Consider the following 57,671-nt stretch of genomic DNA (forward strand, 5'->3'; position numbering starts at 1 on the left):
TTAATCAAGATGTCGTCAGTTCGAGTCTGACAGCCGGAGCAAAGAGAGAAGAGGATCTAGAAAGGTCCTCTTTTTTTGTGCCTGATTATTTAAATACCCTGGATTAATTATTATGTCCTATTTGATATTAGGTTCAATTTTGAGCTTTTGGAAAGCTGAAATTAATTTCTTTAACCCTGGTTTTAGTTCTTGTCCATGCTTGACTGCAATGAAATATTTAATTTGGATCAAGTTATGATCAACAGGAAGTAAGTTAATAGGGGTCTGTGCCATTCTTTTGATTATGCTGGCAGCGGAAATAGTTAATCCTACACCTTTTATTGCTAAGTTTGTGGCAGTGATAATACTACTGCTTTCTAAAATAATATTAGGCTTGATATGAAATTTTTGAAACGCACCGTTGACTTGGTGACGTATAGCAGAATTAGTTGAACTGACAACAAAAGGCTCTTGCAAAATATCTTTAATGTCATATTCCTGCGGCTTGAGTATAAATCGTCCTTTTTTAAAGTATTTTGATCTTGGCGAAATAATAACAAAATAGTTTTCACCACCATTGACATAGAAGTCTAGTCCTTGATTAAGTGATTCAGGAGTTTGACCGAGATAGCAATCTATTTGTTCATGCAATAGATGTGTTTCACTCACTCTGGGGAAGCTTTCCGCTAATTGTATTTTAATGTGAGGATTTTCAAACATAAAATTAGGCAGTAATTCGGGTAATAAAAATGTACCCAGGCTTTCCAAAACACCAATTCTAATTACTTCTCTATTAGGTGATACGTATGGTATTAGCTGCTCAGTTAGTTTTTGTTTATTGGAAATTTTAGTTTCTAAATAATTGTAATAAATTATTCCGGCTTCTGTTAACTTGAATGGAATTGACTCACGGTCAATTATCTTAGTTCCCAGTTTCCGCTCTATCCTTTTAATTAGTTGCGTTAAATAAGGCTGTGAAATATATAATTCACCAGCTGCTCGTGTAAAATTACTTTCTTTTAGTATTACATCGATAAAATGTAAAACTGTTTCAGGGTCATTCATATTTTACCTCCCATAACAATTTTATTATAATCTTTTTACTTTAAAACTATTTCATTTTGCTAAAAAAAGTTAGTAAAATTTAACTGATAAGTATTTAAAGAAAGGAAGTATATTAATGATGAAACCTGGTACTTACAAAGTTAAGGCTAAAGGTCATGGCTCCAGTTTTATGCCTATGGAAGTGACCCTTTCTGAGGATAAAATCAAAGAAATTGGTATAGATTCAAGTGGTGAAACTGCAGGAGTAGCCGATGAAGTTTTTAAACGTTTACCAAAGCAAATTATTGCTAGCCAAACTTTAAATGTTGATGCGGTTAGTGGAGCTACTATTTCCAGCCATGGAGTAGTCGATGGTGTGGCTCAGGCAATTAATGAGGCCGGTGGAGACGCACAAGAATGGTTAAACAGGCCAAAACCTCAGACCGCTAATAGTTCAGACGCTGAATACCAAACTGATGTTGTGGTGATCGGTGCCGGCGGGGCTGGTCTTGCGGCAGCCGCCAGAACAATTCAAAATGGTAAACAAGTAATAGTATTGGAAAAATTCCCTCAAATCGGTGGTAATACTACTAGGGCTGGTGGTCCTTTAAACGCTGCTGAACCTGAATGGCAAAATAAATTCCAAGCCTTACCTGGTGAAAAAGAAAGCCTGGAAAAATTAGCCGCTACTCCAATTGCTGAAATTGATCCAGAATACCGTGATGATTTTAAAGAATTGCAAAAGCAAATTAAGGCTTATGTGGATTCAGGAGAAAATTATCTTTTTGACTCGGTATTATTACATGAGATACAGACTTATTTAGGTGGCAAAAGAACTGACTTAAATGGTAATGAAATTCATGGCAATTATGCTTTAGTTACCGAGCTTGTCAATAACGTACTTGATTCAGTTAAATGGCTAACTGATTTAGGAGTAAAATTTGACCGCTCTGATGTCACTATGCCGGTTGGAGCTTTATGGCGCCGCGGTCATAAGCCGGTTGAACCTATGGGCTATGCCTTTATTCATGTTTTGGGTGATTGGATAAAAGATCATGGCGCCACTGTTTTAACTGAAACTAGGGCTCAACATTTAATTATTGAAAACGGTAAAGTTACAGGTGTTGTAGCACAAGGAAGCGATGGCAGTAAGGTTACTGTTCATGCCCAAAAAGTAATTTTGACTTCTGGCGGCTTTGGTGCAAATACTAAAATGGTACAAAAATACAACACTTACTGGAAGCACATTGATGACGACATTGCTACTACCAATTCACCGGCAATAACTGGTGATGGTATAGCTCTAGGCCAAGAAGCCGGTGCTGATTTAGTTGGTATGGGCTTTATTCAATTAATGCCAGTTTCTGATCCTAAGACTGGTGAATTATTTACCGGTATCCAAACTCCGCCTGAAAACTTTATTATGGTTAATCAAAAGGGTGAACGTTTCGTTAACGAATTTGCAGAGCGTGATACTTTAGCTAAGGCGGCAATTGCTAATGGTACTTTATTCTACTTAATAGCAGATGAAAAAATAAAGGCTACTGCCTATAACACAACTGAGGAATCACTTGAGGCTCAGGTAAAAGCCGGCACATTATTAAAAGCTGATACTCTTGAAGAACTAGCCGAAAAAGCCGGTATGGACCCTACTACTTTGGTCAATACCATTAAAAAGTATAATTCATACGTTAATGCTGGTAATGATCCGGAATTTGGTAAAAGTGCATTTAACCTTAAATGTGAAGTTGCACCATTTTATGCAACGCCTCGTAAGCCAGCTATTCACCATACAATGGGTGGCTTGAAGATTAATCCAAAAGCGCAAGTAATAAATAAAGATGGTCAGGTTATTACAGGCCTCTACGCTGCTGGTGAGGTTGCTGGCGGCTTGCATGCTGGTAATCGTCTAGGTGGTAATTCACTAGCTGATATCTTTACCTTTGGTAGAATAGCTGCTGATACTGCATGCGATGAAATTGCACATAATGATGCCGTGACTGGTGCATCGGAAAAATAAAATAATATTTTGATTCTATTAAAAGAGGAAGGCGATTAGCCTTCCTTTTTTATATATATCCTCTTTCAAAAGCAACAAAAACGGTGACAATTAGTAAATCTGCACAGCCGCCTAAGCTGTAATTATGTACTAAGCACTCTTTACTTAATTTTTGCAATTGCTTTTTCCCAGCTGCAGTAGCATAGCCACCAAGATCTAAATATTTTATTGCTTCTTGGTGGAGCCATTTAACTACATCATAATTTCCGGCCCGTTTAATTAGGTTACTGTCAACCGCTACTGTAGCTATTTTCATTAATGTGTCAAGAAGCCTGGTTTGAACAGTCCCAGTACTGCTTTTTAAAAAAGGCAATGCCACTTCTCTAACTATGGGGTAGCCTTGTTCTGCCTGTGCTCTGGCTCCGCCTATTTTATATTTAACAAATTCTTGTTCGCCAGCTGTTTGTAATTCATTATTTTGAACTAAATCATGCTGTACAAGCCCTTTACACATCTTGGTAATAGTAAGAAACAGTTCGGTCTTGTTTGTCATACTATAACTTTCGGCACAAATAAAAATTCCTAATGCAAAAATTGCTCCTTTATGGGTATTGGCACCATGGGTAGCGGTAAACATTTCTTTTTCAGCGGTAATGCCTCTTTGCCTTAATTGCTGAAACATTTGGGTTAAGTCAGTTGAGTGAAAAGTCTGGCCAATTTTAACGGCATCGGCAAAATACGATTCTAAACTGATAGAACTGTCAATAAAAGTATAAATATCCATGTCGGGATGTGGGCCTGGGCTCCCAGGATCTACCAGACCAGGTTTGGGTTCAGTAACAACTTCATACAAAAGCGAGCGTAAAGCATTTTGGGTAATTGAATTAGTCATATTATAGGTTTGATTCATTAGTTAATTAATTCTTTGACAACTTGTTGAACGATTTTAATAATTTTTATGTTATATCTCTTTGCCATAATATCAGTATATCCTATTTCAAGACCCCTCTACTATATCATTTACTAATTCCTGATAGATATTCGGTTTGCTTTTTACGTCATTTTAGCTTTGTATTTTTTTATATTTTAGTTGACAGGAATGTTATCAACAATTTTTTGAATATCTGGTTTATGACTTTTAAGAAAGTCAATGAAATCAACAGTTCCTGGTGAGAAATTTTGACTGGAATCATAAACTAAATAAACCTGACGGGTATTTTTAGGTAAATCCAGTTTTATAATGTGAATATCGAAACCACTCAGATAAATAGTTTTGGCAACGATGCCGACAATGTCATTGGTCAATACTTGTCCAGCAATTGCTAATTCATCATGTAGTCTATTCGTGATATTTAGATCAGAGGCATTGGCTAATAAAGCATTAGTGATGTCTTTACCAATCTGAATTTTTTTAGAATAGGTAATAATTGACTCGCCTTGTAATTCTGCAGGCGTAATTTCTGTTATTTTAGCCAAGTTGTTTTCTTTTGAAACGATAGCAATAATTTCTTCAGTGTAAAGGGGAATATAAGTAAAATAACTAAATTCAGGTACAAATGAGGAAATTCCAATATCATACCAGCCATTTTTAATACCTTCGCAGATTTGATATGAAGGATTATCGTGGTAGATGAAGTGAGGGGAAATATTACTTTCTTGTTGATACTGCTTAGTTAAGTGGGGCAATATAGTTCCAATTGCTGTAGGGATGCCGGCAATATGGATATTGCCCTGATCCTGACTGATACGCTGCTCAATCTGCTTTTTACCACGATCTAAAGTATTTAAAGATTTGGTTACAGTATCATAAAAAATGCGGCCATATTCAGTTAATTGCACATAACGTCCATTATGGTTAAACAGTTTGCATTGCAGCTCATTTTCCAGTTGCTTAATCGATAGCGAGAGGGTAGGTTGACTGATAAATAAATTGTCTGCTGCTTTTGTGTATTGTTTTTGGTCTGCCAATTCACGAAAATAATAAAGCTGATTTAGATTCATGATGTTACCTCAAAAGTATTTTTAAATTTAATACATCTATTAAAAAACACTATACTCATTTTTGTAAAGCCCTTACAAGTTTTATTTATAATATTATTGCTGAAATTAATATTCATACGTTATTGTTAATTTTACTATGTTTTGACGCTTTTAACTAATGAGTCTTTTTTATTATTGGCAACTATTTACGGCTAAACTTTACATTTTTTTCCTTTATCTGACTACTGCAAAAGAATTAATTGACATAATTCAAAAAAATAGTTTTGAGTTAAAGTAGCGGTTCAGTTTTTATATGCGTAAGCTATTAATTATTTATTGGTATAAAGACAACTTGCTATTCAAAATGAGCCTAAAAATTAATAATCTGAAATTATGAAAATGAAAAATATTGTTGTAGTAGCACTTTTAACTATAGTTATTTTTTATAATTCAGTAATCAGAAATAATTATTCATATCCGTTTTAATAGGATATATTTATTTCTGAATTATCAGCAGTCTTAATTTTGAAAGGTAAAGCTATGAAAAAAGGGAAAAGTTATAGTGGCGTTGCCGCTTCTGTTTATACCCATTTTGCAGTTGTGGGCGCAGCTACCTTATTTATTAGTCAATACAGAGAAATATTGGCCCATTCTTGGAATGCCAGTGCGACCCAAGTTTCACTTGTAATTGCAATGGTTGGTTTAGGAAGAATTTTTACAATTTTATTTGCTGGCGCTATATCAGATAAGATTGGTCGTAAAAGGAGTTTATTAATTGCATTGCTAAGTGATGCTATTTTTCTTCTTGGTGCTGCTTTTGCGAACAATATTTGGATAGCTGGTTTAGCAGCAATGTTTTTCGGTGCAACCAATTCATTTGGCGATACAGCCGGTTATCCTGCACTAGCAGATGCTTTTCCAGACAAAACAGCCACAATGAACTCGTTTGTTAAAGCTGCAATGCAGGTCATGCAAATGTTATTTCCGTTTTGCGTAAAAATAATTAAAAACCCTAAGATTACAGCGTTAATATTAGTCATTATCATTTTACTGGATGTTGTTTTTACAATGAAAACAGCTTTTGCCCCACAAGCTGAGGCAAAAGAGGCTCCTGCAGAAGAAAAAAGCCAAGAAACTGGTATTAGTGAGCAGAATCAGCCTAAGTTAGCTGTTGATGGCTTAATGATCATTGGTTTAGGTTTTACGATTTGTTTTACATTCTATATTTTTTCTCTTTATGCTCCCTACTATGGGCAGTATGTGTTAAATGAGTCCGCTGCTAACGCCAATCAGCTTGTGTCATGGTATTCGATTGCTTCCTTAATATCTGTGTTTGTGACCTCAGCTTTAGTAACTAAGGTAAAAAGGTTGAATTTGATTATGGTATATTCGGCTATTAGTGCTCTTGGTCTACTATTGATGGTCTTAAAGCCGTCTCTACTAGCTGGTGAAATAGGTTCTTTAGCTGTCGGTTTCTTTACTGCAGGGGGAGTGTGGCAAGTTGCACTTTCAGTCTTGACTTCTTATTTCCCCCAAAGTCACGGGAAAATCACTTCATACTACAGTTTTGCGCCAGCCGTGGTTTACTTTGTAGCACCACTTATCGCCGCGTTTGTGTTAAAGGCCAATGCTGCAAGTACACTGATGGTATTTTGGATAACGACAGTGATAACGATCATTTCGGTAGTTCTGTGTGTTGTCTTGATTAGTCGTAGTAAAAATTTCAATATCAAAAATTAATATAAAGTAGAAGGTGAATTTATGTCAGAAAAAACAATTAAAGCAACAGCAGAAGGAAGAAATGGTCAAATCGACTTTGATATCAAAGTCGAAGATAATCAAATTACTGATATCAAGGTAACCAAAACTGCCGAAACCCCGGGTATCTTTAACCAGGTTGTAGGTAAATTAAAAAAGAATATTCTAAATAATCAAAGTTTCGCTGTTGATGCTATTTCCGGTGCTTCGATTATGACACAAGCTATGCTTGACTCTGGTAAAAAGGCCTTAAAAGCAAATGGTGTAAATATTGCTTCTCAGCCTAGCAATCGGTCACATCAAGATGTAACCTATGATGTGGATGTAGCCGTAATTGGTTCGGGGATGGCAGGCCTAATGGCTGCCTGTCGGGCGTTATCAATGGGTAAGAAAGTTCTTTTAATTGAAAAAAATGGCTATCTCGGTGGTGCTACCATTTTAAATGGTTCAAATGTTGTTGGGACTGGTTCAAAATTAGCAGCTACTTTATTTGGTGAGGAAGCAAATAAAGATTCTCCGCAGCTCTTAATTCAAGATATTGCCCGAGAATGCCGGGGGACAAACTATCCCTTACTTTCAGATTTACTGGCGCAAAATATTGGTAAAGCAGTTGACTTTATCACTGAATTTGCGGACCTAACCTATCAGAAGGCTGAAACACAAACTATTGAACATTCTGTTAACCGCCAAATTGAAATGCCAACGGAAAGTTCTTATGAATTGATTTCTAAAGTGGCAAATGCTTTTACCAAAAAGGGTGGCAAAATTTTACTGGAAACTCGGGTGGAACACCTGAATAAAAATGAACAGGACCAGCTTGTCTCATTAGTTGCTGAAGGCAAGCACGAAACAGTTACCGTAAACTTTAAATCTTTAGTTATGGCAGCTGGCGGCTGGGGTGCGCGTGATTACCTTAAACATAAAACCAATATCCCTTATTACGGTCCAATGACTTCTACTGGTGATTATTTTGCTTTTGCTAAAAATATGAATTTGGCTTCCCGCAATCTTGACTGGTATAAAGTTTATCCTCATGGTTTAGAAGTTGAACCTGGCATTGCTAAATTAACCACCTATTCAACAAAAGAAGCGACAGATATGGGTGCTATTTTTGTCAATACCAGTGGTAAACGAATTGTAAATGAATCTGCCCCATACACTCACTTTCGGGATGCTATTGCTGAACAAAAGGATAAAATTGCTTTTGTAGTAATGGATGAAAGAACATGGAACAGATTTTATGAATTGCTGCTTAAATATGGGTTTAGTAAAGATGAAGTTCAAGGCTTCTTCGATCTTGACGGCAAGAAGAGTCCGATTTTGGTTAGCGGAGACTTAAAGACAGTGGCCCAAAAAGCTGGCATTAATTATGACAACCTCAAGAAGACTTTAACTGACTATGATAAATATGTAACTTCAGGTAATGATCCTGAGTTTGGTCGCCCTTGTCAGTTTATGCATAAATATGAAGGCGATACCTACTTTGTGATTGAGCAGAAATTACGTTTTTGTACTACCCTTGGTGGTTATGAAACTAATCAGCGTATGCAACTTTTAGACCAAGATTTAAAAGCGTTAGACAATTTCTATGCCGCCGGAGAGATTGTTGGCGGCGCTAACGGTCATGATTCAATGCCAAGTATGATGAATTCTTGGTCTTATGCTTCAGGTTTTGTGGCCGGAACAGAGGCTGCTGATAATACCAATTATCAAAAATTGGAAAAGACTGTACCTGATCCAATTGATGCAGTGTCTGGTGCTTCTAAAAAATAGCGTAAAATAATTATTTTTAAATTTAATAAAGGAGAAAAATGATGACTAATAAAATTACTGGTGTTAATGGTCCTATTACTGGCTGGCTCGATGGTCATACCTACTTAATTGGGTTGATGGCTTATCCTATTCGGCATTCAATGTCACCGACAATGCACAATAATGCGTTTGCTAAGCTGGGCTTGAATTACACCTATCTTTGTTTTGAAGTTGGCAACGATAAATTAAAGGGCGCAGTTGACGCTATTCGCACGTTAGATATGCGTGGTTCCAACGTTTCGATGCCTAATAAAAAAGAGGTCATTCAATACCTAGATAAATTATCACCTGCTGCTAAAATGTGTGATGCTGTTAATACTATTGTCAACGATCATGGCGTTTTGACAGGTTATACCACTGATGGAATCGGTTTTGTGCAATCACTCAAAGATGAAGGCTTTGATATTAAAGGTAAGATTATGACCTTAACCGGTGCAGGTGGTGCTGCAACACCGATAGCGGTTCAGTCAGCTTTAGATGGTGCTAAGGAAATTAGAATATTTAACATTAGAGATAAAAATTGGCCGCAAGCTGAAAAGACTGTTAAAACTATTCGTGAAAACACTGACTGCAAGGTTTCTCTGACTGAATTATCTGATCAGGAAGCATTCAAACAATCAATTGCAGAAAGTGATATTTACTGTGATGCAACCAGCATCGGAATGAAACCGTTTGAAGATAAGACGTTAGTTTCAGATCCATCATGGTTCCATCGGGATATGGTAGTATTTGACACGGTTTACTCTCCAAGAACTACTAAGTTAATGAGAGTGGCGCAAGAGGCTGGAGTTAAGCATGTCTATGACGGTATCGGCATGATGATCGATCAAGGAGCAGCATCATTTAAGCTGTGGACAGGTAAAGAGATGCCAACTGATTATATTCGTGAGATTATATTTTCAGACGACAATGATTAGTTGAGGGACTAACTAATGGCTACTGTAAAGATTAGAAATACTGTTTTAGGTGCAGGACTGCCCAAAATTGCCGTCCCTAATGTCGGAACGAGCGAGGAAGAAATTTTGGCTGCAGCTGAAAAGATTAAGTCTGCTAAACCAGATTTAATGGAATGGCGCATTGATTATTATGCTGCAGGAATTAATGACTTTGCCAAGCTAAGTACTACTGCCAAGAAATTGCGGCAGGAAGTAGGAGAGCTGCCTATTTTGGTCACATTTCGCACTAAAAATGAAGGTGGGGTTTGCAGTCTGGCTGAAGACCAATATTTAAATTTAATAGAATATGTCGTTACTAATAGGCTGGGTGATGCAGTTGATATAGAACTTTTTCATGATAAAAAAAGAGTAAAGTCTTTAGTAAACTTAGCTCATGACTGCAATGTCGTGGTAATTATGAGTAACCATGATTTTGAAAAGGTGCCAGCTAAAGACGTAATTGAATTTCGTTTACGAAAAATGGCGCAACTTGGTGCAGACGTTCCTAAATTAGCCTGCATGCCTCATAGTGCTACTGACGTTTTAACTCTTTTAGCAGCAACGACAGAAATGAATGCAGAAATTGCTAATCCCTTGATTACTATGGCTATGGGTGATATTGGTAAAGTTACTAGAGTAGCGGGTCAAGTTTTCGGCTCAAGCTTATCATTTGGTGCAGTGGGTCAAACCTCCGCACCGGGACAACTGTTAATTGCAGATTTGCGGAATGCGGAAAAGTATTTGGCAGCGGATTAAAATTAATATAATAATAGTATTAAAAAGCTAACTTTATATTCTGATAAAGTTAGTTTTTTGTGTACAAATTTTATTTTAAATAGTAAAATTCGAAATAATTAAGTCGCTTTGTATATTAATATTTTTTATTTTATTTTATATGTAACTAAGTAATATTATAATGTCTATTTTTTGTGAGACAGTACAAGAGTACAATTATCAAGAGAAGTAATTTGAAAGCATATTCAAACTTTAAATGATAAAATGTTTAGAGCAAAAGAATACTATTTTATTGTAAATCATTAAACTTTTAAAATAAATGTAAGGAGAGATCATCAGTTGGCTACAATTCGTGATGTTGCGAAAGAGGCAGGTGTATCTTTAGGTACTGTTTCGCGCTATTTGAATGGGTATACTCTAAAAAAAGCAAATATGGAAAAAATTGCTGCAGCGATTAAGAAGCTTGATTTCAAGCAAAATTATTTAGCAAAGGGGTTAAAAACAAAGAAAAGTCATGCAATAGGTGTTGTCGTAAACGCCCTAACAGATATTTTTGCTGCATCCATAGTTACTTCTTTAGAAGACCTTTTGGAAAAGAATAACTATGAATTGATAATTGCTGATTATAAAAACAATATAAAATTGCTAAACGAAAAGCTTAAATTTCTCTACTCAAGAAATGTAGATGGCATAGTTCTATTTCATGTTGAACAAGCCGTGCCCATATTAAAAGAATTTCGGAAGAAAAAGATTCCGGTAGTAGCTGTTGATACTCCTATATCTGGATTTGAGTGCGATACAGTACTGCTGGATAATTATCATGCTTCAGTTGAAGCTGTCAAGTCTCTTTATAAAATAGGTCACAGGCAGATTGGCATTATATCAGGTGGACAGCAAGGGTATGTTGGCTCTGAAAGATTACGCGGTTATGTTGCTGCAATGAAAAAATACGGTGTTTTTGATCGCGAATTAATAGCAGGTGGCAGTTCATTTAAAGATGCAAGCTATGATGCTACTTTAGATTTACTTAAAAATAATCACCAAATAACCGCACTATATTCTACAAATTATTATATGACAATAGGAGCTATTCAAGCAATAAATAAATTGAACCTCAGAATTCCTACGGATATTTCTTTTATTGGCTTTGATGACTATGATATTTCCACAGTGATAAAGCCCCAGCTAACTGTTGTAGCACAACCAGTCGCAAAAATTGGCCGAGAAATCGGGAAAATAATTTTACAAAAAATTACTAATCCGGCTGACTTGAACTACCAAACCAAGTTTTTCAAAGCCAAAATTGTTTGGCGAGATTCTGTCATAAATAAAAACTTTTAAGAAAGCGATTGCAATTAATTTCTAAAAGTAATATTATTATTGTGTAATTGAACCGGTTCAATTATTAAAAGCTTTTTATTGTATAGATACATTTGGGGTTCATTTTCGTAATATATAGTATTCTTATTGAGTAAACATTATATTTTATTGCAAAAATGAACCGGTTTAAAAAAGTTTTGTTTATTTAAGTAAGGAGAAATTTTATGGATGACAAAAGTGTTATTCAGCAGAGTAAAAAACTAATGATAGCGATCATGGGTATTTCTCTGGTTTTATCTACTTCGGGAGCAATTAGTGGTACTATTCCTTTAATGGAAAAACATTTTGCTAACATGCCAACTTCTACTGTAGAATTGATTGTCACTATTCCGAGCTTCTCTGGAATTTTTATTCCGTTGCTTGCTGGATTTATTGAAAAGGTTACTGGTAAAAAATTGTTGGCATTGCTGGGATTAGGCATCACTGCAATTTGTGGTGTTATTCCAGTATTTACCGGAAATTATTGGCTGATTTTATTTTCAAGAATAATGGTTGGGGTGGGGATTTCTCTTCTTACTCCGTTAAGTGTTTCATATATCACTGATATTTATGAAGAAAAAAGAGCTAATGAGCTTTTAGGCTATAGGAACTCTTTTATTAATATTGGTAGTACAGTTTTACTCTTTTTAGCTGGTTATTTAATAAAAATTGGTTGGCATTCTGCCTACTGGGTATTTGCTCTAGCTGTTATTCCGTTCATAATGACGCTGGTTTGGATACCTAAGCGTTTTGATAATTATAGCGTTACTGTGGGCGAAGATGTTGACCAACAAAAAATTAAGCAGACAACGAATTGGCAAATAATTGGCTATGCGATCTTGTTTGGCATTATGCAAATTAGTTATATGGGAATTAGTCTTAAAATTCCAAGCTACATTGTTAATAATCATATTGGTGATAGTAGTACAGGAAGCTTTATCTTAAGCTTACTGCCAATTGCGGCTATTGTTTCAGGGCTTCTTTATAAATACATTTATCATGTCTGGCAGAAAAATACCACTGCGTTTAGTGCTACCATTGCTGGCCTTGCATTAGGAGCTACACTATTTTTACGCAATTCCTACTTAATTGGTGCTTGCATTATGATTTCCGGCTTTTTCTGGGGCATCATGAATCCTCATATGACTGAACTGTTTGCCCTTAGTTCGCCAAAGGGCTCAATGACATTGAGTACTTCCATAGTTATCTTTGGCATTAATATCGGTGGAACGTTTGCTCCATTTATCTTCCAATTTTTAGGAGCTTTATTCCATAATTATAGCCCTGAAATGGGTCTGATCATTTCAGCACTTATTTGGATTATTTTTGGTGTGGTATTTTTGATTGTAAATTTGATGTTAGCTAATAAAGCTAAAGGAGACAATAAAGATGCGTAAAAGAACTGTTCACTTGGATTTTCACACTAGTCCGTATGTTAAAGTTGGTGAAAAATTTGACAGCCATGAGTTTGCTCAAACCTTAAAAAAAGCTCATGTCAATTCCATAACGTGTTTTGCTCGGGATCATCATGGGTATCTCTGGTATAATTCTAAAAACCATCCTGAAATGATTCATCCAGGACTAGTCAATCATAACTTGCTCGCAGAACAAATTAAAGCTTGTCATGAATTAGGAATAAAAGTTCCTATTTATTCTACATGCCAATGGGATGAATATTGCATGCTAAATCACCCAGAATGGCTTTGTCGGGATCCTGAAGGAAATAGAATTAATATGGGTGATGAAAAGCCTAATTTTAATGATGTTTTATGTTTAAATAGCGATTATCGTCATTATTTGTTCGACCATGTTAACGATGTGATAGACAGTATTGGAGCAGAGAACATTGATGGGTTCTTCTTTGATATTTTCTTCCTAGTGCCATGCGATTGTAGACATTGCAGAAAAGAAATGGCTCGTTTGGGTATTGATCACACAATTGAAAGTGAACGTGTGCGGTATTGTCATTTAATGCTAAAAGAATTTAAACGTGAAATGACTAGTTTAATTCATAAACGAGTTAAGAATGCTACTATTTTTTATAACGGTTCTCATGTTGGACCTTATATTAAAACTTCACTGCGTTACTACTCACATCTTGAAATAGAGAGCCTTCCTGGTGGAAACTGGGGCTATGATAATTTTCCTCTAGTGGACAGATATGCTAGGACACTGGGTAAAGATATTATCGGTATGACCGGAAAGTTTCATACATCATGGGGTGATTTTCAATCCTTTAAAAATAAAGAAGCTTTGGAATATGAAGTTTTTCAAATGCTGTCTTTTGGTGCAGGGTGTTCAATTGGTGACCAATTACATCCTAGTGGTCAATTATCTCCTGCCACTTATGAATTAATTGGCCATGTGTATAAGACTGTAGAACAGCTAGAACCAGAACTTGAAAATACAAAGCCTTTAGCCGAAATTGCTGTAGTTACTCCAGAAAGCATATGGGACAACGGCATGACTTTAGATGAATCCCTTATTGGAGCCAACCGGGTACTTGATGAATTGGGGTATCAATTTAATATCATAGACTTAGAAGCAGATTTTTCTCAATATAAATTGCTGATTCTGCCAGACAAAATTAAAGCCACCCCAGAAAGTTTTGCTAAACTACAAAATTATGTCAAAAATGGTGGCAAGTTGCTGTTGTCGTACCAGTCAATGGATCAGGGAGCTTATGACGAGAACCCTCTGACTGGTAATTTAATGGAAGGACATTCTTTCTGGGATCGTGATTATATATATCCTAATTCACAAATAGGACGTAATTTACCTCAAGAAGAACATGTTATGTATGAGCAGGGAATGGCTGTTGAACCAATCAGTTCAAAAGTTATTTTGGAAACACGTGAACCCTACTTTAACCGTGAAGGTAAATATTATTACGGCCATAAACATGCTCCTTCCACAGGCAAAAAGGGTGTACCAGCAGCTACTCAAAAAGGAAACTGCATTTACTTTTCACATCCTGTTTTCAAGATATATCGTGACTATGCTCCTTGGTGGGTAAAAGAAATTATCTCTGATGCTTTGAACACATTACTTCCAGATCGGTATGTTGTTAAGCCAGAAGATAAGCCAAGTCTGTCAGCACAGTTACATTACTCATCAAATGAAAACAAGTTTTTGTTACACCTATTAGACTATCCTCTGAAGAAGAATGCGGTTAATTTATATACTATTGATGAACGGACACAGTTGATAAATCAAAACTTTACAATTTTAGTAGGAAACAGAAAAGTTAAAAAGGTTGAGCTTATAAGGCAAAATCAGAAAATTGCTTTTCAACAAAATGATACCAAAGTTAGCTTTACTGTTCCCAAAATTGACGGCTATGAAATTGTAAAAATACAATGTTAGGAGAAGTATATGACTAAAAACAATAATATTGAATGGTTCAAAAATGCTAAATATGGCATGATGATTCATTGGGGATTATATTCTCTACTTGCTGGTGAATATGAAGGAAAATCTTCAAGTTATTATGCCGAATGGATTCAGTCTAAATTACAAATACCTATTGTTAAGTATCGCCAACTTGCAACAGCTTTTAACCCAATTTATTTTGATGCTGATAAGATTGTCGCATTTGCTAAAAATTGTGGTATGAAGTACCTGGTAGTAACTACTAAACATCATGATGGTTTTGCAATGTATCATTCTCATGTAGACTCATACAACGTTTATGACGCGACACCTTTTCATAGGGATGTAATCGGAGAATTGGCAGAGGCTTGCCAAAAGGCGGGTTTAAAATTTGGCCTTTATTATTCGCAAGATCTAGACTGGCATGAGCCTAACGGTGGCGGCTACCTTTCGAATGATATCGAATCAGCTGGTACTACTTGGGATAACAGCTGGGATTTTCCGCAGAAAACCAAGAACTTTGCGCAGTGTTTTAATGACAAAATCATACCCCAAATTAAGGAAATAATGAGCAATTACGGTGAGATAGCTACAGCCTGGTTTGATGTACCGATGACTTTGACTGAGGCACAAAGTCAGGAAGTCTACGATACAGTGAAAGAACTCCAGCCAAACTGTTTAATTAATTCCCGCCTTGGTAACGGTAAATATGATTATGTTTCACTTGGCGATAATGAAATTCCAAGCGACAAAGAAGAAAACGAGCAAAATGTTGATTATAATTCAATTGAAGGATTTAAACCGTCTCCTTATGGTTTATATGAGACAGCTGGCACAATTAATGATTCTTGGGGCTTTTCATACCGCGATCAAAATTGGAAATCTCCCGCAACAATTTACCAATACCGCAAACATTTAAATAGTTTAGGAATCAATTATCTGTTAAATGTTGGACTTGATGGTTTAGGCAGAATTCCGTTACCTGCACAAGAAAATATTGCAGCTGCAGCAAAATTGGTTGAAAATTAATAAAATGTTTTAATAATGATATGACCTCCGAAATTAAGTCAGTTTCGGAGGTCGTATTTTTTAACTATTTAATACAATAAAAAGGCTCATCATAATTCGATGCGCCCTAATTAATGAAGATAATTTTGAATTTTTTGAGTGAGATCTTCTCTAGTACTTAATATAAGTTCTATATAAATTATTTTTTCCTTTTCATTTACACGGTAAAAGATATATTCATATTTATCAATTAGAACATAATAACTGTCAAGTAATTTAGAAAGTTTAGCAGCTTTAATGCCTAGATATGGAAATGACTCTAGATTCTTCAGTTTTTCTTCTTCTCTGGCTAAAACTTCTTTTTTTTACTTTTTCACCGAATCTAGTCAATAAGTATGTTTTTAAGTTTTCAAAATATTTTATAGAAGGGCTTGATAATTTTAATGAGAACATTAGCTAAATAGTTTTCCTTTAATTTCATCAAAATTATAGTGCTTTGATTTTTCAGCTTTTTTAATTTTATTTATTAGCTCAAGAGCAGTAGTAAATTCATCATATTCTTCGATATCTATGAGCGCAAATTTGCCATAGCCATTTTTGGTAAGAAAAACTGGATTATCTTTTTTAACTTTATTTAGAACTTTATTGTAATTTCTTAATTCTGAAACAGGTTGGATTTGTAGCATAATTAACACTTCCTTTGACAAATATTGTATATTATTTTACTAAAAATTTACAGTATAAAAATGAGCAATAATATTATGCGCTGATTTTTTAAAGTGTCTCATTACTGTACGTTATTAACATTAATTATTCATTAGACAAGATGATTTCTATAAGACTAAAACAAGATTTCTTGTATGATGAAATTAAATAATTATCTCTATCAATTGTTACAAGTGTTAGGAAGTTGAACTTGTACACTAATTAAATTCGGAAATAAAACTGGAATATATTATTTTTCTACTACAAATTATTTTTATGATTACAATCTAAAAAATAACTGGCAATTTCGCACAGAGAACAAGACTTTGATTTCTATTTGGTGTAATTTAACCATAATAATACCCCCAAATTTATCCAAAATTTGGGGGTATTATCATTTTACTTGTTTAGCTAATTAGTCTTCGTAAGTGCCAACCTTTTTCAGTTTACCTAGAACACTCTCACCATGAGGTGATTGTCCTATTGCGACAGTTAAATCACGGCCGGCTAGATTGCCATGGTGCTCACCATCAGTCCAGTGCGGATTACCAGTTACATCATAAACAACACCTTTAATAGCAACATAGGCTGGATTGCCATTTTTGCCATCATATTTTGCTAAAGACTCTTTTGTGAATTTTTCCATTGGAAATATCCCCTTTCCAAATACACTTACTAATTGTCACCTCAATTATAGTCGCAAAAAAATCACAAGTCTAACCTTTATTTTGATTTTTTTGATAGTTGAAACGCCAGCCGGCAATATCCCAGGGGGTAAAAGTCAGATCCAACTTACGCTGGTAAGCCTTTTCATAAGCTGCAACTTTTTGCTGATAATCACATGCCATCATCTTCTTAGAATTTTCATTGGCACTAAGTTTAACGTCTGGAAAAATTGGTGGTAAAACGTGGACTACATATTTTGTTTGATAAAAATTAGGATGATCTTTTTCTAGTTTATCGATTGTCTGAATTTCAATAAAAGTAGAAATAACGGGGACATTTTGCTTAGCAGCAAAATAGTATGCGCCCCGTTTTAATTCACGGGGTTTGCGGTAATTCCACCACATTTCCTGTTCAGGATAAATTAAAACCCAGTTGTTTTGCTCTAAAGCATCATGCAGGTGACGAGGAAATTCGTTACCAACATAGCTGGGAGTTTCTATTAAGGGAATAGTGCCCACATAGTTCATCAAATAGCATAAGATTCCCGGTAATTTCAAATTAGTATCCTCAATAGCAATTTTCAATGAATGATGAGCTTTATTTGCCAAATGCTTAACTGGCAGAGAATCAATTTGATTAAAATGATTGGCAGTAATAATTGCTCCGCCTTGAGGCAAATCAGCCAGGTTTTCAAGTCCGGTAAATGTGGTCGATGATGTCAAGATATGCATCAAAGTATCAAAAAGCAAGTGACCAATTCGATCATTTATTTTTCCCTTGACAGTTTTTTGTTCATGCCAAAAATTGTTGACTAATTCTTTACTCTCTTTAAGGGATAATACAGGGTCACCAACCTCGACTTTGGCATGCCAGTCCCTATTAGCAACAGCTTCTTTAATATTTTGAATTACTTGTTCACGATTGTCACCGAGAATCATAAACTAACAGGTCCTTGTTTTTTTACATTAGCCCAGTTATGAGGGTCATTAATGGTTTTATCTTCTTTGGCCAGCATATGATCCAATTTGTGCCGGTCTTCATCACGCAGTTTATCAGTATAATTATTTAATTCAGTTAACAAATCATTGTAAAACTTAGTTTCTTTGGCGCTGTTCCAAAAATATTCTTCATACTGCACATTTTGAAAATGCCAAGGTTTAAAGAAAAGATTGTAGTGAATTAAACTGGGATTAGCTAAGGGCTCAGTATTATCATTTGGCATGGCATCCCATTTGGGATCTAAATGTAAGATTCTTTTATCGCCAATTTCATTTAAGTAGTCTTGATCAGGAGCAATACAGTCAAAATGATATTTTTTAAGCAGATGCATAAAATGATCAATAAAATGTTCAGCGCGAAAGGCTTTGCAGTTTAAAACCAGCATTCCGGAGTTGATATATTTCTTCGGATCAAGCACTAGCACTTCTTTAATATACTTAACCATTTTTGTCACATATTGAATTGAAGAATCTGTGCAGGCAGCAAACAAATGACTACCTAGCTTGGTATCATACAGTTTACCAATATCATCATTTACGATTGTGTCGCTGTCGATATAAATAGCCTTATCGTATTGGGGAAACAGGTCAGGAATAAACAAGCGGTAGAAAATGGACATAGTAAAAAAGTCAGCCCGCAAAAAGTTTTCGGTACGATTCTGAATAGGGGCAACTATTTCATCATTAATATTAAAAAACTTAACGTGAACATTGCTGGTACCTATTTCTTGTAGGTCCTGTTTATGCTGAGCAGTTAGATCCTGACTTAAAAAATAAACTGTATAATCTTTATCAGCAGCGGCATTTTTAACCAAAGAATTGAGCGATACTGCCGCGTATTTTGTAAAGTCATCACTGATAGCATAAAAAACTGGAATTGTCATGTTGTAATTTTTCTCCAAACGTTATTTTTTTATTAAATTGCTTTTAACATTGAGATAATTAGTCAAAATGTCATCATATTCATGCAATTTTAGCACTTTATGTACACGTTGAACATCCCATGGCTTAACCGTCAAGGTATGAAAGACGGGCCAAAAGCGAAAACTGGTAGTAAAGTGTTGGATTACAGTATCTGGCTGCAATTTATACTGTTCATTATAACGCCTGGGAGCAATTTTCTTTTCTCGCGCATAACGGTTAAGCGCAGTTTGATCCGGCATTAAAACTGTTCTGGTTTGTAAGAGGTGCCGAATGCGGGCAAATAAGTTAGTTTTCCTGATTTCAGGCAGGTTAAGCAGCAAAACGCCGGAATTAACGTAATCAAACACTTTGTGTTCGTGCAAATTGTGGAAAAAGAAGCGACCCCAATAATCAAGGACACCAACAAGTTCAGTGCCAGTTAAATCTTGCTGGTAAAAGTCGACTAAACTGCGTCTGACAATCACGTCAGCATCAAGATATAATATTTTATTTGGCAGCTGCGGTATTTCATCCGCAAAAAGTCTGAGCATAGCATAGGGAGTAAAATGAGTACTCATATTTGCTATGAGAGGTTCCCTAACAAATAAGCCAGTACAATCCATTAATTTTAAAGTGCTTTGGGGATTTTGTTTTACTAAAAGTGATTTGAGATAATCAGCCGCTTGCTTACTAAAAGGCTGAAATTTTTTATGATAACTTTGAGTATACATTGTTAGGATGTATATATGGAGTTCTTGGGCACCACTGTTTTTCAATAATGAAAGGGTAGCGATAAGAATGCCATCTTCGGCGTTATGGTCACCGCAAAAAAGAATATTCATTGAGAACTCCTTAATTTATTTTTTGGTACGTGCAATATTCATAATTACTTTTTAGGGCACGTTTTTGCATTGCCTGATAAATTTCCTGGTGCAATTTTTCTTGTGCCCGCTTTTTATCAATGTGTGAATCCGGGTAAAAAGGGCCGTCGAGATATACAATTATGCGCGGCCTTTTACCCCATTTGGGCTTCGTATAAGTTGTAGTCATAGTAAAACTGGCCACGCCAAGTGTAACGGGAAAGTGCATACTGGTTGCAGGAAAAGGCCTGATTTTAGTGTAATAGGGCCAAACGTGAGCTTCAGGATAGATGACAACTACTTTTTTAGCCTTAATAACGGTAGCTACTGCCTTAATTAGTTTACCAGATTGCTTTAGGTTCTGACCCACAGGAAGCCCAAAATAAGGCAAAACCAGTTTGCCTAACACAGGGATGCCCCAATTTGATTGTGCCCCAATTGCATAATAATTTTTGGTTGGAATAATGTTAAGCGGCAAAACCACGTCACCAAAGGCTTGGGTATGGTTGCCATAGATAAAGTAGCCTTGATTTGCGGCAGCTTTTAGCTTGTCCTTGCCAACTATCTTTATCCTTAAAACCAACTTAATATAGATTATACTAATTAAATGCCCTAATGAACGTACAATTTTTGCCCAAACTTTTCCACCTAAAGAATGGGGAAAAATATTATAGCTATTTGGCAAGTGATAATCCTGGCTCTGGCTAACTACCAAATCATCAGTTAAATGATGATAAAAGTATTTTTGCTTACCCATGAAACCCTTCTTTCGATAATGCCATCAAGTAATTCTATCATGAATCTTGTGAGATTAAAAAGGGGGGCGATATAGGTTAGTTGTCATAACTTTATCTAGGTAATCTATCTTCACATACTTGCTTAATTTATTAATAGTTAAGCAAGTACTTACCAAAAATATTATAAGTGGGTAATTACTTCTAGATTAAATTAACTTTATGTACACAAAAAGAGCACATAATTGACATGTGCTCTTAAATTAACTGAAAATGAGTATAGATGTACTTTTACAAATACGAGGTTAAAATAATCCAATCAAACAACCAATAGTTATAATTACTACCATGATGATAATGACTTTAGTAGCTGTCATTTGTTTACTGGAAACAAGCCACCAGCCTAAAATAACCATAGCTAAAGGCAATAGTCCAGGGAAAATACCGTCTAGAACCGTTTGTAAAGGTTGCGATTTGCCACCTAAAGGAATTTTCGCCACTGTTTTTAAGACAATGGTATTTGCGGCTAATGCACCTACGACCATTACACCTAAGATATTAAAAGCATCGGTAATTCTTTTGGAGTTTTCGCCTACAATGGTGTCGATTGCGCCAACTCCCAGTTTATAACCACTATGAAACGCAATATAGGAAATTGTAGGGCCAATTATACCGTAGGCAATGATGTAAAATAATGGTCCGACAGGACTGCCGCCCTTGGCTAGACTCATAGCAATTGATAATAGAATAGGAACAATAATTCCTTGAATAATTGAATCACCAATGCCGGCCAAAGGACCCATTAAAGTAGCTTTAATGTTAACTGGCATTTCTTCTGAAACGTCATTACCTAAAGCAATTTGTTCTTCCAGAGAGGCAACAATCCCATTAATAATTTGCCCTGTTTGTGGTTCAGTATTGTAAAACATGGAATGACGTTCAAGTAGACGTCTTTTTTTCTCAGGATCATTTTTATAATATTTACGTGCAAAAGGTAAGTAAGAATATGCCCAGGCATGTCCCTGCAGCTTTTCATAGCTCATTGAACTGAGGTGTGTAAAACCCCACCGATACCATATTTGGTTAAGTTCATGTTTTGATAGTAGCTTTTGTGGTTCAGTATTATTTTCTTTGGTAGCCATTTTTAACACCTCTCGTTAAAATAAGTCTTCATCTTCATATTCGTCATCATTATCAACCGCTTGTTCTGCATTATTTGCAGAGCTGGTAGCAGTCGGAGTACTGCTTTTACCAGTTGCCATATAATACAAATATGCGACTAAAGCGGAAATAAAGACAATTGCAATCATGCTTAATTTGGCAAAAGCAAGTAAAACAAAGCCTACAAAGAAGAAAATAAAATGTGATTTGTTTTTGATTACTATGCTCATTAACATTGCAATACCCAAGGCTGGCAAAACACCACCCAAAACCTGAATAATGTGGGTTACAATAGCGGGAATGCTGTCGATTAGCCAATTGACTAAACCTTTACCATAATAAATTGCCAGAAAAACTGGTACAGCACGTAAAAGGAAGGTAGTGATTTGTGGATAAACTAGATGGTTCAGGATGATACCGCGATCATCATTATTATGAGCAGCATTTTCAGCGCGAGTGTTCCAGAAAGAATAAAGAGCCATTCTGCCGTTGTAGAAGATTAAGCCAAATGTCTGACCGATGAGAATGGCTAAGGTAACAGCGATTGCAGGATTTTTAGTAGTCGCCATTGCTAAGCCGATACCACCATAAGCTGCATAAGTAATTTCACTGTTAGTAGCACCTCCAGTTGACAGGTTAGCGATGAAAACTGCCTGTACAGCTAAGCCGCACAAAATACCATTTTTAATATCACCAAAGGCAAGACCGACTAGTAATCCGGCTACCAAAGGTCTACCAACAATGTAGAAGCCCCCAGTCATACCAAAGAGCCAAGGTGTTTCAATCGCTCCCAGATAACAGAAAATTCCTGTTAAAAGTGCGGGAAAAAATAAATTATTCATTTTTATTGCCTCCAAAAATTAGGACATAGAATCATATTTCTTTTTCATAGTTGACCAAGGCTTAATTTCATCATCAGGTAATAGCTGAAATTGAATGTCAATGCCGTGCTTGGCAATATCTTCAAAAGCGTTATAGTCGTCTTGATCGATGGCCACTGTCCGTCCGAGTACCTTAGTTCCAGGACGGGTATTCATCGGGCCAACATTTAATACTTTGCCAAAGTCAACGCCCATGTCTGCCATTTGGGCAAAAGTCTTAGGGGAGTCGCTGATTAAGAAAAATTTCTTTTTAGATTCAATCCCCTTTTTGATTTTTTCGCCAGCTTCAGCAACCGTATAAATGCCAACTTTTAAGTCGTTAGCAGCAGCTTTTAATACCTTGCGGCGCAACTTGTCGTGGGCAATATTATCACCGACAACTAAAATGCCGTCCACAGGACGTGCTTTGGTCCAGCGGGTCATGGTTTGGCCGTGGATTACCCGATCATCAATTCTTACTACTGAAATACTCATTATTAATACACCTTTCTTATTTTTTAAAATTCAATATCGTCATCATCATCTTGCTGGTCTTGAGCAACTTCAATACCATTGGTTCCTGCCTGTAGAACTGTCTGTACGGCTTCATCAAGCGTTGTATTGTCAGATAACTGAGGGACAAGTTCTAAAAGCATTGGTAGGTTCAGTCCGCTGACCACTCGTATTCTTTCTGTATGAGACAAATAGTACTTAAAGGACTCATTGTATGGAGTTCCCCCTTTTAAGTCTGCCAGAATTAAGATTGGTTCTGTTTCACTGTCAAGCAGCTTTTGTAGACGGTCACGATATGAACCAATTCCTTTTTCATCTAATGCAAGTGTCATGATCTGGTCCGATTTGCCGGCAATAAATTCAAAGCCGGAAGCGATACCTTGTGCTAAATGTCCATGTGAAGTTAATAATATTTTCACTAAAATCACCCCTTTTGTAAATACATATTAATTTACAACCCAATTATATGTAATCGCTTTATATAAGTCAAACACTATTTTTACATTAAAAAGTAAGCGGTTGACATTATCACTTTCTGTGGGTAAAATCAATTTATGTAAATACAAAAAGGAGAATAACAATGAAGTATACAATAGATGATTTTGCGCGACTAATTGATCATACTAACTTACATGCGGATGCAACCGAAGAAGACATGAAAAAGCTTTGCGATGAAGCTAAAAAATATCATTTTAAGATGGTAGCAATTAATGAAGTTCAATCTGAATTTTGTGCCCAGCAACTAAAGGGGACGGATATTGATACTGGGGCTGCGATCAGTTTTCCTTTGGGCCAAACTACAATAACTTGTAAATTGGCAGAAACTAAAGATGCATTACAAAACGGTGCTAATGAAATCGATTATGTTGTTAATTTAACGCAAGTGCGAGCTCATAATTGGTCTTATATCGAAGATGAAATGACTCAAATGGTTAAACTTTGCCGTGATCACGATGTACCATGTAAGGTTATTTTTGAGACCTGCTATTTGACTAAGGCTGAAATTAAGCAGCTGGCCTTAATTGCTAAAAAGGTGAAACCTGATTTTGTCAAGACTTCAACTGGCTTTGGCACCGCTGGTGCAAAAGTAGAAGATGTTAAGCTAATGAAAGAAAATGTTGGTCCTGATGTCAAAGTCAAAGCAGCGGGGGGAATCCGTAATACTGATGATTTCCTGGCAATGATCGCAGCTGGGGCCGAACGTATAGGTACTAGTTCAGGCGTAAAGATTATTGAAACTCTTAAACAGCGGTTTGAAAAAGACGGCATTAACGCAATTGAAATTTAAATAAAAAGTCAGTGTAAAAAAAGTAACAGCTAACTCTTTACACTGGCTTTTTGCATGGTATATTATTTTTATAATGACATAATTAGTAATGTGAAAGTGATGGAATAAATTGGCAGAAAAAGAACTCCCTAAATACCAAGTAATTGCCAATGATCTTTTGAATAAAATTCAAACTGGTTTTTACCCGCAAAATACAATTATTCCACCGGAAACTGCATTAGCGGATAAATATCAGGTGAGCAGGCCAACAATGCGGCAAGCAATTTCATTGTTAGTTAATCAAGGTTATCTGGAGCGAAAGCGTAAGCGAGGGACACTAGTTAAAAAAGTTAAGATTGAGCAAGAATTTACCCATTTGATTGAAAGCTATAGCGCAGAAATGAGTGCTAAGGGTATCTACCCTAAAACTAATTTGCTTTATTTTGATGAAGAAAAAGCGACACCCGAAGTAAGCAAAAATTTACAGCTGCCTGAGAAAGCACCGGTTTTTAAATTAGTGCGGCTGCGCTATGCTAATGATCAACCGATTGTTTTAGTTACAACTTATGTGCCTAAACAGAGGATACCTGAGTTGATTAATTATAATTTTGCCCAGGAATCTTTATACAGTACTCTTGAAAAATACCATTTAAAAGTTACGCGAGTAGTGAGGCGATTGGAAGTAATAGAAGCTGACGAAACTACCGCCAACTTATTAAACATTGCAGTAAATAAGCCAGTGTTCTACTTTCACACTCAAGGACTGACAAGGGATGAACGGCCAATTGAATATTCGATTGCCAAATATCGGGGAGATATTAACTCGTTTATAATTGATGTCCAGCGCTAATTTGATATATAAAAAAAGTCTTACTTTGCCTGTGCAAGTCGAAGTAAGACTTCTTTTATTGAATTTTGATTGAACCAACCGAGCTGATAGCAGTTAATTGGTTGGCACTGCCTTCATGCTTGTAAAAGTGCTTGCCCATTCTACTGCCGTGAAAGTAGATTGAGCCAAGAGTAGTAGATAAATCATAATCAGTCTGATCATCTCTGTCGTCTAAAGTTTTTAGTGATCCGGCAGCCAGTTGAAAGTGGTTTTTTCCTTGTAAACCTTTGATCTTGACAGATCCAGCAGCTAGATTTGCATTAGAATTCATCTTACACTGGTAGATATCTAAATTACCCGCATCTAAACGTATTTTAGTATCATTTTGAATCGTGACGTCCTGTAATTTTAAGGAACCAGCATTTGCTCTGACATCAAGTTTCTGCATATTCAGGCCACTCAAATTAAGTCTACCGGAAAAGTCGTTTATTCGTACCTCATTGAGCACGGCAGTCTGGGGAACCGTAATTGTCATTTTATATTCGGCTTTGCAAATATAAATTTTTTTCTGATGATTATGAGGATAATGAGGCTTTTGCTCACGAATAAAAAGAGTTTGTTCTGCCACACTAATTTTCATGCGCTCAGGATTAATGTCATGAGTTGATATATGAAAATCAGCGCCCACTTGAACAGTAACATTAGCAACATATGTTTTTGCATCTATGTTGCTAAAATTTTCCAAATCAATTTCTTGTGATTCTACTTTTTCATCTTCAAATTCTTGATCAAAGTCTCCGTCAATATGTATTTCCATAATTAAGCTATCTCTTATCTTTTAATACTAGTTTAATTTTAATCTTATGATATCATGCTAGTTTAAGCTAGGCAATAAAAAATTAAACTTTGTATTTATTACTTTGATCTAGACAGTTAAAAAGATTTGAATTAATTTTAAAAATCAATCCAAATCTTTTTGCTTTATGCGGGTAATTAGCTGCAGATTATATAGAAGTTAAATCTATAAGAATGTCACCGTCACCACAGGGAACTTTGAGTAGCGACGCACCCCTCTTAATTTTTTAGTAAAATCTTTGTGACAGTTATTACCGTGAATACAAGTTCATCCTCAGAAGAAATTGCCAACTGGTAACTGGCCTTAGATTGTCTACTCATTTATTGAATTTTGATTGAGCCCACCGAACTGATAGCAGTTAATTGGTTGGCACTGCCTTCATGCTTGTAAAAATGCTTGCCCATTCTATTACCATGAAAGTAGATCGATCCTAAAGTGGCAAATAAATCGTAATCTGTCTTATGCTCTTCATCATCTATCATTTTTAATGAACCAGCGGCTAGATTAAAGTGGTTTTTCCCTTGCAAGCTTGTGACCCTGATAGTTCCGGCAGCCAGATTTGCATTAGAATTCATCTTACAGTGATTGATGTATAAACTACCAGCGTCTAGCACCATTTCGGCTTTATTTTGGATCGTGATGTCCTGTAATTTTAAGGAACCAGCATTTGCTCTGACATCAAGTTTCTGCATATTAAATCCAGCTAGGTCAATGTTGCCAGCAAAGTCAATTATCTGGACTTCATTGAGCTCTGCAGCTTGAGGTATGGTAATAGTTATTTTAGGTTTAATTTTGCGAATATAAACTTTTTTGTTAAAATGAGGCTTTCGTGCACGAATAAAAAGGGTTTTCTCTACCACACGAATTTTTATCCGATCAGGATTAATGTCATAAGTTGATATATGAAAATCAGAGCCTATTTGAACAGAAACACCAGAGGCGGCTATTTCAACATCTATATTGCTAAAATTTTCTAAATCAATTTCTTGTGATTCTACTTTTTCATCATGAGTTTCAAATTCTTGATCAAAGTCTCCGCCAATATGTATTTTCATGATTAATCTGTCCCTTATCTTTTTAACACTAATTTAATTTTTGCTTTATCTTATAATATCATGCTAGTTTAAGTGAAGCAATAAAAAATAAAGTATTAGATTTAGTCAACTAAAATAACCAATTAAAGAGACTTGGTTTAATTTTAAAAATTAATCCAAGTCTTTTGCTTTATGAGCTTAATCAGCTGTAAGATGTATAGAAGTTAATTTATGAGAATGTCACCGTCACCACAAGAAACTTTGAGTAGAGGCGCACTCTTTAATTTTTTAGCAAAATGTTTGTGATAGTTATTACCATGCAATATAAGTTCATCCTCTGAAGAAGTTGTCAACTGGTAACTGATCTTAGGCGGTCTGCTCATTTGGAAATCTCCTTCACTTAAATTAAAGGAGCTGTCAGCCAATAATTTGGAATCATTGACTCTGACATCACCATCACCCAAAGTTGCCTTAATTTTAAATTGACTATTTGTAATAGTTAAATCACCTTCATTAAAGTTTAAAGTACTATTCGTTAAAATTGAATTATTAACTTTTAAATCACCGTCGACCAGGTCAAAATTGGCTTTGCGAGCTTTCACGTTTTCAGCACTGACATTACCATCTTCAAGCTGTAAGTTGAGGTCAGAAACAGTTAAGTTAGTTAAATGAATATTACCTTCAGAACATGATCCTGATATTTCTGTGATAGAGTCATCTGCCGGAACGGTAACATTTACCTGATAAGTTCCATCCTCATAAGCATTATTGTCAGAAATGGTCAGCTGGTCGTCTTCAACTTTAGCACTAATCTTTTTGATATTAGGACCGCTGATAGTAACTTGAAAGTCGTTTCCTTTAGTGATTTGAATATTGGGCTCTTCGGCGTCAATATTAATCTTAGAAAATTTGCCTACATTAAAAGTACGTTTTTTGGCTACTACGTGGTGGGATTTTCTACTTCTTTGATTATGATTAAAAAAATTGCCAATATTAGTTGTCTGGCCCGAATGAATGTTATTGATATCTTCATTGCCGCCTTTGGCATGGCCAAAAATAAATAAAATGATGCCAATAATGACGATCAGCCCGCTAATTTGGTAAAACTTTTTCATTGCTCTCCTCCTTGTTTGGGCTACGTTTTTTTAAATAGGTGCTACTTACCAAGAAAGCATCTACGTAATTTACTTGCCCACTAATTAATTAAAATATCGCCATCCATACTGGTAACTTTTAGTACAGGTTTATTTTTAACTTTTTTTGCAAAATGGTTGGAATGGTAAGAACCTTTAAACATGATTTTATCATCCGAATGGTTTGTCAATACATAGTTGATTTTAGGGGCGTTTGACATTAAAAAGTCGCCGTCATTCAATATAACTGAGCTGTTATTTAGTATTTGAGAGTCGCTAATTTTAACATCGCCATCATTTAGTTTTAGTGAACTACGTGAAAAAGTCGATTGATTTACTTTGAGGTCACCGTCATTTGAATTTAGGTCAAGGTTTTTTGCAGTAAGCTTATTAAGCAAAACGTCGCCATCTTCTATTGTCAAATTGATGTGGGGAACATTTAAACTGTTGATATAAAAATCGCCTTCTTCACAAAAACCAGTTATCTTTTTCACTGCGTTTTTTGCAGGAATATAAATGTCGACTGCATAATAACCATCGTTATAATGATGTTCTGGCTGATCCGAAATAGTGAGCTGATTGTTAGCGACATTGGTTTTTATTTTTTTGATGTCTGCTCCGTGCCCACCTCTAACTACCACTTTGAACTTGTTAATATCCTTAAGTGAAATTCGGATATCGGGTCTGTAACAGGCTAACTTAATACTGTCGAACTTATTCACGTAAAAAGTCTTGCTTTCATTATAATGAGTGCGTTTACCATTATAATAATGTGACGGGTTATCATTTAATCTAAATACGAGTAGTAGAATCAGCCCGATAAGCAGTATCACACCACCAATTTTATAAAACTTTTTCATTTTTATTTTTCCTTATCTGTATTTTTGTCAGAACTCGTCTGAAAGTAATTTTTCTTAAGCAGGTTTTTGCCTAAGTTTCTAATAATTTGGGTACACTTGGCAATCAAAATTTTGCCCAGTTTGATAATAAACGGCATTAACAGTAGGATGACACCGATACAAATTAACGATTTACCTAAGTAAACGTAGCCTGTTGGCCAATCACTGGTGAATAGGAGAGATAGTGACTTCAGGAAGTTTAAACCACCACCAACAAAAAAGTTAAACAAAAATCTTATTAAAGCAAAAAGTAAGCCAAAGAAAATTGCCAGTAAAAAGAAAATTACGAATAAAATTACCAAAATAAGCGGTATCCCGATTGGTGCAGCACAAATTCCCAACAAAATATACCAGCTGGCCTTTAAGTTTGACTTAGGAGTTTCTGTTTTGGCAGGTGCTGAATCATCTTTAGTTGAATAATCAGCTAAAATATTGATTGCCAGCTGTTTAGGAGTTCCTAATTCCGCCTCAATTGTAGAACGTCTGACGAAGTCGCCATCTAATAAAAATTCACGGTAAAATTCAACGACATCTTCGCGGTCTTTCTCAGGTAAATCGACTAAGTTTTGTTCAAGTTCGGCAATATAATCAGCAATTACTTTGGTCATTTTGTCCTCCTAATACTTGATTAACTTTTGCACTAAAATCTAGCCATTCATCTTGAATTGAGTTTAGCATCTTTATTCCTTCAGCAGTAATATGGTAGTAACGCCGGTTTCGCCCCTGATAAGGCTCATCATAAGTTGTTAAGCAGTTATCCTTTTTTAGTCTTCGTAAAACAGGGTAAATAGTTGACTCGGAGATAGAGAAAATCTTTTGCACATTTTGCGTCAAAGCGTAGCCATACAGATCATCTTGTTTTAGAAAAGCTAAAACCGCACCATCTAGCAAACGAGTTGGTATTTGGATTGCCATGCTTTGCCTCCCCTAATATTATATGTTATATAATATTTTAATTTAGGCCGCAGAAATTAGCAAGTACCAAGCCATAACTTTTTTATAAATATACCGAAAAATTAACAATCGACCTTTCTCAAAATGTTAGGACAAAAAATAACCGTCACCGTGTTGTTATACTTGGCGGTTATTAAATTAGTACAGCTTTTATTTACAAAAATTATAATAAAAAGATGGCAATATTATAAAATTTAATTTTAAATATTATTTAATAGTTAATGAGAATTTTTAAAACAAGGATTGCATGATGAATCTAGAAAATTCAGATACAAAAGTTTCAGGAGGAGAAGCTAAAAGAATTGAATTGGCAAGACTAATACTTCGAAAAAAGGCGTTTTAATTTTGGATGAATTCTCTTCTGAAATAGATAAAATAACTTTGCAAAAAATAGAAAGCAAGCTTTTAAGTTTACCTATTACGTTATTATACGTAACCCATGCATATGATGATGACTTAATAGCTAAAGCGGATGAAGTTATTCGATTTTAAAATGTAGTAGTGCAGCTTTTTAGAGACAACTTTAGATCTTGAAGAAAATAAAAAAACCTGATAAGCACAAAGTTATCGGGTTTTAGGCCAGCCATAATACTGGCTAGAATTCAAATTTATGATCAAAGTGGTTACCCCACATATAGTGGAGAAACAGGTCAACTTTTTCTTGTTAATGAGCGAAATATAAGAACATGTGTAATAGTAAATTGATTAGACGATATCTTTTTAACAGATGTATTTTTAACTGATGATAATATCTCCATCTCTTGAAATTGCTGTTAAGGAATCACTTTGTGCATTTTGGCTATTAAAGCTGTTGCCAATATTGGAATGGTGATAAATGATGTCCCCATCACTTGTTTTTAATTGTACGCTGATCTCGTGAGCAAGATGGCTTAACCTCAAATCACCATCTACAGTTTTAACAATGTTTTTGCTAGTAAGCTGACTGCGCTCAATTTTAATATCTCCGTCTCTTGCTTCTAGGTTGAGGTTAGCGTGACATTGGTTAATTTTTACATCGCCATCACCTGTTTTGACGACTATTTGCTTAAGGATACTGCGTTTAAAGCTGAGATCTCCGTCATGAACTCTGCTTGATAACTGAGCAACTTTTGATTGAGTGACAAAGAAGTCAGAGTCTCTGCCAAAAAAGGTTAGTTGGTCTGAGACTTGAACATTATTTAAGTATAAGTCGCCATCATGCAAGTTAAGTACAAGATTATTGAGACTGAGATTTTGTAACATAACGTCGCCATCGCGGTTATGTCCGCTAATTCCAGTTAACGAATCTACATTAGGAACGGTAATTTCTACACGACTGGCATTGGTAAGTCTGTTGAATATAAGCACATGAGTTTTTTGTTTAGTAGGAAACTCTTTAATTACTAATGTCTGCTTAACTAAATCTATTTGTATTGGCCGACTACTATAATCTGCCACTACTACTTGAAATTGCTGACCTTGACGAATCACTACATCGGTGTCCAATACTTCCAGTTTTACTTCACTAAAGTCTCCAAGAGCAATAGTACGCTCCCTGCGCGGATATTTTTTAACACGCAAGCCGTTAAAATAATTATCACTGGCATGCGGAGCATTAGCAGAAGATGTGGCTGCTATTAAAAACCTAACATAATCATGTTTAATTTGTTGGGCCAAACTGTCTGGAGTTCCTAATTCTCTGTTAATTTCTTCTTTTGTTTGAAAGTCACCATCAAGTAGAAAATCACGATAAAAATCTAATGTGTATTTTTGCTCAGCTGTGGACAAAGTTGATAAATTAAGAGCTAACTTTGAGATAAAATTTTCAAATAGTGGATTCATCATTTTTCTCCTGTTACTAAAAACGTACTTTTCCTTTTATTATACGCTAAAAATTATGATAAAAATATTAAAATTACTTAAAAGCAAAAAATTATTTAGACCACAAAAATTGCCCAATGATCCGATCTACTTTGTAATTTTCATGTAATTTACTGTGTTGACCATTTACGCCCTTAATTTCGATTTCGTGATACTTGCCTTTGCCTCTTAGTAGGTAACGTAAAGATTGCGCTGAAACACAACTGACATCATCATCTGAATTAGTACCGTCTTCTTTATTACCAAAAATATTTAATATAGAAACATTATTGGGAAAACTATGACGGTGCTTTAAAAAGTAACGGTATGATGGAGTCATATATTTTGGCCGCCCATTTTTAAGCAGGTAATTATTATTGGGTTCCTCATCTATGCCAATGATGCCATTAAAAGGCGCACCGAGATTAACTTGCTTTTTTAATTGCGGTAAGTTACTATCTTTACCATATTTTAGCTGGTAGGCAAGTGTCATAATGTTTCCCATGGAATGAGCAACGGTATTATAGTATTTAATATGATATTTCTGTTTTAAAAGTAAAATCAAATTATAAAACCACTCGCGGGTAGTATAATAATTGCTGTTTTTATTGTCCTGTAAAATCACTTGAATAAGTGGTCGTTTAGTAGCGCGGGGCCAACTTCCTCGTAAATCAACTTTACCGCTAGCAGAAATTCTGGCTGTTAAGACTTTATGAGCACCATTATGCTGCTGAGCATATGCAATCATGCCCGCAGTAGATCGTGCTCCCGCACCATAGCCATGCAAATAGATGGTAGGCACTGCTGCAAAAGGAGTTTTTTTCTTGAATGTGGAGCTGACTTCTTCAGACGGCTCAAGGTTTGTCTTTTTAAAAGTATGGCATAACATGGTTATAAGCAGCAGCACACCTAGAATACTGCCTAATCCGATTAACCACTTTTTCTTCATAATATTACCTTTTTTATAATTGATTATTAATTATATCTTACGTGTATTATTCTAATATTAAAATGGCAAAGTGCTAATAATATAGCTTAAATAGCAACGCTAGCTCTAGAAGTTCTTACATTGAAAGGAAATTTATTTCATGGCACCAATTTTTATTTTAATCAGAGGAAACTCAGGCAGTGGCAAAACCGTTTTAGCTAATTATTTGCAAAAACAGTTTGGCTACCAAAGATGTTTACTTTTGCATGAAGATGTATTGCGCCTTGATCTTTTACATGTTAAGGAAAAAGTAGCAGCACCAACTGCCAGTCTAATAGACTCACTGGTAATGTGGGGCCGGCAGTATTATCCCATAATTATATTAGAAGGGATATTGCCCAAAAAGATTTATGGCCCAACTCTAACTAAAATAATTCATGAATTCGGTGCAGGAGCTTTTGTTTATTATTTAGATATTTCTTTTGCACAAACAATAAAAAACAATAATAAAAAGGGCAATCCTTTTCCACTCGCAACTCTTCAAAAATGGTGGCTTGAAGAGGATACACTTGGCGGAAATGAGCGTAAACTGGCAGAAGGCTCGATCAAGGAATCGGCAGAGGCAATTTTGACAGATATTGCAGATTATAAAATGAAAAAAGGTGACCGGGGCGTCACCTAAAATTTAATTAATTAAAAACGGCAATAAAAAAAGCACCGACTACTTGCAGTGCTATTTTTATTATGGTGGGTGGCCAGGGGCTCGAACCCTGGACCCACGGATTAAGAGTCCGTTGCTCTGCCAACTGAGCTAGCCACCCGTTATCATTTCTGTTGACAGTTAATTATGATAACAATTAATTTGCTTTTTGACAAGGCTTTTGTGTAAAAAAGTATGAAGAATTCTACTTAGCCTTTGACTGACCCCAAAATTTTAGTTAGGCATCTAAGAGATGGTTTTGATATTTTATAAAATTTATGATGTTTTGCAAAATTAGAGCAAGATTATCAGAATTGACAAATAAAAACTATTTGATACTATATAAAGGTTTAACAAAAAAAGACAGCAATCAAGTGATTGCTGTCTTTAATAATCAATGGGTGGCCAGGGGTTCGAACCCTGGACCCACGGATTAAGAGTCCGTTGCTCTGCCAGCTGAGCTAGCCACCCATAAGCGTTATTACAAATAACCAACGGAGACTATTATGCTATTATTTTCAGTGAAATGCAAGCTTTTTTATTAAATTTTGATGACTTTTTTGGCTAATAAACTAAAAACCAGTATAATGATAACAAAAGGGGGCTTTTCGATGTCAAAGAAAATTCTCGTTGTTGATGATGAAAAACCGATTTCTGATATTATTAAATTTAATTTGACAAAAGAGGGTTTTGACGTCGACACTGCTTATGATGGTGAAGAGGCCATCAAGAAGGTTGACGAATACAATCCTGACTTAATGATTTTAGACTTGATGCTGCCTAAAAAAGATGGCTTGGATGTAGCTCGTGAAGTAAGACAAACACACGATATGCCCATAATTATGGTTACGGCTAAAGATACTGAAATTGATAAAGTTTTGGGTCTGGAAATGGGTGCAGATGATTATGTGACTAAGCCTTTTTCTAACCGTGAACTAGTGGCACGGGTGAAGGCTAATTTGCGTCGGCGCAATATTGTTAAAAAAGATGAGAGTGCTAATGAGGATGCTTCATCCAAGAATATTACCATTGGCAATCTGGTAATTATGCCAGATGCCTATATTGTTGAAAAAGAAGGCAAAAAGATCGAGCTGACTCACCGTGAATTTGAGTTGCTCTATTATTTAGCCCAGCACATGGATCAGGTGATGACTAGAGAACATCTGTTACAGACTGTTTGGGGTTATGACTACTTCGGTGATGTCCGGACAGTTGATGTTACTGTGCACCGTTTACGTGAAAAAATTGAAGATAATCCAATTCAGCCGCAGATTTTAGTAACTCGTCGCGGTGTTGGCTATTATGTAAAACAGCCTAATGAAGACTAACAAAGAAAGCCCCGCAGTATTTTACAAGCGCGGCTTTCTTTTTATTTAATTTTGTAAAACTATGAAAAAATTCAAGAATAAGTTTAAACATTTAACCATTTCGATAAATACTACTTTAGCCATTGTGTTCATGGCGATGATCATCGCTACTATTGAAGTTATTGGTGCCTATTTTACACGCCAATTGGAACAAAACAGTATTGAAAATTTTCAATCATCCATTCAGGTTTTGCCAATAGTTTCTAACCAGTTGTCAACGCAATTGCTAAAAGACAATAAGCATACTGACAGTAATTTAAACAGAATTGTCAATGACTACAGCAATGGTATTGGTACGATTAGTGAAATTATTGTGGTAGACAATAAGGATATCATTCGTGCAGTTTCAAACCTAAATGATAAAAACCGGATTGGTCAGCGTGTCAATAATACTTTGGTTAAGCAGGTAACTTCAACTGGCAGACAGGCAACTAAAGTTGTCAATGAAAACGGAGACTATATGGTGCAAGTTACCCCTTTAAGCGCTGGTAACGGCTCCGCCAACACTGTTGGTGCAATTTATGTCCGAGCGTCAATGCAAGGGGTTTTTAATGACCTGCGCAATATTTCATTGATGTTTTTGGTCACTTCTATGATCGCCGCAGTAATGGGGGCAATCTTATCTTTAGTAGTCTCGCATGCGATTACTAAGCCCATTGAGGAAATGCAGAGTCAGGCGCTTAATATTGCCGATGGTGATTATTCAAGCCAGGTAAAAATCTATTCCAACGATGAATTAGGGCAGTTAGGCCAGGCTTTTAATACCTTGTCTGTTAGAATTGAGCGCTCTCAAGAAGAATCTGAAAGTGAACAGCGCAGGCTGGACAGCGTACTGTCTCATATGAGTGATGGCGTTCTTGCTACTGACCGGCATGGTAATGTTAATGTTGTCAACCAAATGGCGCTCAATTTTTTAAACCAAACGGAAGATGAAATCATTAATCAGCCGATCGCTACAGTTTTAGGCTTAAAAGAGTCCTCACAAGATTTAATTGCCAACCAGAAAGGCATAGCAATCACCCTGAGTAAGGGAACAAGGGATGAAGTCATTCTACACGCCAGTTTTTCTCTTATTAAAAGAGTTACGGGCTTTGTTTCTGGTAGTGTCTGTGTTTTGCATGATATTACTGAACAACAGAAGAATGAAAATTCCCAAAAGCAGTTTGTTTCTAATGTTTCCCATGAATTACGTACGCCACTTACTAGTTTACACGCATATATTGAGACGTTAAATGAAGGAGCATGGAAAGATCCCAATGTTGCCCCCAAATTTTTGCAGGTAACGCAAGAAGAAACTGAGCGCATGATTAGAATGATCAGTGAACTTCTCAGCCTGTCAAGAATGGACAGGGGAGTTTCCAAAGTTGATTTAGAGTGGGTTAACTTTAATGATTTTGTAGCTCATATCTTGGATCGCTTCGACATGATTGTTAAAACGGATAAAAAAGAAAATAAAAAGTACACCATTACTCGTGAGTTGGGTACGCAGGCGTTATGGGTAGAAATCGATACTGACAAGTTTGCGCAGGTAATTGATAACATTATGAACAATGCCATTAAATATTCGCCTGATGGTGGCGTGATCACAGTAAAACTGCACTCAGAGCAAAAACGCATTGTTTTGAGTATTGCCGATCAGGGCTTGGGTATACCGCGAGAAGATTTAACTAAAATTTTTGATCGCTTTTACCGCGTTGATAAAGCTCGCTCACGGGCTCAGGGTGGTACAGGATTAGGCTTGGCGATTGCTAAAGAAATAGTGGAAGAACATCACGGTCATATTTGGGCCAACAGCAGTGAAGGAAAGGGTTCTACTTTTTATATTTCTCTGCCATATGAGCCAATGAGTGAAGGGGATGATTGGGATGAAGTCTAAATTTAAGCTTGGCGACGTGTTGCTTTTAATAGGAACTTTGGCGGTTTTTGGCCTGTCAATTGTACTCTGGATATTCATTATGACTAATGACCAGTATTTCAATCGTATTAGTCAAACCAGCAGGGTTGCAGAACAAACACGAAGCCACCGCGATCGGATTGTTTCCAATCTTTATATTCCTACTAATTCTTATGGCTTTAAAAATGGTCAGTTGTACCGCTTGTATGATGCTAAAAAGAATTTACCTCTGGAATTTGTCAAAGAAATAAAAGGGGTAAAGTACCGTAATATTAAGAAAATTAGCACGGATAAAAAACAATATGAGGAAATGTTGCATAATTCGGAGTGTGTCCAGTTAAGCTTTCCAAAAGAAGTCAGCATTAATTTGTTCACTAAGAAAAACGTTAAAAAAGGCGATCCGAAGTTTCGTCGTATCTTCATCACAAACAGTAATGATTTCCTTTATTTAGGTAATGATAAGACTTATACCATTTACCGCATTAATTTAATTAAGGGTGACTTTAATAAACTGCGTAGTTATGCCAGTAACGCTCGGGGCAAGATCCCCGTTGAGTTTGTGCGCCTCAAAAATTGTTATGAAGTTTTTTTCACCAAACAAGACCACTGGCGCATATACAGCTATCTGACAAATACGCAAACCGATTCTTACTTTGTTTCTCGCCTTCTCGGTACGACAAATGTAACTACACGCTCTAATAAAAAAGGCTGGGTTACGTATTCGCTTAACTACTATACTAACTTAAGAGTGCCAAAGGCTAAAACCGACCGGCATGATTTTCACTATACTCGTTATGAAAAGCGCAAAGACAAAACGCTGAACGATCAACTGCTGGAAAGTGTCAGTTTTGTTCATAAGCTTGGCTTGAGTGAACAAGATTTACGTTATTTTGATACAACGGATGATTCCATTAGCTATGCTAATTATGTTGAAGGGATACCCGTCTTTTGGGATAACAGCAGTCCTCAAGTGATGACATCATTTACTGGAGATGCAGTTAAAGTTGATTTTAACAATACGGATTTACAAATTCCGATACCTTTTGATGGACAAACAAAAACCCTGCCATCAAGTATAACGGTAATGCAAAGATTAGTTAATGCCGGCATGAGAAAAGAAGAAATTCAGCGCATAATAGTGGCTTTTGGTGTAGAAAAGGATAATTCACATGACCACTTGGTTAATCTAGTACCGGGTTATTATGTGAAAGCTTATAATCAATGGAAGAGTTTAGCTGAATGGGAAAAAGTTGATTTTCTGAGCTTAAATAAATATAAACAGGCAATAATGGAAGAAGGGAAATAAAAATGGACCGTAAAAGAATAGAATGGTTATTTTTCATTATTTTCTTGTTAATTGATATTTATTTAGGAATAGAAATTTGGCGTTCTCCTATTAGCTTAAGTGATACCTCCGGTTCCACTGCAACAAGTATCCGGGCCGAGATGCGTGCTGACGGCATTGATATTCCCCTCCATATTTCGCATAAGCAACAATCTGGTTATTACTTAGCTGTTAAGAATCGCGACTATCTTTCTCGTAAAAGCAGCAGTTTAACGCAAGTTACTACCCATTATTCTAAAAGCGATAATTCTTTAACTGGTACACCAAAATCCCTGATTTTGCTCAGTGGAAATCGTAAAAAGAATTTACAACAATTAGAGGATTTTAAAAATGATCCTAAAAATGTTCCTTACGGTAAAGAGTTTAAATACGAACCTAGTATGTCAGGCGATAATACCTATTGTTATGTCCAAAATACTGATTATGGCCGTATTTATGACAGTGATGCCCAGTTAACAATTAATGTGCGCGATAATCAAATTGTTAACTATACTATTTCTTATATGGGTCCTATTAATGCTGTACGTGAACCACAATTAATTATCAGTGCCTGGCATGCTGTCAAAGCAATGTATACTGATAGGGAAATTGTCAACAATTCACGTGTGATGCAGGTCAGCCTGGGTTATTCTAAATTAACCGACGTTCGCGGGAGCACTATTTTATTACCAACTTGGTTAATCCAGGTAGAAAATAAGACTACTAAGAATATCACTGTTAAAAGAGTTAATGCATTTACAGCACAAATCTTGCAGGGCAGCTCATATAATGTTAATGTACAAAAAAATTAGGAAGGAAAGAATGCGGTGCAGGTTTCCGTTTTGGCCAGCGGTTCGACTGGCAATACCAGCTTGATTGAAACTGGGCAGCATAAGATTTTGATGGATGCCGGCTTGTCAGGCAAAAAAATCAAGATGTTGCTAAGTGAAGTTGGCGTTGATATTAAAGATATTGACATGGTTTTTTTAAGCCATGACCATTCAGATCATAGTAAAGGATTGGGGGTTTTGATGCGACGCTACCCTCAAATTGCTGCTTTTGCCAATAGTGGTACCTGGGAATATTTAACTGAAACGCAAAAAATTGGGCAGATACCGGTTGAACAAATTAATGTTATTGAACCGGGGCAAACAAAAACATTTGGTGATTTGGATGTTACTGCATTTGCGACCAGTCACGATGCGGCTCAGCCACAATATTATGTTTTTACCAGCGGCGGTAAACGAATGGCCTTTTTGACTGATACCGGTTATGTTTCCCGTAAGGTAAAAAGTGTAATTGCAGACGCAGATGCTTATCTAATGGAATTTAATTATGACGACATGATGCTACGTAATGGCCCGTATTCCTGGGGCTTAAAACAACGCATATTATCGGATGTTGGTCATTTATCAAACGATGATGCAGGGCAGGCTCTGCTGGATGTAGTAACAAGTAAAACAGAACATATTTTTTTGGCACACAGGAGTCAGCACAATAATACGGCAAAGTTGGCTTACAATGCTGCTAAAAAAATAATGGTTGACGGAGATGCTAATTTGCCCAGTGATGTTAAAATTGTTTTGACCGACCCGGTCCAGCCAACTAATTTAGTACAAATTTAAGGAAATTTTTTACCTTTTTTCAAATTTGGTTAGTATAGTAAAAAAGATGTATAAAGGAGACTAAATGATGAATAATCAAAACTCTGGTCGTCAGCAACATGGCATTTTGAAGACTGCTATTGTTGGTGTTGTAGCCGGACTTATAGGTGGTGGGGCCTCATATGTGGCCTTAGATCAAATTAATAATGCTAATATGAATAATAATGCACAGACTAGTATTAGTTCCAGCAGTGCTAAAACCTCTAGAAACAGTGCTAAAACCAGCGGGACAATGACGCCAGCTTATAACGACGTTAAAGGTGCTGTGGTTTCAGTTATTAATATGAAAAGGCAGACAAACAGCAGCAATTCCCTTTTTGATTTTTTCGGCGATTACGATAATGATAATAAGGGCAAAGGAAAGCTGCAGACATACAGCGAAGGTTCAGGCGTAATTTACACTAAGTCCGGTAATAAGGGCTATATTGTTACCAACAACCACGTTGTTTCTGGTAGTGATAAAGTTCAGGTTATGCTGTCTAATGGTAAAACAGTTAATGCCCGTATCATTGGTACGGATGCTACAACAGACTTAGCTGTACTTTCAATTGATAGCAGCTATGTTACTCAAACGGCTGAATTTGGCGATTCCAAGAGCTTACAGGCAGGACAAACAGTAATTGCGGTTGGCTCTCCTCTGGGCAGTGAATATGCTTCTACGGTTACGCAAGGGATCATTTCGGCTCCTGCACGTAGCATTACTACTTCATCTGCTAATCAGCAAACAGTTATTCAAACGGATGCAGCAATTAACCCTGGTAACTCGGGTGGTGCATTAGTTAATTCCGCGGGACAGGTTATTGGGATCAACTCAATGAAGCTTTCGCAATCAAGCGACGGTACATCAGTCGAAGGAATGGGTTTTGCTATTCCTTCCAATGAAGTAGTAACTATCGTTAATCAATTGGTTAAGAAAGGTAAGATTGTGCGTCCACAACTGGGAGTTAAAGTAATTGCTTTACAAGGCATTCCTTCCAGTTACAGAAACCACCTTAACATCAAATCTAATCTTAAAAATGGTATTTATGTAGATTCAGTTACTAAGCACAGTGCGGCTGCTATAGCAGGAGTTAAAGCAGGCGATGTAATTATTAAGGTTGACAACAAAGCTGTTTCAGATGTCGCTTCGTTACACAGCATTTTGTATAATCACAAAGTCGGAGATAACGTTAATTTAACCGTTAATCGTAACGGAAAAGAAATCAATTTACGAGTTAAATTGCAATCAGACTAAATCAAAAATATTCTAGAATTAAGTAAAAAAAAGGCTATACTATGCGGTTTGAAACATAAGTATAGCTTTTTTCTTAATATTATTGTTGGGAAACAAATTAAAGTTCGGAATTAATAGCTGTCAAGTAAAACACAAAGATAAAAATATTGTTGATAATTGTGGATAACTTTGTGGATTGTGCATAAAATGCGAAAAAGCAGCTGGGACAAATTGTGGAAAACCTGTGAATTGTGTGTAAATAATAGTGAAAATTAATTAGATCAAACAGTTGTTCAAGGCTTAACAGCAGTATTTGAGAGCAAAAAGTTTGTGAAAATCACCTATAATTAATCTCACTGTGGGTAAATTTAATTTGATAAATTTAAAAAAATAAGCAAAACACAATTTATTCGCTTACTAAAGGTAAAGACCACAAAATGTAGTTTTTAACTTTACACAGTTGTGGAAAAGGTAAGTGGAAACTTTGGGAATTGGGGGATAAAATAGCAGTTATGAATATTAAAATTGTTTGTGTGGGTAAGCTAAAAGAAAAGTATTTTAAGGATGCTATTGCTGAATATCAAAAAAGGCTGAGTAGGTTTGCCAAAGTTCAGGTAATAGAAGTGCCAGATGAAAAAGCTCCTGAAAAATTTAGTGCGGCAGAGCAGGAAAATGTTAAAAAAATAGAAGGACAAAGAATTCTGAGCAAAATAAAAGATAAAGAATACGTTTTTGTGACCGCAATTAATGGCAAGCAGCGAACTAGTGAAGAATTTGCGCACGAGATCAAGGATCTTGCAACCTATGGACATTCTGATCTTACTTTTGTTATCGGTGGCAGTTTAGGTACCAGTTCAGAAGTGGATAAAAGAGCGGACGATTTAATGAGCTTTGGTGAAATGACTTTGCCCCACCAGTTAATGCGGGTCGTTTTGATTGAACAAATTTATCGCGGCTTTATGATTAATAGCGGCAGTCCTTATCATAAGTAGATTTAATTATGCGAAAGGCAATAAAAAATAAAAATGCAAACTCCGGCTAAAATTACTAACAAGCGGTATCGGCTAAATTATCACATAACAACACCTTCTGGATGGATGAATGATCCTAACGGTTTTTCATATTATAAAGGCTACTATCATGTTTTTTACCAATACTATCCTTATTCATCTAAAAGAGGCCCTATGCACTGGGGCCATTATCGCAGTCAAGATTTAGTTCACTGGGAAGAATTACCAATTGCACTGACGCCGGATAGTCCTGAGGATAAAGATGGTTGTTATTCTGGCAGTGCAATTGAAAAAGATGGTCGCTTGTATTTGATTTATACAGGTAATCATTACTACGATGTCAATGATCATAGTCGCTTTTATCAAACGCAAAATGTTGCCTATAGTGATGATGGCATTCATTTTACAAAATATAGTGGTAATCCTGTGATTGCATTGCCACCGACGGATAACTCACAGCACTTTCGTGACCCTAAAGTATGGCAAGATGGAAATGAATATTATATTGTTGTGGGTGGTCAGGATAAGAAAGGATTAGGCCGTGTAATTACTTATAAGTCGACTGATTTATTGCATTGGGATTATTTGGGACCGATTACTGTTTCTCAAGGAGCCGATATTGAAGGCTATACCTGGGAGTGCCCTGATCTTTTTTCATTGGGTAAAGAGGACGTTTTGTTATGTTCACCTCAAGGAATCGTGGCAAAGGGTAAAGAATATCTTAACTGCTATCAAACGGGATATTTTATCGGCAAAATGGATTATCGCAACAATCAATTTAAACATGGTGCATTTCAAGAACTTGATCACGGACACGACTTTTACGCTGCCCAAACTATGTTAACGCCTGATAATAGGCGCATTGTTTTTGGCTGGCTCGATATGTGGCACGCTGACTTTCCCGAGCAGGCTGACGGCTGGTGTGGGGCATTAACTTTGCCGCGAGAATTAACTTTAAAAAATAATCAGCTGTATATGACGCCAATTAATGAGTTAAAACAACTACGGCAAGAAAAAGTAGTTGACGGAAAACAAACGAGTTCTTCAATGCAAGTTAATGTTTCTGATCCACAGCACTTGGAATTGCTTTTAACGTTTGCTGCAGGAGACTGGTTCGGTAATAAGATTAGCTTTGTTTTTAAAAATGAACAGGAAAATCTGGTTACACTATCTTGGAATAAGGAAAATAGCGAAGTAATTTTGACCAGAGCGGATAAAGCGCCATCTGACGCGCAACGTTATGGCAAACTAAGACCAAACTCCAAACTAAAAATTCAAGTTTTTATTGATACAAGTTCAATTGAATTTTTCTTAAATGACGGAGAGCTGGTATTTTCAGAACGCTATTACACAACCAAAAAGCCGGCAATTTTTATTAATGCAGACGAGCCGGTTAATATTAGTATTGCAGGTTATTCTTTAGCTGAATAAATTAAGGGATAGAAAAAAGTGGACAAGCACGTCCACTTTTTTATTTTAACGTCAATAATGCTAGATTTACTAAAACCAAAATTGCAATTGACTGTAGCCAGTCACTTTTTTTAACAGGAACAGCTGCAATGACAGAGCGTCTGGCATTTTCGCGGTAACCATGGGATGCCATACCCTGGGCTAAATTTTCTGCAGAATTCAGGGCAACTAAGATAGCCTTAAAGTAAAGAACCGGTGACCAAAAACTCAAATATACCCCCCGCATCATGCCAGCAGTACGAATTTGCTTAACAGCCTCTTTCATTCGGGGAACGATATTAAGAGCAGCTAAAACTCCATAAGCAAACTTGCTGGGCAAATGAAAATTTTGTTCAAAAGAGCGGGCAAATTCTGTAGCAGTAGTGTCTATTGAAACGCAGTAGATAGTCAAAGTATAAACGTAAATTCGACTAGATAAGCTTAGTGCGTTCTGTAAGTTGGGCTGTGGCGAGAACCAGTATAAAGTCGCAAAAACTGTAAAAGCAGCAATTAAAGGCATTAGTAGAGTTAAAAGCAAATTGCTTAATTTAATGTGTTTGCAAATTAAATAGACCAATGCAAAGAATATGATTAAGAGGTTTGTTAGTAAACTTGATTTCAGTGATATTTCTACAGAAATAATCAGAGCCAAGATAAATTTAAAACTAGGATTCATGATAGTACCTCACTTGTTCGTGTAAGCTAGATGCTGGTCTTTAAAAATGAGGTGATAGTCACACCAATCAGCTAAATTCTTTAACTCATGGCTGATAATTAAAAGCGTTTGCTTCCGTGCTTTCTGACTTTCTCTTAATAAAGACATCACTTTGACGGCAGAGTCAGCATCCAGGCCGCTAAGCGGTTCGTCAATTAACAATACATCCTGATCTGAAATCAACATTAATAAGATTTGCAGTTTCTTTTGCTGCCCACCGGATAATGAATATACGACATGATCAAGCAGTGAATCAAGTTCAAGAGAGGATAACGCAGCAGCTATTTTATCATCAGTAAAATAAGAATTGCTCCGTTTTTTTTTGCTGAGGTTAATTTCATCTGCAACCGAGACATTGATAAACTGGTCAGTTGCATTTTGAAATATTTGGCCTACATGAAGCAAATACTTACGAGTAGGTAATTTATTAATTTCACGGTTGTGGTAGGTGATGCTGCCTGAATAAGGGATCATTTTAGTCAGAGCATTAAAAAGTGATGTTTTGCCCACACCGTTGGCTCCTGTAATCAGAGTGGTTTTACCAGAAACAATATTTAAATGTTCCTGCTTTAGAAGTAAACGATTTTGTCTAATCTGAACGTTTTGCAGGGTAAAGCACGACTCCTCAGTCTGCTGCGGTAAGACAAAAGTATAGGAATTAGAATCCGTATTTTTTCGCAACAATTTTTCCTGTTCTGCTTGAGAAAGCTGCACCAGGCGTTTACCCTGAAATTGAAAAAGATTGTCGCAAAATCCTTCATAACCAGCTAGTACATGATCACTTAAGATGATTGTTTTTCCTTGATCGCGCAGATGTGCTAGTTTAGCGATTAAAAACTTGCGGGCAGCGGGATCACAGCTGGCGAAAGGCTCATCAAGTAAAAACAGGTCAACATTCATCGCTATGAGAACAGCCAATGCCACTCTTTGTTGTTCACCACCAGATAAAGTGTTAATTTTTTGATCAAGTAAATAATCAATTTGGGTAAACTGAACGGCTTCATTTAACTGTTTTAGATACTGGGCCTTATTAAGGCAGAGGTTTTCCAGTGCAAAAATAATTTCTTCTCGAGGAGTTGCCATAGTAAATTGCTCACTGGCATTTTGAAACATCATAGCAGCCTTTAAGCCGCCCAGAGTAACAGTGCCGCTTAGTTGTCCTGCAAATTCAGGATATAACTTTGCTATTATTTTCAATAAGGTAGATTTACCACAGCCAGTTGGTCCAACTAACAATGAAAACTGCTTTGTAGGAATATTTAAGTTAATGTCTGTTAAAATTTGGTTTTGTTTATCATATGAAAATGTTAGGTTATTTAATTTAATCAATTTAGTTACCAAAAAAATCGTCAGGATAATAGCCTGACGATGTAAAATCTTTCGTTTTCCCTTCTCTGGCATTATCCATAGCAGGTTCTGCGGGTTTAATCTCAGCCTTTACAGGCACCCCGATGTTAAATTTTATTATACAGAAAAGAAAATTAGTTGTCTAGATGCACAAGGAGTTTCCGTTACCCATGTAGCAATGATAAAGGTAAAATAACAAAATTATATTAGTAAGATGAAAATTTGCTATATAATAAAACTATATAACCCCAAAATTGTATAAGAGGTGAAAGTAATGGCAGCAGTTAAATTGGAACAATATTTAGCCAGTATCATAGATGCGGCTAGGTCTGATACTAATGAAGTGAAAATAAAACCAGGTAACAGCAACTTTGATTTGTTTATAGCCTTTTTAGAAAATCGTAATACGGGAATTCATCGCTACCAAACAACAGGACTAACTATTTTGTATGAGGCAAAAGGTTCAACTAAAGTGAGAATCAATAGTCAGGATTTTATGCTCAATGATGGTAATATCATCTTTTTACAGAAAAAGAGTAATTATGAAATATTAAAACCTGGTAGTAAAGATATTTTAGTTAAGCTCGAATTTGACCCCAATATAGATGTCCGGGACTTTTTTGACAACCTAACTGTAATGAACAATTATGAGAAAAAATTGCTTAAAAAAATCAATACTACTTTTGAGCAAAAAAGATTATTAGGGCTAAACGGAACCTTAATGTCAGAATCTGCCCATCTACTTAAAAAGATAATTGATGAATACCTTAATCATGACTTGTTTACCCGCAACGCTATCATGGCAGAACTTACTTTGCTTTTCGTTTCTGCTGTTAGAAATCAGAATTTAACTTCCACTCCGGCAATAAGTCATCAATTTGCACAGACGGATCTGGAAAAATACATTGATGCCCATTTTACTAATATTACGCTTAATGATGCAGCCAAGCATTTTGGCTTTAATCCTAATTATTTTTCAAGTTTGGTCAAACAAAAAACTGGCAAAAGTTTTGTGGAACATGTCGATGAAAGGCGCATGCTGGAAGCACGAAGTTTACTTGCTCGCCCAGATATTTCCGTCAAAGAGATAATTACCCGTGTTGGTTATAGCGGCAAGTCCTTCTTTTATAAGAAGTTCAGTGAATATTATCATGAAACGCCAGTGCAAATGCGTGCAGAACTATTCAGGCAGGCAAATATTAATTTGAAATAAAAAACAACCTTAAACAAGAAGGTTGTTTTTTTACATTTTTTCTAAACGTTTAATTCTGTCCGCTGTTGGCGGATGACTGTCAAACAAATGGGTAAAACTGCGTTTTTTACGCATAGGATCTTCAATATACATTCCGGCACTGCTGGGATCAGCTTTTTTCATTGGTGCAGAGCCCTCAATTTTTTCAAGCGCCGAAATTAGTCCTTGAGGATTGCGCGTTAACTCTACTGAAGAAGCATCAGCAAGGTATTCGCGGTTACGTGACAATGCCATTTGCGCTAAACTGGCACAAATAGGCCCCAAAATTAAGACAAACGCTATAGCTATTACCTTAAAAATGACAACGATAGTGCCACCACTATCATGATCACTATCACGATCATCATCAATCCACCAGATATAGCGGCTGGCAATCCCAGAAAGATAAGAAATGACTCCTACTAGCACTGCCGCGATAGTAGAAACTAAAATATCGTAGTTTCTGATATGAGAAATTTCATGACCCAAAACTCCTTCCAGTTCCTCCCGGTTCATCATATCGAGTAAACCTTGAGTAACTGCAACTGCTGAATGGTTCGGATCCCTTCCTGTCGCAAATGCATTAGGGCTGGCGTCATCAATAATAAATACTCGCGGCATGGGCACACGACCAACTAGTGCCATATCTTGCACAACGTGCCATAATTCTGGATTATCTTGCTCATGAACTTCTTGGGCATGATTGAGGCTCATAACCATGTTTGCCGGATTGGGCAAGACAATTAGCATGTAAATTATACTAAAAATCACTGCAATAACTAAACCTAAAATTGGTCTATCGCTAAAAAGGTAGCCCAGTCCCGCACCTACAAGTGCCAAAATAATAACAAACAATCCCATAATACCCACAGTTTTGCGCTTATTGCGGGCAATTTGTTGAAATAACATAAAACTGGCCTAATATTTAAAACTTAACTTTAGGTACTTCTTTTTCAGATTCACTGGTTTGCAAGTAGTCAACTTTCTTAAAACCGTGAATGTGAGCAATAATATTGGAAGGGAAGGTTAAAAGTTTTTGATCGTATAAAGCAGCAGATGAATTATAAAGCTGCCTTGAATAGGCAATTTTATTTTCAGTATTAGTCAATTCTTCTTGCAATTTCAAGAAGTTTTGATTGGCTTTAAGGTCAGGATAATTTTCTGATAATGCAAAGATAGATTTAAGCGCATCAGAAATTTGGTTAGAAACTTTTAAGGTTTGTGCATGGTCATCGCTGGGAATGTTAGTTAACTGATTACGCAGCTGCACAACGTTTTCCAGTGTTTCTTTTTCGTGTTTGGCATATCCTTTGGTGGTTTCGACTAAATTAGGAATCAAGTCATTACGCCGCTTTAATTGGACGTCAATTTGGCTCCAGGACTCATCGGTGTAAACCTTGGCTTTTTGTAAGCCATTGTATACCGCAATATAGATTGCAATTAATAAAATAATAATAATTACAATTATCCAAGTTAAACTGTTCATAGTCTTCCTCCTTATATATATCTCTTAATTATAACTGATTAAGAGACTTTTGAGTATAAAAAAGAAGCTTATACTACCTTTCATTAGCAAAGCTTTACTAAATTGATTATTAAATTAATAAAAGCCCCCAGCCAACAACTGTCAAGACTAGCAAACCTATGAACTGCATTACAGTCCATTTTTTGAAAAATTCCCCTCTTGAAACTGTCGCATTTTGGGTAAAAGTTTTGAGCACCAGCATATTTGCCATTGAACCAATCGGTGAACCAAAGCCACCAATATTGGAACCTAAAAACAATGCTTTAGCATAAGGGGTAAATTTACCAACTAAAATGGTAGCAGGAACATTACTGATAATTTGACTTGAGATGATTGAGGTGAAGTAAGTTGAAGTTTCTGAATTGATCATTGTATGGATAATGCTGACGATCATCGGAATTTGTTGAATGTCACTAATGAAAATAAAGAAACACGTGAAAGTTAATAGCAGAGCAAAATCAACCTTAAGCAAGATTCTGGGGTTTATTAATAATGCCAGGATAATTGCAACAATTAGCGGAATTACCACATTAATAACTTTAAATACGCCCAAGAAGAATAGTGCAAACACTGCTGTAGTAATGATTGTTGGTCTTAAGCTGATATTAATCTGTTTAACATCCTGCCGCGGAATTTTTTTGCGGGGGATAAAGTGAAAAATAATCAGCGTAATAACGAGTGCCATTATTAAATAGGGCAAAGACCATGAAAAAAATTGGACAGCGTTAACAGAATACTTACTAACTAAAAAGATGTTATGAGGGTTACCCCAAGGAGTAAAGGCAGCCCCAATGTTTGCACCCATACCAATTAAAGTAACGGGTAAAATCTGGGGTAAATCACATCTCTTAGCAATATTCAAGTATAGGGGAATCAATGTAAGCGCTGTTATGTCATTGCCCAAAAACATCCCCGCGATAATTGCTAAAGCCGTAAATAAAATATTTAGTTTTTGCATATTATCAGCAATACTGGTCAGTTTATACGCGAGCACATCAAGAACGTGTAAGTAGGCGTATATTTGAATAATGATTAGCATCGCGGCGACTGAAAAGATCGTATGTAAGTTAATGTCTTCAAACCGCGGTCTAGCAAAAAAAAGACTGATAATCGTTATTACAAAAGTAATCTGCAGGATTTTATCGCTAAAAACCTTTTTCAAGACGGTCATAAAATGTCCCCTTTCACAAGTTATAATCATCTGTAATCGCTATATACATTTTGACCTTTTTTTCCCTTATTAGCAATAATAATTTTTTAGATTAAGGGATACTTTTACTATAAACATAATTTTTGACACTATAACTTAATATATCCTATACTTGAGAAAATTGCTAAGGAATAGGAGGAAATATTAAAATGAGTAATTCCGAAACAGTTAAAATGAACGTTAAATCAGGTGCTGCTGATAAAATTAAAAAGAGTGTGAAAGAGGGGCAAGTTGTTTTATTATCGTTAAACGACGGCTCTAATAAGTACTCTAATATTGCTGGCAGTTGTGCTGCCGGAACCCGTTTTCAATTTGTGGTCTTGGATAAGCAAGATCCAGACTTTTCAATTAAAGTTGAAAATAATGCGGGCTTTGACTTATACACAAGTCCTGCAGAAATGCAATACTTAGGCAATAACTTGGTAGTTGATGAAAAGAATGCAGCAATCAGCTTAGCTGACGACAGTGGCGTGATTGATGCTGCTATGACCATTAGTGAAAATAATTAGTGTGATAAACTGATAATATTTAATAAATAATATTAGATTTTAAACGGTTCCAAAGGAACCGTTTTTTGATATTAAAAATCACAGTAAAATGATCTAGTACGAGCAAATCTTGCTTCATTATAGCTTAAGTGGTAAACTATATGAGATTTTCGAAAATCTGAAAGGAAGTATAGTACTATGCGTAAAGGTGAGAATTACAACACTGGTTGTGAACCAAGCCAAAGACCTAAGAACAAGAGAAACGGCAAGAAACGTGTTGCGCACGTGGCAGCAGTTGTTGCTTTCTTGAACAAGGCCAAAGCAGACGAAAATAAATAGTTTGTTTTTAAATAAGACTAAAAGGTGGATGACATTACGTCCACCTTTTTTTATTATCTTAAATTGAGTAGAATTGAGTTAAATATTAATGTCTTATTTTAAGGAGAACATTCAAAAGTGAAGTTTCAATGCAGTGCGTGCGGTTTGCGTATCAATGCCAAACATTTTAAACAAGCAGGTTTGGTTAATCCTAAGTTAACCAGTATCTGTGATCTGTGCATTCAAAGAGGAGAAGTGCCGGAGAATTTTGCCAATATTGCAGTGAAAGTCTTTGGGCAATGCCTACTGTTTACTTTTGTCGGAAAAGATGAAGACAATGGCAATACTTCTTTTTTGGTAGCTAAAAATGACCTGCGCAAGCGTTATGAAGCCTTTATTCAGGATTATGACGGCAATGAATTAGCCCAGCAACAACTAGCAGCACATGATTTTAATCAAGCGGTAATTGACAGCGAGACAGGTCAAACTGGCTTTATACCCAGTAGCGAATTTACTTTTGCTGAAAACTTAAGGAAATTAGGCTTAAGCGTCGACTTTAAGCTCAATGAAGTGGATTATATTGACCGCGAGCGTATTCGTGCCAAATACCATTATCGCTGCCAATATTGCGGCAGGCGCGGCCGCAGCGTTGATCACAAAGATCCGGTTTCACTGTCACATAATAATGATTTTGACAACCTGATTTTATCCTGCACGGAATGCAATCGTATTAAGTCCAACATGCCCTATAAATTGTTTGTCAGTCTGAATAATGAAATTCCTGAAGTTAACCAAAAACTGGTCAAATATGAAAATGCTCTTGCTACATTGAAGGGTGAATTTGAAGAAAGACGCCGAGAATTAGCCGCTAAAATGCATCTTAAGGGTGTGGTTAATGATCCTGAACTTGACCAGATGCGTAAGCAAAACAAAAAATTGCAGGATGCAATTGATAGCTTGGAGAGCGATTATACTGACTTGCGTTCTTTACGCGAGCAGCACTTTATGACTGGCTGGAAGCTGGCGCAAGTAAACGCAAAAGAAGATATTATTTAGTTTTTAAAAGGCTTACAATGAAATTGAGAGCAAAAGGAGGTCAGAAAATGAAGTCAACTAAATTCAAGCAAAATATTTTAACAAAAATAGGCATCAGTATGGCTGCCGCAGTCTTGGGCATGATGAATGGCGTTAATCTGGTGCAGAATGTTTCTGCCAATTCAGTAACACCTGCTGCTAACGGTCAAACTGCAAAAACAACACCGGCTGCAGCCAGCACTAGCAATAATCAGCTAGGTTTTTGGACTGGAACGGATGGCAGCTGCACTTGGCAATATGATGTCCTTACTAATACGCTGACTATTAGTGGTGCTAAAGGAGCACAATTGTCAAGCACACCTTTTATTAAAAAATTTAAATGGGCTGGAAGTATTGAACATATCGTTTTTGAAAGTCCGTTTAAGTTGTCTGCAAATTCAAAAGAAAAATTTGCTAATTTGAGATATTTGTCTGATATTAAGGGTTTAGAGAACGCTGATACTAGTGAGGTAACCGATATGTCTGGTTTATTTGCCGGTGATATGAACCTTAATAGCTTAGATATTAGTAGGTTTGATACCGGTAAAGTTACAGATATGAGTAACATGTTCTTTAAATTAGGTATGGATAATGCTACTGCCATAGCAATAGATTTGAGTAAATTGAATACCGCAAATGTAACCACTATGAACAGCATGTTTGCGGCGGCCAATTTTAAAAAGCTGGATTTAAAAAATTTTAATACTAGCAAAGTAACCGATATGGCAAATATGTTTTCCGGTACCAAGGCAGAAACGATTAATGTAGATAGCTTTGATACCAGTAAAGTACAAAATATGAGCGGAATGTTCAATAATTGCCTGATTAAACAGCTCGACTGCTCAGGCTTTAATACCAAAAACGTAACGGACATGAGCAACATGTTTTCTCATAGTATGGACATAACAACTCTAAACTTGAGCAATTTTAATACTAGTAATGTTCAAAATATGAAAGCTATGTTTTTTGGAGATTCCAATTTGACCAATTTGGATTTGAGTAATTTTGATACTAGTAAAGTAACTAATATGTCAGGTATGTTTTCAAACGATACAGCATTAAAACAACTTAATTTAACGGGTTGGGATACTGCCAATGTTACTGATATGAGCACTATGTTTGCTGGATTAAAAAATATGGTTAGCTTGGATATTAAGCACTTTAATACCAGCAAGGTAACTGATATGTTTGGCATGTTTGAGGGTGCTGAAAATTTAATTGATTTTGATATTAGTAATTTTGATACCAGCAAGGTCACTAGCACCAGCTATATGTTTTCTGGTATGAAAAAAATTACCAGCTTAGATTTAAGCCATTTTAATACTAAATCCAATAAAAATTTGTCTGAAATGTTTAGTGATGATGACAACTTAAAGACGGTTAATTTGAAAGGCTGGAATACCAAACGGGTCAGGAGTATGAGTCGCATGTTTAAAAACGACCCGCAGCTGGTCAATATTAATTTAAGTCATCTTAAAACTAATAGTCTCACTGAAGCTTATGAGATGTTTAAAAATGATCGGAGTCTCAAAACTGTTGATTTACATAATTGGAACACCCGTAAATTAACTGAAGTAAGTGAGATGTTTGCTCAATGTCCTAATCTGACTAAAGTTAATTTACATGGCTGGCACATGCCTAAACTGACTGATTCGACAGATATGTTTATGCAGGACAAGAAATTAGCAGGGGTTGATCTGACTAATTTTAATATTCATAACAGCAGGATTTTAAATCAGGCAGGCAATCCTAAAGGATTTGCTGTGAAGCTGGGCCATTACCGTTTGCGTAAAAGTTCAGGTGTAGGTCAGGGATTTAAGCACATTCAAGCTGTAGGCAAAGGAACAATTAGAAAACCTAAAGGCAAAAAATATACTGCAAAGCAATTATTTAAGCTGTATAATCACTCTGCCAAAAAGAGCCCTAGAGAAACCTATGTCATGTATAACGGTAAAAAACCACAGTTACCAAAATCATTTCATTTTTGATTTTTAGTAAAATAAAAGGATTAGCTCATTGATATGATCCTCGAAATTATCTTAATTTGGGGGTCATATCACATTTCAGAACTAATCCTTTTTTGTTTGTCTTTCTAGTAAGCTTTAGGCGAATTCAGGGAAGTTTAAAGTTTTTATCTGTTTTTTAGTGGTTTTTAACAGCCAGATTGCCTGATCTACTTGTGCCAGCGTCGCTTTGCTCGACCGTAAGACAACAGCAGCATTAGCTAAAGCATAGTCATAGCTCTGCATAAGTCCATCATAATGGACACTCTCGTTAATAGTTTGCTGTCCAGAAACAAAGTCTTTCTGGAGCTTCACTTTATCGCTGTCGGTTGCTACCTTTTGTTTCTGCTCGGCTGCTAACGAAGTGTTTACAGGAGAAAGTTTTATGCCCCAGCTAAATTTCACATCACTTGCTTTGACGAAACTGTTAGCTGCTATTATTTTTTCACTGGTGGTGAGAATGGTTGGCCCATATTTTTTGTCAGTCACCGGGGCCTTCAATTGTGTGCCATCATTATTGATAAGGGCTTTTCTATCTAAATTGTTACTCAGAAGGTGGTAATACAACTCAGCTTTGTTTGTAGCCCCATTCCAAATATAGAACAAGCCATCAACATTAAAGTTAGACTGCTTTGCAGTGTTAAAACTAATCCCAACAGGTTTTCCTGTGGCATCATAGAGTTTAACGTTTGCAGTAGTCTTTGCAGTAACAAAACTATAGGTTAAATCAGAGTAGTCGGTCGTTGGTAAGTAATTTCTCAGGTTGATACAGTTTTCATCTATGTATTCATTATGATGATTATGCAGGCGGAAAATATAGCCTTCAAAGTCTTCTGCCCAAGGTTCAACGGCTAAATCAACTTTTATTTTCTGCCCCTTTTTTAAAATGTGTTTGGTTTTCTTTTCGTTTAAAGTCTGAGTGGCTGTCTTTTTGAGAACGGTGGCCGTTGTAACCCCATTGTAAGTTAGAGGATAACCATCTAAGCTTGCAACATTATAGGCTTTGACATAGCGATTTTTACCAATGGCATAATAATTTTTCCCTTTAATTTTTGTGAGTGGCAGATAGAAAATATGCTCATTGTTGTCTGAGTTAAAGTATTTAGTATAATAGTATTTTGGTTTTGCTTTAACTTGTTTGACTTTGCCTTGATATTTAACGATAGCTCGCTTAGGTAAAGTGTGGCCACTCTTGTTACCGGCTTTAGTATAAACAGCTGATTTTTGTAATAAAACTAATTTGCCCTTTTTACTGTTTTTACCGTTAACTTCCTTGACATCTGCAGCATTAATGTAGCAACCTTTACCAATATTATAGAATTTTTGCCCCTTAATTATTTTGGTGCCATAGTATTTCATAACATCTGCATTAAAGCTATAGATATACTTATAACCACTGGCATCATCTTCCGCATATGGCAGATATTTTTTCTTGTTTTTAATTTTATGACCATGTTTATTATAAAGATGGGCACCATAGATTAAAGTAATTTTACCCTTTGCGGCCTTTTTACTGCTTTTAGCAGCCACTACTGTTTGTATTTGATTGCAATTTGCTAAAAGTGGAGTCGCGACCAGTGCTAAAATAGCCAGGCTAATTCCAATTCTTTTTGTCAGCTTCATAATTTACCCTCACTATCTCTACTACTTTCTGTCAAATTTATTATAACCTAATATAGGGGTAGTAATACATGTCTTACAGTAAAAGAATAATAGTCTGGCAAAGTTTAACTTAAGTTTTAAATTATTAATTAGTTTTAAGTAAAATACCCTTATAATTAGAATAAGAGAAAAGAGGCGTCAAGATGAAATTACCAAATTTAAGCAAGTTTAAAAAAACTGGCATAGGTATTGCAACGATGGCATTAGGTTTAGTCGTAACGGTGCAAACCAATTTAACTGTAGCTGCTGCAACAGAACCTCCTACTGCTGCCCCAATTAGTGCGACAGGTTTGCCATTTGATGCCGGTCTTTGGACTGGCACTGATGGCAGCTGTACGTGGAAATACGATGTTATTAGTAGAACTCTGCGGATTAGTGGCCCGCAAAAGAGCAGTCAATTATCCAGCACACCATTTTTAAAGCAGTTTAAATGGTCTGGTAATATTGAGCATATTGTGTTTGAAACACCAGTTCAAATGGCTCCGAATTCGGCAGAAAAGTTTGCCGGTCTTGAGTATTTGGAGGATATTACAGGTCTCGACAAAGTTGATACTAGTCAAGTGACAAATATGGCTTTGCTTTTTACTAATGACAAAGCTCTAACTAAAGCTGATGTGAGTCACTTTGATACCAGCCAAGTGACTAGCATGGAACGAATGTTTGACAACACAGCCTTAACAGAAGTAGATTTGAGCAGTTTTAATACCAGCAAAGTCACTAATATGAGTGGTATGTTTAGAAACAGCCCGATGCGACGTCTTAATCTGAGTAGTTTTGCTACCAGCCGAGTGACCAATATGGCAGAGATGTTTGCGGATAGCGATGTGGCAGAACTTAATCTGGCTAATTTTGATACTAGTAATGTCACTAACATGGCTGGTATGTTTGCTGGAATAAAAGTTCCTGAACTAAATCTTAAGCACTTTGATACCAGAAAAGTTAATAATATGTCCGATATGTTTTCCAGTACCCAAAATTTGTCAAGTCTTGATCTGAGTAATTTTGCTACCAGTCAAGTGACTAATATGGCGGAAATGTTTTCGGGCAGTAAAGTTATTCACTTAAACTTGGCTAATTGGGACACCAAAAAAGTCACCAGTATGAAAAATATGTTTCAAGGGTGTTCTAACTTAACTAAACTTGACTTAAGTGGCTTTAATACTGGTAATGTTACAGATATGGCGGGGATGTTTGCAAAATTCGCTCACTTGGATCAGCTAAATTTCAGTCACTTTGATACGAGTAAAGTTAAAGATATGAGAGAAATGTTCGCATACAATCCAGCTGTTACTAGTTTGGATTTAAGCAGTTTTGATACCAGCAACGTTACTAATATGATCTCGCTGTTTTCTGGAGACAGCTCTTTGGCCAAACTCAATTTAACGGGTTGGAACACCAAGAACGTACGCTGGATGAATTCAATGTTCAGTGGCGACAGCAGTCTAAAAGACATTGACTTGAGGCACTTTAATACTGCCCAAGTTACTGATATGCTGAGGATGTTTAAGGGTGCAAAAAGTCTTGAGCAGCTTGACCTGCATACTTGGGATACACGCCAGGTTACCAGGGTCAGCCAAATGTTTATGGACTGTGATAATCTTGTTTTTGTTGATTTGCGTGGCTGGCGGTTACCAAAAATGTACGATTCAACGGAAATGTTTACTAATGATCAAGAGCTCGCTGGAGTTGATTTAAGCCATTTTAATATTCATAATAGTCAGATTTTGAAAAATGCTGGTAATCCAAAAGGCTTTGCTGTCAAGCTCGGTCATTACCGCTTACGTAAGAGTTCAGGAGTAGGCCAAGGCTTTAAACATATTCAAGCTGTTGGCAAAGGCACAATTGTCAAACCTCGGGGCAAGAAGTATACTGAAAAGCAATTGCTAAAACTGTATAACCATTCGGCTAAAAAGAGTCCAAAAGAAACTTATGTTATGTATAATGGCAAAAAGCCCCAGCTGCCTGAAGGGTTCAAACTTAAATAGATAAGACAAAAAAGGCTAGTTCGTTTTAATTACGAATTAGCCTTTTTGTTTTATTAGTGAAGAAATAGAAAATTATTTTAATTTACCTTCATCAATAAGTTTATCGTCACGTTTTGCCAGTTTCTTGTTATGTGCCTCATAACCTTTATCAGATAAGTCGGCATTAAACTTGTATCCCCGTTTCTTTAAAGCATTAATATCTTTTTCCATTAATGGTGTATTTACTTTAGGATGTTTCTTATAATATTTATAATCGTTTAAATAATTCCCATATACTATAACATCACTCCAGCCTTCATGTTTCTTAACCTTATTTTTCTTAGGAGAATTTACTGGTTGTGGCTTCAGATCACCCGATGGTTTAGTAGTAGG

General features: G+C 36.1%; 54 protein-coding genes, 2 tRNA genes and 1 riboswitch (1 of these 57 running past the window's edge). Of the genes, 26 read left to right on the forward strand and 30 right to left on the reverse strand.

What is annotated here, in order from left to right; genetic code table 11:
- Nucleotides 1-117: 117 nt before the first annotated feature.
- On the reverse strand, nt 118-1,044 hold the full coding sequence (locus Q0R51_RS00005) for a LysR family transcriptional regulator (protein WP_294755778.1): 927 nt from the start codon (nt 1,042-1,044) through the stop codon (nt 118-120).
- Between the two features lie 118 nt (nt 1,045-1,162).
- Between Q0R51_RS00005 and Q0R51_RS00010 the strand changes: the two genes are divergently transcribed.
- Nucleotides 1,163-3,043, forward strand: coding sequence for a flavocytochrome c (locus Q0R51_RS00010; protein ID WP_294756138.1), 1,881 nt, complete (start codon nt 1,163-1,165; stop codon nt 3,041-3,043).
- Between the two features lie 49 nt (nt 3,044-3,092).
- Here the strand turns inward: Q0R51_RS00010 and Q0R51_RS00015 are convergent, their stop codons facing one another.
- Entirely contained in the window at nt 3,093-3,932 is an 840-nt protein-coding gene (locus Q0R51_RS00015; protein WP_294755780.1) for a triphosphoribosyl-dephospho-CoA synthase, read from the reverse strand.
- 176 nt (nt 3,933-4,108) lie between these two features.
- Complete coding sequence (locus Q0R51_RS00020) at nt 4,109-5,023, reverse strand: LysR family transcriptional regulator (RefSeq protein WP_294755781.1); 915 nt, start codon at nt 5,021-5,023, stop codon at nt 4,109-4,111.
- A gap of 519 nt (nt 5,024-5,542) precedes the next feature.
- Between Q0R51_RS00020 and Q0R51_RS00025 the strand changes: the two genes are divergently transcribed.
- From Q0R51_RS00025 to Q0R51_RS00060, 8 genes are all read left to right on the forward strand, one after another.
- On the forward strand, nt 5,543-6,742 hold the full coding sequence (locus tag Q0R51_RS00025; RefSeq protein ID WP_294755783.1) for an MFS transporter: 1,200 nt from the start codon (nt 5,543-5,545) through the stop codon (nt 6,740-6,742).
- Nucleotides 6,743-6,763: 21 nt separating this feature from the next.
- On the forward strand, nt 6,764-8,533 hold the full coding sequence (locus tag Q0R51_RS00030) for an FAD-dependent oxidoreductase (protein WP_294755786.1): 1,770 nt from the start codon (nt 6,764-6,766) through the stop codon (nt 8,531-8,533).
- Between the two features lie 41 nt (nt 8,534-8,574).
- Nucleotides 8,575-9,489: a shikimate dehydrogenase gene (locus Q0R51_RS00035; RefSeq protein ID WP_294755789.1), complete on the forward strand. Its 915-nt coding sequence runs from the start codon at nt 8,575-8,577 to the stop codon at nt 9,487-9,489.
- A gap of 15 nt (nt 9,490-9,504) precedes the next feature.
- Nucleotides 9,505-10,263, forward strand: a complete 759-nt coding sequence (gene aroD / locus Q0R51_RS00040; protein ID WP_294755791.1) for a type I 3-dehydroquinate dehydratase — start codon at nt 9,505-9,507, stop codon at nt 10,261-10,263.
- 318 nt (nt 10,264-10,581) lie between these two features.
- Nucleotides 10,582-11,583: a LacI family DNA-binding transcriptional regulator gene (locus Q0R51_RS00045; protein ID WP_294755792.1), complete on the forward strand. Its 1,002-nt coding sequence runs from the start codon at nt 10,582-10,584 to the stop codon at nt 11,581-11,583.
- Between the two features lie 203 nt (nt 11,584-11,786).
- The gene (locus tag Q0R51_RS00050) at nt 11,787-12,998 is read left to right on the forward strand and encodes an MFS transporter (protein WP_294755794.1); all 1,212 of its coding nucleotides are present in this window, start codon (nt 11,787-11,789) and stop codon (nt 12,996-12,998) included.
- Nucleotides 12,991-14,967, forward strand: a complete 1,977-nt coding sequence (locus tag Q0R51_RS00055; RefSeq protein WP_294755797.1) for an alpha-amylase family protein — start codon at nt 12,991-12,993, stop codon at nt 14,965-14,967. Before Q0R51_RS00050 ends, Q0R51_RS00055 begins: the two co-directional genes overlap by 8 nt.
- A gap of 9 nt (nt 14,968-14,976) precedes the next feature.
- Nucleotides 14,977-16,002 carry an alpha-L-fucosidase gene (locus Q0R51_RS00060; RefSeq protein ID WP_294755799.1) on the forward strand — a complete coding sequence of 342 codons (1,026 nt, stop codon included), beginning with the start codon at nt 14,977-14,979 and terminating at the stop codon, nt 16,000-16,002.
- Nucleotides 16,003-16,433: 431 nt separating this feature from the next.
- Here Q0R51_RS00060 and Q0R51_RS00065 read toward each other — a convergent pair whose 3' ends face one another.
- The 10 genes from Q0R51_RS00065 to Q0R51_RS00110 all read right to left on the reverse strand — a co-directional run bounded on the left by Q0R51_RS00065 (nt 16,434) and on the right by Q0R51_RS00110 (nt 23,800).
- Nucleotides 16,434-16,667 (reverse strand): type II toxin-antitoxin system prevent-host-death family antitoxin, encoded by a 234-nt coding sequence (locus Q0R51_RS00065; RefSeq protein ID WP_294755800.1) that lies wholly within the window; start codon nt 16,665-16,667, stop codon nt 16,434-16,436.
- 434 nt (nt 16,668-17,101) lie between these two features.
- Nucleotides 17,102-17,332 (reverse strand): cytochrome b5 domain-containing protein, encoded by a 231-nt coding sequence (locus Q0R51_RS00070; protein WP_110445406.1) that lies wholly within the window; start codon nt 17,330-17,332, stop codon nt 17,102-17,104.
- A 70-nt stretch (nt 17,333-17,402) separates the two neighbouring features.
- On the reverse strand, nt 17,403-18,290 hold the full coding sequence (locus tag Q0R51_RS00075; RefSeq protein ID WP_294755803.1) for a lysophospholipid acyltransferase family protein: 888 nt from the start codon (nt 18,288-18,290) through the stop codon (nt 17,403-17,405).
- Nucleotides 18,287-19,234 (reverse strand): glycosyltransferase family 8 protein, encoded by a 948-nt coding sequence (locus Q0R51_RS00080; protein ID WP_294755805.1) that lies wholly within the window; start codon nt 19,232-19,234, stop codon nt 18,287-18,289. The genes Q0R51_RS00075 and Q0R51_RS00080 overlap by 4 nt, the downstream gene beginning before the upstream one ends.
- Nucleotides 19,235-19,255: 21 nt before the next feature.
- Nucleotides 19,256-20,095 carry a glycosyltransferase gene (locus tag Q0R51_RS00085; protein ID WP_294755806.1) on the reverse strand — a complete coding sequence of 280 codons (840 nt, stop codon included), beginning with the start codon at nt 20,093-20,095 and terminating at the stop codon, nt 19,256-19,258.
- A 10-nt stretch (nt 20,096-20,105) separates the two neighbouring features.
- Nucleotides 20,106-20,870, reverse strand: coding sequence for a 1-acyl-sn-glycerol-3-phosphate acyltransferase (locus Q0R51_RS00090; RefSeq protein WP_294755807.1), 765 nt, complete (start codon nt 20,868-20,870; stop codon nt 20,106-20,108).
- Between the two features lie 282 nt (nt 20,871-21,152).
- Entirely contained in the window at nt 21,153-21,989 is an 837-nt protein-coding gene (locus Q0R51_RS00095; protein ID WP_046324108.1) for a PTS system mannose/fructose/sorbose family transporter subunit IID, read from the reverse strand.
- A gap of 15 nt (nt 21,990-22,004) precedes the next feature.
- Entirely contained in the window at nt 22,005-22,850 is an 846-nt protein-coding gene (locus tag Q0R51_RS00100) for a PTS sugar transporter subunit IIC (protein WP_122025489.1), read from the reverse strand.
- Nucleotides 22,851-22,868: 18 nt separating this feature from the next.
- Nucleotides 22,869-23,363: a PTS sugar transporter subunit IIB gene (locus Q0R51_RS00105; RefSeq protein WP_110445413.1), complete on the reverse strand. Its 495-nt coding sequence runs from the start codon at nt 23,361-23,363 to the stop codon at nt 22,869-22,871.
- Nucleotides 23,364-23,386: 23 nt separating this feature from the next.
- Nucleotides 23,387-23,800: a PTS sugar transporter subunit IIA gene (locus Q0R51_RS00110; RefSeq protein WP_294755810.1), complete on the reverse strand. Its 414-nt coding sequence runs from the start codon at nt 23,798-23,800 to the stop codon at nt 23,387-23,389.
- A gap of 161 nt (nt 23,801-23,961) precedes the next feature.
- Between Q0R51_RS00110 and deoC the strand changes: the two genes are divergently transcribed.
- Nucleotides 23,962-24,669 (forward strand): deoxyribose-phosphate aldolase, encoded by a 708-nt coding sequence (gene deoC / locus Q0R51_RS00115; RefSeq protein ID WP_110445415.1) that lies wholly within the window; start codon nt 23,962-23,964, stop codon nt 24,667-24,669.
- A gap of 109 nt (nt 24,670-24,778) precedes the next feature.
- Entirely contained in the window at nt 24,779-25,498 is a 720-nt protein-coding gene (locus Q0R51_RS00120; protein WP_046324112.1) for a GntR family transcriptional regulator, read from the forward strand.
- Nucleotides 25,499-25,553: 55 nt separating this feature from the next.
- Here Q0R51_RS00120 and Q0R51_RS00125 read toward each other — a convergent pair whose 3' ends face one another.
- The 8 genes from Q0R51_RS00125 to Q0R51_RS00160 form a co-directional block, all read right to left on the reverse strand.
- The gene (locus Q0R51_RS00125) at nt 25,554-26,294 is read right to left on the reverse strand and encodes a DUF4097 family beta strand repeat-containing protein (RefSeq protein ID WP_294755813.1); all 741 of its coding nucleotides are present in this window, start codon (nt 26,292-26,294) and stop codon (nt 25,554-25,556) included.
- 359 nt (nt 26,295-26,653) lie between these two features.
- Nucleotides 26,654-27,388: a DUF4097 family beta strand repeat-containing protein gene (locus tag Q0R51_RS00130; protein WP_294755814.1), complete on the reverse strand. Its 735-nt coding sequence runs from the start codon at nt 27,386-27,388 to the stop codon at nt 26,654-26,656.
- Between the two features lie 203 nt (nt 27,389-27,591).
- On the reverse strand, nt 27,592-28,482 hold the full coding sequence (locus Q0R51_RS00135; protein ID WP_174794746.1) for a DUF4097 family beta strand repeat-containing protein: 891 nt from the start codon (nt 28,480-28,482) through the stop codon (nt 27,592-27,594).
- A gap of 80 nt (nt 28,483-28,562) precedes the next feature.
- Complete coding sequence (locus Q0R51_RS00140; protein ID WP_294755816.1) at nt 28,563-29,360, reverse strand: DUF4097 family beta strand repeat-containing protein; 798 nt, start codon at nt 29,358-29,360, stop codon at nt 28,563-28,565.
- 2 nt (nt 29,361-29,362) lie between these two features.
- Nucleotides 29,363-30,007: a DUF1700 domain-containing protein gene (locus Q0R51_RS00145; RefSeq protein WP_174794748.1), complete on the reverse strand. Its 645-nt coding sequence runs from the start codon at nt 30,005-30,007 to the stop codon at nt 29,363-29,365.
- Nucleotides 29,988-30,314, reverse strand: a complete 327-nt coding sequence (locus tag Q0R51_RS00150; RefSeq protein WP_294755817.1) for a PadR family transcriptional regulator — start codon at nt 30,312-30,314, stop codon at nt 29,988-29,990. Before Q0R51_RS00150 ends, Q0R51_RS00145 begins: the two co-directional genes overlap by 20 nt.
- 774 nt (nt 30,315-31,088) lie before the next feature.
- Nucleotides 31,089-32,174 carry a DUF4097 family beta strand repeat-containing protein gene (locus Q0R51_RS00155; RefSeq protein WP_294755820.1) on the reverse strand — a complete coding sequence of 362 codons (1,086 nt, stop codon included), beginning with the start codon at nt 32,172-32,174 and terminating at the stop codon, nt 31,089-31,091.
- Nucleotides 32,175-32,265: 91 nt separating this feature from the next.
- Entirely contained in the window at nt 32,266-33,141 is an 876-nt protein-coding gene (locus Q0R51_RS00160; RefSeq protein WP_294755822.1) for an alpha/beta hydrolase, read from the reverse strand.
- 139 nt (nt 33,142-33,280) lie between these two features.
- Between Q0R51_RS00160 and Q0R51_RS00165 the strand changes: the two genes are divergently transcribed.
- Entirely contained in the window at nt 33,281-33,802 is a 522-nt protein-coding gene (locus Q0R51_RS00165) for a zeta toxin family protein (RefSeq protein ID WP_294755824.1), read from the forward strand.
- 63 nt (nt 33,803-33,865) lie between these two features.
- On the opposite strand, the gene Q0R51_RS00170 is transcribed toward Q0R51_RS00165, so the two are convergent.
- Together Q0R51_RS00170 and Q0R51_RS00175 are read right to left on the reverse strand one after the other, a co-directional pair.
- Nucleotides 33,866-33,941, reverse strand: a tRNA-Lys gene (locus Q0R51_RS00170).
- A 277-nt stretch (nt 33,942-34,218) separates the two neighbouring features.
- Nucleotides 34,219-34,291 (reverse strand) — tRNA-Lys (locus Q0R51_RS00175).
- Between the two features lie 140 nt (nt 34,292-34,431).
- On the opposite strand from Q0R51_RS00175, the gene yycF reads away from it, so the two are divergent.
- From yycF to Q0R51_RS00215, 8 genes are all read left to right on the forward strand, one after another.
- Nucleotides 34,432-35,148: a response regulator YycF gene (gene yycF / locus Q0R51_RS00180; RefSeq protein WP_038520760.1), complete on the forward strand. Its 717-nt coding sequence runs from the start codon at nt 34,432-34,434 to the stop codon at nt 35,146-35,148.
- 61 nt (nt 35,149-35,209) lie between these two features.
- Nucleotides 35,210-37,063: a cell wall metabolism sensor histidine kinase WalK gene (gene walK / locus Q0R51_RS00185; protein WP_198202221.1), complete on the forward strand. Its 1,854-nt coding sequence runs from the start codon at nt 35,210-35,212 to the stop codon at nt 37,061-37,063.
- A complete protein-coding gene (locus Q0R51_RS00190; RefSeq protein ID WP_367178595.1) occupies nt 37,053-38,387 on the forward strand; it encodes a hypothetical protein in 1,335 nt (444 codons plus the stop codon). The genes walK and Q0R51_RS00190 overlap by 11 nt, the downstream gene beginning before the upstream one ends.
- Before the next feature lie 2 nt (nt 38,388-38,389).
- Nucleotides 38,390-39,217 carry a two-component system regulatory protein YycI gene (locus tag Q0R51_RS00195; RefSeq protein ID WP_110445428.1) on the forward strand — a complete coding sequence of 276 codons (828 nt, stop codon included), beginning with the start codon at nt 38,390-38,392 and terminating at the stop codon, nt 39,215-39,217.
- Between the two features lie 15 nt (nt 39,218-39,232).
- Nucleotides 39,233-40,030 (forward strand): MBL fold metallo-hydrolase, encoded by a 798-nt coding sequence (locus Q0R51_RS00200; protein WP_122025503.1) that lies wholly within the window; start codon nt 39,233-39,235, stop codon nt 40,028-40,030.
- A 67-nt stretch (nt 40,031-40,097) separates the two neighbouring features.
- Nucleotides 40,098-41,303, forward strand: a complete 1,206-nt coding sequence (locus Q0R51_RS00205; RefSeq protein ID WP_174794937.1) for a S1C family serine protease — start codon at nt 40,098-40,100, stop codon at nt 41,301-41,303.
- A 491-nt stretch (nt 41,304-41,794) separates the two neighbouring features.
- Nucleotides 41,795-42,274, forward strand: coding sequence for a 23S rRNA (pseudouridine(1915)-N(3))-methyltransferase RlmH (gene rlmH, locus Q0R51_RS00210; RefSeq protein WP_122037146.1), 480 nt, complete (start codon nt 41,795-41,797; stop codon nt 42,272-42,274).
- A gap of 33 nt (nt 42,275-42,307) precedes the next feature.
- A complete protein-coding gene (locus Q0R51_RS00215) occupies nt 42,308-43,723 on the forward strand; it encodes a sucrose-6-phosphate hydrolase (RefSeq protein ID WP_294755835.1) in 1,416 nt (471 codons plus the stop codon).
- Nucleotides 43,724-43,763: 40 nt separating this feature from the next.
- Here the strand turns inward: Q0R51_RS00215 and Q0R51_RS00220 are convergent, their stop codons facing one another.
- Together Q0R51_RS00220 and Q0R51_RS00225 are read right to left on the reverse strand one after the other, a co-directional pair.
- Entirely contained in the window at nt 43,764-44,417 is a 654-nt protein-coding gene (locus Q0R51_RS00220) for an energy-coupling factor transporter transmembrane protein EcfT (protein ID WP_110445433.1), read from the reverse strand.
- A 9-nt stretch (nt 44,418-44,426) separates the two neighbouring features.
- Nucleotides 44,427-45,785 carry an ATP-binding cassette domain-containing protein gene (locus tag Q0R51_RS00225; protein ID WP_294756141.1) on the reverse strand — a complete coding sequence of 453 codons (1,359 nt, stop codon included), beginning with the start codon at nt 45,783-45,785 and terminating at the stop codon, nt 44,427-44,429.
- 40 nt (nt 45,786-45,825) lie between these two features.
- Nucleotides 45,826-45,917: riboswitch (TPP riboswitch) on the reverse strand.
- Nucleotides 45,918-46,077: 160 nt separating this feature from the next.
- Here Q0R51_RS00225 and Q0R51_RS00230 point away from each other — a divergent pair.
- On the forward strand, nt 46,078-47,016 hold the full coding sequence (locus tag Q0R51_RS00230; RefSeq protein WP_294755837.1) for a helix-turn-helix domain-containing protein: 939 nt from the start codon (nt 46,078-46,080) through the stop codon (nt 47,014-47,016).
- Between the two features lie 30 nt (nt 47,017-47,046).
- Here the strand turns inward: Q0R51_RS00230 and htpX are convergent, their stop codons facing one another.
- The 3 genes from htpX to Q0R51_RS00245 all read right to left on the reverse strand — a co-directional run bounded on the left by htpX (nt 47,047) and on the right by Q0R51_RS00245 (nt 49,730).
- A complete protein-coding gene (gene htpX, locus Q0R51_RS00235; protein ID WP_294755839.1) occupies nt 47,047-47,943 on the reverse strand; it encodes a zinc metalloprotease HtpX in 897 nt (298 codons plus the stop codon).
- A gap of 16 nt (nt 47,944-47,959) precedes the next feature.
- A complete protein-coding gene (locus tag Q0R51_RS00240; protein WP_294755841.1) occupies nt 47,960-48,520 on the reverse strand; it encodes a LemA family protein in 561 nt (186 codons plus the stop codon).
- Nucleotides 48,521-48,629: 109 nt separating this feature from the next.
- On the reverse strand, nt 48,630-49,730 hold the full coding sequence (locus Q0R51_RS00245; protein WP_046324133.1) for an SLC13 family permease: 1,101 nt from the start codon (nt 49,728-49,730) through the stop codon (nt 48,630-48,632).
- A 188-nt stretch (nt 49,731-49,918) separates the two neighbouring features.
- Between Q0R51_RS00245 and Q0R51_RS00250 the strand changes: the two genes are divergently transcribed.
- The 4 genes from Q0R51_RS00250 (at nt 49,919) to Q0R51_RS00265 (ending at nt 53,637) form a co-directional block, all read left to right on the forward strand.
- A complete protein-coding gene (locus Q0R51_RS00250; protein WP_294755842.1) occupies nt 49,919-50,278 on the forward strand; it encodes an iron-sulfur cluster biosynthesis family protein in 360 nt (119 codons plus the stop codon).
- A 177-nt stretch (nt 50,279-50,455) separates the two neighbouring features.
- Nucleotides 50,456-50,596, forward strand: a complete 141-nt coding sequence (locus Q0R51_RS00255; RefSeq protein WP_294755844.1) for a hypothetical protein — start codon at nt 50,456-50,458, stop codon at nt 50,594-50,596.
- 117 nt (nt 50,597-50,713) lie between these two features.
- On the forward strand, nt 50,714-51,631 hold the full coding sequence (locus Q0R51_RS00260) for an HNH endonuclease (protein WP_294755847.1): 918 nt from the start codon (nt 50,714-50,716) through the stop codon (nt 51,629-51,631).
- A gap of 47 nt (nt 51,632-51,678) precedes the next feature.
- Nucleotides 51,679-53,637 (forward strand): BspA family leucine-rich repeat surface protein, encoded by a 1,959-nt coding sequence (locus tag Q0R51_RS00265; RefSeq protein ID WP_294755848.1) that lies wholly within the window; start codon nt 51,679-51,681, stop codon nt 53,635-53,637.
- A gap of 114 nt (nt 53,638-53,751) precedes the next feature.
- Here the strand turns inward: Q0R51_RS00265 and Q0R51_RS00270 are convergent, their stop codons facing one another.
- Entirely contained in the window at nt 53,752-55,275 is a 1,524-nt protein-coding gene (locus Q0R51_RS00270; protein ID WP_294755851.1) for an SLAP domain-containing protein, read from the reverse strand.
- Nucleotides 55,276-55,457: 182 nt separating this feature from the next.
- Here Q0R51_RS00270 and Q0R51_RS00275 point away from each other — a divergent pair, with 182 nt between their 5' ends.
- Nucleotides 55,458-57,299 (forward strand): BspA family leucine-rich repeat surface protein, encoded by a 1,842-nt coding sequence (locus Q0R51_RS00275; RefSeq protein ID WP_294755853.1) that lies wholly within the window; start codon nt 55,458-55,460, stop codon nt 57,297-57,299.
- 72 nt (nt 57,300-57,371) lie between these two features.
- On the opposite strand, the gene Q0R51_RS00280 is transcribed toward Q0R51_RS00275, so the two are convergent.
- Nucleotides 57,372-57,671 carry the final stretch of a hypothetical protein gene (locus tag Q0R51_RS00280; RefSeq protein ID WP_294755855.1) on the reverse strand. The gene runs 540 nt beyond the window's last position, so the window shows 300 of its 840 coding nt (coding positions 541-840); the start codon falls outside the window, past its right edge; the stop codon is at nt 57,372-57,374.

The sequence above is a fragment of the uncultured Lactobacillus sp. genome (assembly GCF_946477725.1).
Lineage (GTDB): Bacteria > Bacillota > Bacilli > Lactobacillales > Lactobacillaceae > Lactobacillus.

Coding starts and splice junctions, on each gene's coding strand:
- Q0R51_RS00005 (WP_294755778.1), bottom strand. CDS start 1,044: ATGAATGACCCTGAAACAGTTTTACATTTTATCGATGTAATACTAAAA.
- Q0R51_RS00010 (WP_294756138.1), top strand. CDS start 1,163: ATGAAACCTGGTACTTACAAAGTTAAGGCTAAAGGTCATGGCTCCAGT.
- Q0R51_RS00015 (WP_294755780.1), bottom strand. CDS start 3,932: ATGAATCAAACCTATAATATGACTAATTCAATTACCCAAAATGCTTTA.
- Q0R51_RS00020 (WP_294755781.1), bottom strand. CDS start 5,023: ATGAATCTAAATCAGCTTTATTATTTTCGTGAATTGGCAGACCAAAAA.
- Q0R51_RS00025 (WP_294755783.1), top strand. CDS start 5,543: ATGAAAAAAGGGAAAAGTTATAGTGGCGTTGCCGCTTCTGTTTATACC.
- Q0R51_RS00030 (WP_294755786.1), top strand. CDS start 6,764: ATGTCAGAAAAAACAATTAAAGCAACAGCAGAAGGAAGAAATGGTCAA.
- Q0R51_RS00035 (WP_294755789.1), top strand. CDS start 8,575: ATGACTAATAAAATTACTGGTGTTAATGGTCCTATTACTGGCTGGCTC.
- aroD (WP_294755791.1), top strand. CDS start 9,505: ATGGCTACTGTAAAGATTAGAAATACTGTTTTAGGTGCAGGACTGCCC.
- Q0R51_RS00050 (WP_294755794.1), top strand. CDS start 11,787: ATGGATGACAAAAGTGTTATTCAGCAGAGTAAAAAACTAATGATAGCG.
- Q0R51_RS00055 (WP_294755797.1), top strand. CDS start 12,991: ATGCGTAAAAGAACTGTTCACTTGGATTTTCACACTAGTCCGTATGTT.
- Q0R51_RS00060 (WP_294755799.1), top strand. CDS start 14,977: ATGACTAAAAACAATAATATTGAATGGTTCAAAAATGCTAAATATGGC.
- Q0R51_RS00065 (WP_294755800.1), bottom strand. CDS start 16,667: ATGCTACAAATCCAACCTGTTTCAGAATTAAGAAATTACAATAAAGTT.
- Q0R51_RS00070 (WP_110445406.1), bottom strand. CDS start 17,332: ATGGAAAAATTCACAAAAGAGTCTTTAGCAAAATATGATGGCAAAAAT.
- Q0R51_RS00075 (WP_294755803.1), bottom strand. CDS start 18,290: ATGATTCTCGGTGACAATCGTGAACAAGTAATTCAAAATATTAAAGAA.
- Q0R51_RS00080 (WP_294755805.1), bottom strand. CDS start 19,234: ATGACAATTCCAGTTTTTTATGCTATCAGTGATGACTTTACAAAATAC.
- Q0R51_RS00085 (WP_294755806.1), bottom strand. CDS start 20,095: ATGAATATTCTTTTTTGCGGTGACCATAACGCCGAAGATGGCATTCTT.
- Q0R51_RS00090 (WP_294755807.1), bottom strand. CDS start 20,870: ATGGGTAAGCAAAAATACTTTTATCATCATTTAACTGATGATTTGGTA.
- Q0R51_RS00095 (WP_046324108.1), bottom strand. CDS start 21,989: ATGGCTACCAAAGAAAATAATACTGAACCACAAAAGCTACTATCAAAA.
- Q0R51_RS00100 (WP_122025489.1), bottom strand. CDS start 22,850: ATGAATAATTTATTTTTTCCCGCACTTTTAACAGGAATTTTCTGTTAT.
- Q0R51_RS00105 (WP_110445413.1), bottom strand. CDS start 23,363: ATGAGTATTTCAGTAGTAAGAATTGATGATCGGGTAATCCACGGCCAA.
- deoC (WP_110445415.1), top strand. CDS start 23,962: ATGAAGTATACAATAGATGATTTTGCGCGACTAATTGATCATACTAAC.
- Q0R51_RS00125 (WP_294755813.1), bottom strand. CDS start 26,294: ATGGAAATACATATTGACGGAGACTTTGATCAAGAATTTGAAGATGAA.
- Q0R51_RS00130 (WP_294755814.1), bottom strand. CDS start 27,388: ATGAAAATACATATTGGCGGAGACTTTGATCAAGAATTTGAAACTCAT.
- Q0R51_RS00135 (WP_174794746.1), bottom strand. CDS start 28,482: ATGAAAAAGTTTTACCAAATTAGCGGGCTGATCGTCATTATTGGCATC.
- Q0R51_RS00140 (WP_294755816.1), bottom strand. CDS start 29,360: ATGAAAAAGTTTTATAAAATTGGTGGTGTGATACTGCTTATCGGGCTG.
- Q0R51_RS00145 (WP_174794748.1), bottom strand. CDS start 30,007: ATGACCAAAGTAATTGCTGATTATATTGCCGAACTTGAACAAAACTTA.
- Q0R51_RS00150 (WP_294755817.1), bottom strand. CDS start 30,314: ATGGCAATCCAAATACCAACTCGTTTGCTAGATGGTGCGGTTTTAGCT.
- Q0R51_RS00155 (WP_294755820.1), bottom strand. CDS start 32,174: ATGAATCCACTATTTGAAAATTTTATCTCAAAGTTAGCTCTTAATTTA.
- Q0R51_RS00160 (WP_294755822.1), bottom strand. CDS start 33,141: ATGAAGAAAAAGTGGTTAATCGGATTAGGCAGTATTCTAGGTGTGCTG.
- Q0R51_RS00165 (WP_294755824.1), top strand. CDS start 33,281: ATGGCACCAATTTTTATTTTAATCAGAGGAAACTCAGGCAGTGGCAAA.
- yycF (WP_038520760.1), top strand. CDS start 34,432: ATGTCAAAGAAAATTCTCGTTGTTGATGATGAAAAACCGATTTCTGAT.
- walK (WP_198202221.1), top strand. CDS start 35,210: ATGAAAAAATTCAAGAATAAGTTTAAACATTTAACCATTTCGATAAAT.
- Q0R51_RS00190 (WP_367178595.1), top strand. CDS start 37,053: ATGAAGTCTAAATTTAAGCTTGGCGACGTGTTGCTTTTAATAGGAACT.
- Q0R51_RS00195 (WP_110445428.1), top strand. CDS start 38,390: ATGGACCGTAAAAGAATAGAATGGTTATTTTTCATTATTTTCTTGTTA.
- Q0R51_RS00205 (WP_174794937.1), top strand. CDS start 40,098: ATGAATAATCAAAACTCTGGTCGTCAGCAACATGGCATTTTGAAGACT.
- rlmH (WP_122037146.1), top strand. CDS start 41,795: ATGAATATTAAAATTGTTTGTGTGGGTAAGCTAAAAGAAAAGTATTTT.
- Q0R51_RS00215 (WP_294755835.1), top strand. CDS start 42,308: ATGCAAACTCCGGCTAAAATTACTAACAAGCGGTATCGGCTAAATTAT.
- Q0R51_RS00220 (WP_110445433.1), bottom strand. CDS start 44,417: ATGAATCCTAGTTTTAAATTTATCTTGGCTCTGATTATTTCTGTAGAA.
- Q0R51_RS00230 (WP_294755837.1), top strand. CDS start 46,078: ATGGCAGCAGTTAAATTGGAACAATATTTAGCCAGTATCATAGATGCG.
- htpX (WP_294755839.1), bottom strand. CDS start 47,943: ATGTTATTTCAACAAATTGCCCGCAATAAGCGCAAAACTGTGGGTATT.
- Q0R51_RS00240 (WP_294755841.1), bottom strand. CDS start 48,520: ATGAACAGTTTAACTTGGATAATTGTAATTATTATTATTTTATTAATT.
- Q0R51_RS00245 (WP_046324133.1), bottom strand. CDS start 49,730: ATGACCGTCTTGAAAAAGGTTTTTAGCGATAAAATCCTGCAGATTACT.
- Q0R51_RS00250 (WP_294755842.1), top strand. CDS start 49,919: ATGAGTAATTCCGAAACAGTTAAAATGAACGTTAAATCAGGTGCTGCT.
- Q0R51_RS00255 (WP_294755844.1), top strand. CDS start 50,456: ATGCGTAAAGGTGAGAATTACAACACTGGTTGTGAACCAAGCCAAAGA.
- Q0R51_RS00265 (WP_294755848.1), top strand. CDS start 51,679: ATGAAGTCAACTAAATTCAAGCAAAATATTTTAACAAAAATAGGCATC.
- Q0R51_RS00270 (WP_294755851.1), bottom strand. CDS start 55,275: ATGAAGCTGACAAAAAGAATTGGAATTAGCCTGGCTATTTTAGCACTG.
- Q0R51_RS00275 (WP_294755853.1), top strand. CDS start 55,458: ATGAAATTACCAAATTTAAGCAAGTTTAAAAAAACTGGCATAGGTATT.